Genomic DNA, 43,824 nt, shown 5'->3' with positions numbered 1-43,824 from the left:
GCTTGTAATCCGTTGTTCCGTGTCAGTGGAGGCGCATTATAGGGAGTTATTTCAGGCTGACAAGGGGAAATTTAAAATAACTTTCCGAGTGCGTGTTTTTTCACCAAAACAACCATTAACATGCCATAAAATAAGCAAATTGCCGTTTTTGCAGCCGCAATCACACTTCCAGGTGGCATACTAATGAATAAGAAAAAGAGTAAGGAAGAACATTCATGCCGTTAAATGCCCAACAGCTAGCCGCACAGAAAAACTTGTCCTACGTTCTGGCCGAAAAGCTGGCTCAGCGAATATTAAAAGGTGAATACGCGCCGGGTGCGATATTGCCTGGCGAAATAGAGCTGGGCGATCAGTTTGGCGTGAGTCGCACCGCGGTAAGAGAGGCGGTAAAAACATTAACGGCAAAAGGTATGGTATTACCGCGCCCACGTATTGGCACACGCGTCATGCCGCAAGCAAACTGGAACTTCCTTGACCAGGAGCTACTCACCTGGTGGATGACGGAAGATAATTTCCCGCAGGTCATTAAACATTTTCTGGTGATGCGTATCAGCCTGGAGCCTCAGGCGTGCTTACTGGCAGCGACTATAGGTACGGCTGAACAGAAAGCGCACCTCAACACGCTGATGGAAGAGATGGTCGAGCTGAAAAGAAACTTCAGACGCGAACGCTGGATTGAGGTTGATATCGCCTGGCATGAGCACATCTATGAAATGAGTGCGAATCCGTTCCTTATTTCCTTTGCATCTCTGTTCCATTCGGTTTACCAGACCTACTTTACCTCTATTACCTATAACGATGTGGTGAAACTGGATTTGCACCAGGCCATTGTCGACGCAATAGATGATAACGATGGCGATCGCGCCTTTGCTGCCTGTCAGGCATTGCTGATAGCACCGAACGTGCTACCGGATAAATAATATGTCAGAAAAGAAATCACGCAGTATGGCCGGGCTACCGTGGATAGCAGCCATGGCCTTTTTTATGCAGGCACTAGACGCCACGATCCTCAATACCGCCCTACCCGCAATAGCACATAGTCTTAACCGCTCTCCACTCGCCATGCAGTCGGCCATTATCAGCTATACCCTGACTGTCGCGATGCTGATCCCGGTAAGTGGTTGGCTGGCAGACCGATTTGGTACCCGACGCGTCTTTATGATTGCCGTTAGCCTGTTTACGTTGGGATCGCTGGCCTGCGCGCTGTCCAGTTCCTTAAGCGAGCTGGTGATTTTCCGTGTCATTCAGGGGATAGGTGGCGCCATGATGATGCCCGTTGCCCGTCTGGCGTTATTGCGTGCTTACCCCCGCAGCGAACTGCTTCCCGTGCTTAACTTCGTCACCATGCCAGGACTTGTGGGGCCGATTTTAGGTCCGGTATTGGGCGGTGTACTGGTTACATGGGCCAGTTGGCACTGGATCTTCCTGATTAATATTCCAATTGGCATTGCCGGTATCTTCTATGCCCGCAAATATATGCCGAACTTCACCACGCCACGCCGCGGTTTTGATATGACCGGTTTCTTTCTGTTTGGTTTGAGCCTGGTATTGTTTTCAAGCGGCGTTGAATTGTTCGGTGAGAAGCTTGTCGAGACCTGGGTCGCACTCGGTATTATTCTTGCCAGTGTGTTGTTACTACTCGCCTATATTCGCCATGCGCGTCGCCACCCAACGCCGCTGATATCGCTTCCGATATTTAAGACTCGGACCTTTTCTGTTGGGATCGCCGGAAACCTCGCCACTCGCCTGGGCACAGGCTGCGTGCCCTTCTTAATGCCGCTGATGTTGCAGGTAGGATTTGGATATCCGGCTCTGATAGCCGGCTGCATGATGGCGCCAACAGCGTTGGGTTCAATTCTGGCAAAATCCATGGTGACGCAGGTTCTGCGCAAACTCGGCTACAGGACCACATTGGTGGGTGTTACGGTATTTATCGGCCTGATGATTGCGCAGTTCGCTTTGCAATCTCCTGCCATGCCGATCTGGATGCTAATCCTGCCGTTGTTCATTTTAGGTATGGCGATGTCCACCCAGTTTACTTCAATGAATACCATCACTCTGGCGGATCTGACCGATGAAAATGCCAGCAGCGGCAACAGCGTATTGGCTGTTACTCAGCAGTTATCAATCAGTTTAGGGGTTGCCATCAGCGCCGCCGTTCTGCGTGTCTATGAAGGTATGGAAGGAACCAATACGGTCGAACAGTTCCACTACACCTTTATGACGATGGGCGCTATCACGGTAATATCCGCGCTGATGTTCATGCTGCTAAAAGCCAAAGATGGACGTAACCTGATCAAAGATCGGCACAAACCTAAACCGACCCCCGCTCCATCAGAACAGGAGTAAGCTGCAAACGCTGTTGCTGTAATGCGGGCTGCGCCATCCGGTGAATTAATACATCGATGGCCAGTTCGCCCAATTCATCTTTTGGTTGGTGGATGGTCGTCAGGGGCGGCGTCATATAGCGCGCCAGCTCGATATCATCGTAACCCACCACAGCCATATCCTGCGGAATGCGCAATCCTGACTGGTACAGAGCCTGATACGCGCCAACTGCCATTGCATCATTGCCGGTAAAAACAGCCTGCGGTCGCTGTTTATGCGACAGCAACGTTTGCATAGCTTCAAAGCCGCCGCCGAACTCAAAGTCACCGGTAATTTCGTAGCCTTCCGGGACAGGCAACCCCGCCCGCTTCATTGCTGCCCGATATCCTTCCAGACGCAAACGCGCCGGGGTTTTATCCAGCGGCCCGGTGATGCAGGCAATGCGCGTAAAACCTTTTTCGATAAGATGTTGCGTGGCTAAATCCCCGCCCAGCAAGGAGTTATCCTGAATCAGATCGCTTTCACCATCAAAAGGCGACCAGTCCATCATCACGGTCGGTATAGAAGGATAACGCTGCATTATCTCTCTGGAAGGCTGATGTGTTTCGGTGCAGAGCAGCAACAAGCCGTCCACACGTTTTTGCATCAGAGTTTCCAGGTTACGGTTCATGCGCTGTTCATCGCCTTCGGTATTGCACAGCACCAGGCTGTAGCCGCGCTCAAAACAGCTACGTTCAACGCCGCGCACTAGTTCAGAATAGAAGGGATTGGTACTGGCAGTGATTAACATGCCAATCGTGCGGGTCTGGTTTAACTTGAGGCTACGCGCCAGCGCGGAGGGCGCGTAGTTAAGCGCTTTAATTGCAGCTTCTACTTTGTCAGTGACGGACTCACTGACAAAGCGATCTTTATTAATGACGTGAGAAACCGTCGACGTGGAAACACCCGCCAGGCGGGCGACGTCCTTCATTGTAGCCAAGCGTTACCTCTGTTGACTTAAAAACGCTTCTATTTCTTCGCGCCACGGAACGGAAGGCTGTGCGCCTTTACGGGTAACCGCAATCGCCGCAGCGGCATGCGCAAAACGGATCGCTTCAGGCAGCGGAGTCTCTTCCAGCAACGCCGTAATTAACGCGCCATTAAAGGTGTCTCCAGCGGCAATAGTATCAACGGCTTCCACTTTAAAACCGGGCACACGCTGTCCTTCGCCATTAACACTGGCCCACACACCGCGACTACCTAAAGTAATCAGTACAGTATGGATACCTTTAGCGTGCAATGCCTGCGCCGCTTTGGCCGCGTCTTCATCATTTTCGACCCGGATCCCCGTCAGCTTTTCAGCCTCGGTTTCATTCGGGGTAATAATATCCACCAGCGCCAGCAGTTCATCAGAAAGTTCACGTGCCGGTGCCGGGTTCAGGGCGACCATGGTCTTATTTTGATGTGCAATCTTTGCTGCAGTCAGTACGCTTTCGATCGGCGATTCTAACTGCATAAGTAAGGCGGACGCCTGAGCAATACGCTCATGCTGTGCTTCCACCAACGCTGGCGAAAGAGCTGCGTTCGCTCCGGCATGAATGCCGATAACGTTCTCACCTTCACCATTCACAAAAATCAACGCCACACCGGTCGATTCCCCCGAAATTACGCTAATCGGCGCAATATCGATGTTATCTTTGGCTAACTGTTTACGCACACTTTCGCCAATATCATCATCGCCCGTACAGGCAATGAATGCGATATTCGCGCCACTACGACCCGCAGCAACAGCCTGATTCGCGCCTTTACCGCCAAATGCGACCTGATAATGGCTACCTGTTACGGTTTCACCAGGTGTCGGGAAAGAGTTAAGGTTAAGGATGTGATCGGCATTGATACTGCCAAGAACAACGAGGTTGCCTGCGGTTTTCATATTTGGTGTTCCAAGTCAAAGTGCGCCACCGGGTTAGGGTGGCGCGTGCCCTGCTTTTCTTTTTACGCTTTCATCCCCAAAATCAGATACGGGGATGGCGTATTTATGTCTCCATCAGGCCGCGAGCGACCTGAATCGGTATTACTGCTTGATGACCAGCTTCAGGTCAACCGGATATTTAGCCTGAACCTTCTCGCCTTTCAGGACTTTATCCGCAGTCTCAACGCCTTTCGCGCCGATCTGATCCGGCAACTGAGCAATGGTCGCAGCCAGTTTGCCATCATTTACTGCTTTTTCGCCATCTGGAGTGCCGTCAAATCCAACCACCATCACATCAGATTTACCCGCGGTTTGCAGTGCGCGCAGCGCACCCAGCGCCATTTCATCGTTCTGGGCAAATACGGCCTGCACATCAGGATGCGCGGTCAGCAGGTTCTGCATGACGTTCAGACCTTTGGTGCGGTCGAAGTCTGCCGGCTGGCTGGCCAGTACGTTAAATTTGTGTGCCGCAACGGCCTGCTGGAAACCTTCGCCACGCTCACGCGCCGCTGAAGTTCCGGCAATCCCTTGCAGTTCGATAACTTTCGCGCCTTCACCTGCTTTCTTCGCGATGTAATCACCCGCAATTTTGCCACCCAACACGTTATCAGACGCGATGTGGCTTACCACTTCGCCTTTGGAGGCAACACGGTCAAGGGTAATAACCGGAATTTTTGCCTGGTTAGCCATCTTCACAGCATTACCAACGGCATCAGAGTCAGTCGGGTTGATCAGCAGAATTTTAGTTCCACGAACCGTTAAGTCCTGAACGTTAGCCAGCTCTTTCGCCGGGTTGTTCTGCGAGTCCAGAATCACCAGGTTGTAACCCAGCTTATCCGCCTCTTTTTGCGCCCCATCCTTCAGAGAAACAAAGAACGGGTTGTTGAGGGTGGAGACCACCAGCGCAATGGTATCTTTCGCCATCGCATTCGCGCTCACGGTGGCGCTCAGCGCAACAGCAGAAACCAGGGTAGCCAGTTTTTTCATGTTCATATTTAAGATGTCCTGTAATCGTTGTTACTGCTTTTTGTTGTCTACCAGTACCGCCAGCAAAATCACCACCGCTTTGACGATCATCTGGTAATAGGAGGATACACCTAACAAATTCAAACCATTATTGAGGAAACCAAGAATCAATGCGCCGATCAGCGTCCCAACAATACGTCCTTTACCACCCGCCAGGCTGGTACCGCCTAACACCACCGCTGCGATAGCATCCAGCTCATAGCCAGTACCTGCTGTTGGTTGCGCAGAGGAGAGGCGCGCGACTTCAATGATGCCCGCCAGCGATGCCAGCAGACCGCACAGTGAGTAAACGATAATTTTGATTTTACTGACGCTGATACCGGACAAACGCGTTGCCGCTTCGTTACCGCCCAGCGCGTAGATATAACGGCCCAGACGAGTGTGGTGCAGCATGTACCACGCCGCGAGGAAGACAATCCCCATGATCCACACTGGCGTAGGGATGCCTAACGGACGACCAATACCAAACCAGCCAAACAGATCGGCATTGTCAGTAAATCCGGTATTAACCGGACTGCCGTTGGTGTACACCATGGTCACGCCGCGCAGCAGCAGCATCATCACCAGCGTTGCAATAAACGCCTGCACCCGGCCTTTCGCAACAATCACCCCGGTGACTGCGCCAATGGCAGCGCCGAGCGCCAGGGCTGCAGCAACAGCCACCAGCGCATTGACCTCAATCCCTACAATTGAAGCCGCAACCGCGCCGGTAAGCGCCAGCAAGGAACCGACGGACAGATCGATACCCGACGTCAGGATGACCAGCGTCATGCCAACGGCCATGATGGCGTTCACCGACGTTTGCTGGAGAATGTTGAACAGGTTATTAACGGTAAAAAAGTTAGGGCTCATGGTGGAAACAATCGCGATCAGCACTAACAGAGCGATGAGCGACTTTTGCTCCAGAAGCCATGCTTTAGTGAAATAACGGCGACCAGAAACAGCCTGGGTAGTCATCTTTTTTACTCCTGATTCACGCGATTAAGCTTGCCCACAGCGGCAGCCATTAATACTTCCTGAGTGGCCTGCTCGCGAGTGAACTCACCGCCGAGATGCCCTTCATGCATAACGATAATTCGATCGCTCATGCCCAATACTTCTGGCATCTCAGAGGAGACCAGAATGATACTCAGCCCGTCAGCCTTAAACTGGTTGATAAGCTGATAGATTTCTTTCTTGGCTCCAACGTCAACGCCGCGCGTTGGTTCATCAAGGATCAGCACTTTTGGCCGGGTCATCAGACCGCGCGCAATCGCCACTTTCTGCTGGTTACCACCGGAAAGCAGGCCGATAGCCTGTTCCATTGATGGTGTTTTAACATTGAACAGACGAATAAAATCACCCACCGCCTGCTGCTCATCTTTATGTTTCAGGCTTCCACCGGCGCGGCTGAAATAACGCAGCGCGGTCAGTGACATGTTCTCTTTCACCGACATACCCAGCACTAAGCCATCGCGTTTACGGTCTTCAGAAATATAGACGATGCCGTTAGCCAACCCATCCTGCGGCGAACGGGTAACCACTTCATGGCCATCAAGCGTGACGTAACCGCTGGTGCGCGGCAATGCGCCGTACAACACTTTCATCAGTTCGGTACGTCCGGCACCCATCAGCCCGGATACGCCAAGGATCTCGCCTTTACGCAGCGTGAACGAAACATCGTTTACGCCAGGACCGCACAGGTTATCGACCTTCAGGCGAATATCACCCGGCGCTTTTTCCAGGCGCGGGTACTGATCTTCCAGCTTACGTCCCACCATCATTTCAATCAGCGAGTCTTCTGTCAGCGAGGCAACTTCACGTTCGGCAATAAACTGCCCGTCACGGAAGACGGTTACGTCGTCGCAAATCTCGAAGATCTCTTTCATACGGTGAGAAATATAGACAATGCCGCGCCCCTGGGATTTCAGTTCGCGGATGACGCGGAACAGGGATTCGGTTTCGGTATCGGTGAGGGCATCCGTCGGTTCATCCATAATGATGACCTTCGATTCAAAGCTCAGCACTTTAGCAATTTCGACCATTTGCTGATCGCCAATCGACAGCTCACCGACCAGCCTGTCGCTTTTAAAGCGTAGATTGAGTTTGGCGAGCAGCAGATCGGCTTCGGCGTACATCTTCTTCCAGTCAATTTTGCCAAAGCGATTCACAAACTCGCGGCCAAGAAAAATGTTCTCGGCGATAGTGAGTTGCGGGATCAGGTTCAGCTCCTGGTGGATGATACCGATTCCGGCTTCCTGGGAGGATTTCGGGCCGTTAAAGGTGGTCTCTTTCCCCAGCCACAATAAAGAACCGGCATCACGGGTATAGATCCCGGTCAGCACTTTCATCATGGTGGATTTGCCCGCGCCGTTTTCGCCCACCAGCGCCATCACGCGGCCAGGGTAGACATTCAGCGCGGCGCCGGATAGCGCTTTTACGCCCGGGAACGCTTTATCGATCCCTTTGAGTTGCAGTAATGCGTTCATGATGGCCTCAGAACGTGACGCCAGCACAGAGAATGATATTCGCATACGGAGAACATTCTCCGCTGCGAATTACCGCCTGACTGTCTGCGGTTTGTTTTTTGAATTGTTCATGCGTGGTGTAACGAATTTCTATGGTGTTTCCCTGGTGTTGTTGCAGTTGCTCAATGTGGCTGAGCAACGTTTCGTGGAGTTGCGGATTATGTTGTTTAATTTCCGACGCGAGAATGGCCGCCTCGACCTGCATTTCACGTGTGACCACATCCAGTACCTGCATAAAAGAAGGTACGCCCTGGGTTAATGCCATATCAATACGCGTTGTGCTGTTCGGGATGGGTAAACCTGCATCACACACCACCAGCGTATCGGTATGCCCCAGACGGGAGATCACCGTTGAAATTTCAGAGTTGAGTACCGTGCCTTTCTTCATTTTCTTTCCCCACTAGCGAAACGTTTCGCTGGAGATAAGTGTAGTGCGAAGAGTGGACAGAAAACCACCGCGACGTTACGAAAATGTGATCGCCATCGAAACGTTTCGCAAGGATTATCATTTGATGAAATGAAAACTGAGAGGGGCAAAACAAAACGCCCCCTTTCGCGATGAAAGAGGGCGTCGATGAGATTAAATCTCTACCTGAGTACCAAGCTCAATAACCCGGTTCGGTGGGATTTCAAACTGGTCCGGCGCGCGCAGAGCGTTGCGCTGTAGCAGCAGATACAGCTTGCCGCGCAGACGCAGGTACCATGGCCGCTTGCCAACAATCAACGACTCATGCGACATGAAGAAGGACGTTTCCATCATCCGACAGCTTAAACCTTCCAGACCGCAGCGATGGAACACTTCCTCCACGTTCGGCGTTTCGCGCCAACCGTAGCTGGCCACCACACGCCAGAAGGTGGGCGATAACTGCTCAATCTGCACCCTACGCACGTTGTGCACGTATGGCGCATCTTCCGTGCGCAGCGTCAGCAGAATAACGCGCTCATGCAGCACCTTGTTATGCTTGAGGTTATGCAGAAGTGCAAACGGGATGACGTTCAGTGCGCGGGACATATACACCGCCGTTCCCGGCACGCGTACCGGTGGCGATTTCTCCAGAGAAGCAATCATCGCCTCCAGAGAGTTACCGTGCTCATGCATGCGACGCAGCAGACGGAAGCGTTCGCTTTTCCAGGTGGTCATGATGGTGAACATCACCAGACCCAGCGTCAGAGGCAGCCAACCGCCGGAAATAAGCTTATCGAGGTTCGCGGAGAACAGCGGAACATCGACGCACAAGAACGCCACCAGGATCAGGAAGACGAAGTATTTATTCCAGTGCCAGTTTTTGCGCGCCACGGTGGTCGACAGAATTGAAGTCAGTACCATCGTCCCCGTTACCGCAATCCCATACGCCGCGGCAAGGTTACTGGAGTGTTCAAAGCTCACTATCACGATAACTACCGCAAAATAGAGCATCCAGTTAACGAAAGGAATGTAAATCTGGCCCGATTCCATTTCCGAGGTATGGATGATACGCATCGGCGATAAATACCCCAGACGTACGGCCTGACGCGTCAGCGAGAAGACACCGGAGATAACCGCCTGAGAGGCGATGACCGTTGCCAGCGCGGCGAGGATCAACAATGGAATTAATGCCCAGTCCGGCGCCAGCAGGAAAAACGGGTTTTTGATCGCTTCAGGATGCTTTAACAGCAACGCGCCCTGCCCAAAATAGTTCAGCACCAGTGAAGGCAATACAACTGAGAACCATGCCAGACGAATCGGCAATTTACCGAAGTGGCCCATATCCGCATACAGCGCTTCAACACCGGTAATCGACAGCACCACCGCACCCAGCGCGATAAAGGACAGCGTTTTGAATTCGAGGAAGAAATGCACCGCCCAATACGGATTGAGCGCCTGCAGCACTTCCGGATTGCCAATAATACTGCGCACGCCTAATACCGCGAGCGTCAGGAACCATAGCAGCATAATCGGCGCAAACAGCTTACCGACCATACCGGTACCGTGTTTTTGAATCAAAAACAGCAGGGTCAGCACAATTATCGAGAGCGGAACAATCCAGGTATCCAGTTGCGGGGCAACTATCTCCAGACCTTCAATTGCAGACATCACCGAAATGGCTGGCGTAATCACCACTTCACCATAGAAGAAGCTGCCGCCTATCAATCCCATAATGACCAGCATGGAGGTTGTTCGCGCAGAGGTATTGCGCCCGGCCAATGACATCAGCGTAAGGATCCCGCCTTCTCCGGCGTTATCTGCGCGCATGACAAACGTCAGGTATTTAATGGAGACAACAAAGATCAGCAGCCAGAAAATCAGCGAGAGAAAACCAAATACGGCATCACGTTCAACGCCAAAACCAAACTGGCCGGACAAACATTCACGAAGCGTATAAAGTGGGCTGGTACCAATATCACCGTAGACAACCCCAATGGCTGCAAGGGTAATCGCAGACAATGATTGTTTATTATCAGTGCTCATAGACTCGTCTTTCGTTTATACACATCATCTTTCAAGCCACTCCGTATGGGCTGCATTCGTTATTCCCCCCATCCCAGAAGAAAACTCCATTACCGCCTTGGTGCAGCTTGATTGATTTGGTGTATATATAAGAAATGTGTGCGTCGTCCCTTGGCCCACAAAAAGGCGCACAGTATGCACGATTAATCACAAAATCGTACCCCTAAATGAGACCAGATTAATCTGGCTCAAAGAAAAATAAGCGCACCTTCAGTCTATTACTGCAATGGTGTGAAGCATCTATACTCGCAGTTTATGCAGTACATTTGGCGAAAGGACGCCACTTCATTATGGCTCACCCACATTTATTAGCGGAAAGAATTTCCCGTCTGAGCAATGCGCTGGAAAAGGGACTTTATGAACGTAGCCACGCCATTCGTCTGTGTCTGCTGGCAGCACTCAGCGGCGAGAGCGTTTTCTTATTAGGCCCCCCGGGGATCGCAAAAAGCTTAATTGCCCGCCGACTGAAGTTTGCCTTCCAAAACGCACGCGCCTTTGAATACCTGATGACGCGCTTCTCTACGCCCGAAGAGGTGTTTGGTCCGCTGTCCATTCAGGCATTAAAAGATGAAGGTCGCTATGAACGCTTAACGGCGGGCTATCTTCCTGAAGCTGAAATCGTTTTTCTCGATGAAATCTGGAAAGCAGGCCCGGCAATCCTTAACACCCTGCTGACCGCCATTAACGAACGTCACTTCCGTAACGGCGCGTATGAAGAAAAAATTCCGATGCGTCTGCTGGTGGCGGCTTCCAACGAACTGCCTGAAGCAGACAGCAGCCTGGAAGCTCTGTACGACCGTATGCTGATTCGTCTGTGGCTGGATAAAGTTCAGGACAAGGCCAATTTCCGCTCCATGCTGTTAAGTCAGCAGGATGAAAGCGACAATCCGGTCCCGGCATCATTACAGGTGACGGATGAAGAGTATCACCAGTGGCAAAAAGACATTGGTGCGATCAAGCTTCCCGATCGCGTGTTTGAGCTCATTTTCACGCTGCGCCAGCAGTTGGACGTGTTACCGAATGCACCTTATGTGTCCGATCGTCGCTGGAAAAAAGCGATCCGCTTACTCCAGGCCAGTGCTTTCTTTAGCGGACGCGATGCGGTAGTACCTATCGACCTGATCCTGCTGAAAGATTGCCTGTGGTACGACGCGCAAAGCCTGAATCTGATGCAACAACAGCTTGAAATATTGATGACCGGACACGCCTGGCAACAGCAAGCCATGCTGACGCGCCTGGGCAGCATTGTGCAGCGCCGCATTCAGCTCCAGCAGCAGCAAAGCGATAAAACGGCGTTCACGGTGATCCGCCAGGGCGGAATGTTCAGCCGTCGTCCTCATTATGATTTACCGCCAGAAGCCTCGTCTTCTGTCGTGACATTACTGCTGCAAAAGCCTTTAAAACTGCATGATATGGAGGTTATCCATATAGCTTTCGAACGTGGCGCGCTGGAACTGTGGCTAACAAAAGGCGGTGAGATCCGCGGAAAACTAAACGGGATCGGCTTTGCCCAAACGCTGAATATGGAAGTCGATAGCGCACAGCATCTGGTTGTACGCGATGTCAGTTTACAAGGTTCTCGCCTGGCGCTGCCGGGTGCTTCGCAAGAGAGTATGCCCGCAGAGATAAAACAGGAGCTTGAAGCGCTCGATAATGAGTGGCATCAGCAGCACAGCGCATTCAGCGAACAGCAAAAATGCCTGTTTATTCATAGCGACTGGTTAGGCCGCATTGAGGCCAGCCTGCAGGATGTCGGGGCGCAAATCCGCCAGGCGCAACAATGCTGACCCTTGATACGCTCAACATCATGCTGGCAGTCAGCGAAGAGGCGATGATCGAAGAGATGATCGTCGCCCTGCTGGCTTCCCCAAAGATGGTGGTATTTTTTAAAAAATTTCCTCGCCTTAAAAAAGCGATCACTGACGACATCCCCCGCTGGCGTGAATCATTGCGTAGCCGCCTCAAAGATACCCATGTACCGCCGGAGCTGATGGAGGAGGTTATGTGCTATCAACAAAGCCAGCTCCTCTCTCATGCGCAGTTTATCGTTCAGCTACCGCAAATATTATCCCTATTGCACCGCCTCCATTCGCCTTGGGCCGGACAAGCGCAGCAACTGGTCAATGACAACAGCACCTTTACGCCCGCCCTACATACGCTTTTTCTCCAGCGCTGGCGCCTGAGCCTGGTGGTGCAAACCACAACGCTGAATCAGCAACTGCTGGAAGAAGAGCGCGAGCATTTGCTCAGTGAAGTACAAGAACGGATGACCCTCAGCGGGCAACTGGAACCTGTACTGGCAGAAAATGACAACGCAGCAGGCCGGTTGTGGGATATGAGCGCGGGCCAAATCAAGCGCGGTGATTATCAGTTGATGGTGAAATACGGCGAATTTCTGACGCAACAACCCGAACTCCAGCGCCTGGCCGAGCAGTTAGGTCGTTCCAGAGAGGCGAAATCCGTGCCGCGTAAAGATGCGCCAATGGAAACCTTCCGTACCCTGGTGCGCGAACCTGCAACCGTCCCGGAGCAGGTGGATGGCATCCAGCAAAGTGACGATATCCTGCGCCTGCTACCGCCAGAGCTGGCCACGCTGGGCATTACCGAACTGGAATACGAGTTCTACCGACGGCTGGTGGAAAAGCAACTGCTCACCTACCGCCTGCACGGCGAAGCATGGCGTGAGAAAGTAACGGAACGTCCGGTGGTGCATCAGGATTTTGACGAGCAGCCGCGCGGGCCTTTTATCGTCTGCGTTGATACCTCGGGATCGATGGGTGGATTTAATGAGCAGTGTGCGAAAGCCTTTTGTCTGGCGCTAATGCGCGTTGCCCTTGCCGATAACCGGCGCTGTTTCATTATGCTGTTTTCAACAGAAGTGGTGCGCTATGAGCTTTCCGGTCCGGAGGGCATCGAACAGGCGATCCGCTTTTTAAGTCAGCGCTTTCGTGGTGGCACTGATATTGCCAGCTGTTTTCGCGCCATAATTGAGCGCATGCAGGGTCGGGAATGGTTTGATGCCGATGCGGTGGTGATCTCAGATTTTATCGCTCAGCGATTGCCCGATGAGGTCGTCAGCAAAGTAGGGGAATTACAGCGGGTACACCAGCACCGTTTTCACGCGGTGGCGATGTCAGCACATGGCAAACCCGGCATCATGCGCATTTTCGATCATATCTGGCGCTTTGATACCGGGATGCGAAGCCGCCTGCTCAGACGCTGGCGGCGTTAATTGTTACAGCAGAGAAGCGACGCTTTCACGTACCTGGGCCGGCCATACGCCACACTGAACCTGACCAATGTGCGGTAATTGCAGCAACAGCATGGTCAGACGCGACTGCCCAATGCCGCCACCAATTGTCTGCGGCATTTCACCGCGCAGCAGCGCCTGGTGCCACTCCAGACTCAGGCGATCTTCATCACCGGTCAGAGACAGCTGGTGTTTCAGGGCGTCAGCATCCACACGGATCCCCATAGAAGACAGCTCAAACGCATCTTCCAGAACCGGGTTCCAGACCAGAATATCACCGTTCAGACCGGCATGACCCAGCTCGGACGCTGAACTCCAGTCATCATAATCGGGCGCACGTACGTCATGACGGTGACCGTCACTGAGCTTACCGCCGATCCCCACCAGGAATACCGCACCCAGCTCTTTAGCGATCGCACGTTCACGACCTTTTGCATCAAGATCCGGATAACGAGATAACAGCTCCTGACTATGAACAAAGTGGATCTGCTCTGGCAGGAACGGTGCCAGACCAAACTCTTTGCTAACCGCAGCTTCGGTGGCCTTAATTCCCGCCCAGATAGCCTCTACCGTGCTTTTCAGAGTGGAGAATTGACGCTCACCGTCGCCCATCACGCGCTCCCAGTCCCACTGGTCAACGTACACTGAGTGCAATGGGGAGAGGCGATCTTCATCGGGACGCAGGGCTTTCATGTGCGTGTACAGCCCCTCGCCTGCGCTAAAGTCGTGTTGTCCTAACGTTTGACGCTTCCACTTCGCCAGTGAATGAACCACTTCGAATTGAGCGTCTGGCAATGCTTTAACCTTCACCTGCACCGCTTTTTCGCAGCCCGACAAGTTATCCTGCGTGCCATCTCCAACGCGGCTGAGGATCGGCGCCTGAACTTCGATCAGGCCTAAACGCTCTTCCAGCTGGCGAGAAAAATGAGATTTTACGAAGCTAATTTGACGTTGTTTGGCAATGTAAGCGGTTTTCATTATGTGTACTCCTGTGTCCTGTTGCCTATGATTAAGCAACAGAATGGAGGTAATATTCAATAATCAACAAATAAAAAGCCGACTTCGATTTTGATTCGTTAAAAATTACGTCTAAAATAGAGGGAATCATTAATCTACATAAGAAAAACCTATGGAAAATTATCAGATCGACAATCTGGACCGCGGCATTCTTGACGCCTTAATGGAAAATGCTCGTACCGCCTACGCAGAATTAGCCAAACAGTTCGGCGTCAGCCCAGGAACAATTCACGTTCGCGTAGAAAAGATGAAGCAGGCGGGGATTATTACCGGCGCGCGGATTGATGTTAGTCCCAAACAATTGGGTTATGACGTCGGCTGCTTTATCGGCATAATCCTGAAAAGTGCGAAAGACTATCCGTCAGCGCTGGCCAGACTGGAAAGCCTCGATGAAGTGACCGAAGCATATTACACCACCGGGCACTACAGCATCTTTATTAAGGTGATGTGCAAGTCGATCGACGCATTGCAGCAGGTACTTATCAACAAGATCCAAACAATTGACGAAATTCAGTCCACGGAAACGCTGATCGTCCTGCAAAACCCGATCATGCGTACCATCAAGCCATGATCGGTTTTTTTAATCCCCTATTTTTCCACAGGTAGATCCCAGCTCGCTCACAGCGTACAATACGCCCTCTTTATAAAGGTGGGCGATCATGGCAGACATCACTCTTATCAGCGGTAGTACGCTTGGCAGTGCGGAATATGTAGCAGAGCATCTGGCTGAAAAGCTGGACGACGCCGGTTTTTCCAGCGAAATACTGCATGGGCCAATGCTTGAAGAGGTTCCGACTGACGGGATCTGGCTGATTATCAGCTCCACGCACGGTGCGGGAGATATTCCTGACAACCTGCAGCCTTTATATGATGCGTTACGCGAGCAAAAGCCGGACCTGTCACAAGTGCGCTTTGGTGCAATCGGGATCGGCAGTCGTGAATATGACACCTTTTGCGGCGCAATCGACAAGCTGGAAGCCGAATTGAAGGCCTGTGGGGCAAAACAGATCGGCGAAACTCTCAGGATCAACGTGCTGGAACATGAAATTCCGGAAGATCCGGCTGAAATTTGGCTGGGATCGTGGCATCCGTTGCTCAGAGATTTGTAAAGATCGTACTTTTTTATGTGGATAACTCTGGTTAAAAGCTTGGATCAACCGGTAGTTATCCCAAGAACAACCGTTGTTCAGTTTTTGAGTTGTGTATAACCCTTCATTCTGATCCCAGCTTATACGGACCAGGATCACCGATCATTCACAGCTAATGATCCTCAGCAACCTGTTGATCTTACTTAAAGGATCGTCCTTATCCACAGAAAGGTGCGATCCTAATAAGAGATCACAATAAAACAGATCTCTAAATAAAAAGATCTTCTTTTTAATACCCAGGATCCCAGGTCTTTCTCCATCGACTAAAGTTGAGTAGAATCCACGGCCCGGGCTTCAATCCATTTTCACACCGCGTTATGCGAGGCAATTACCATGTTTTATCAGGATCCTTTTGACGTCATCATCATTGGCGGGGGTCATGCAGGCACCGAGGCCGCAATGGCCGCGGCGCGAATGGGTCAACAGACTCTGCTTTTGACACACAATATCGACACTCTGGGGCAGATGAGCTGCAACCCGGCGATCGGCGGTATTGGGAAGGGACACCTGGTAAAAGAAGTGGATGCGCTTGGTGGGTTGATGGCAAAAGCGATCGACCACGCGGGTATCCAGTTTAGGATACTAAACGCAAGCAAAGGGCCAGCCGTTCGCGCTACCCGAGCTCAGGCCGATCGTGTGCTCTATCGCCAGGCGGTACGCACTGCGCTGGAGAATCAACCCAACCTGATGATTTTCCAGCAGGCGGTTGAAGATCTGATTGTCGAAAACGATCGCGTTGTGGGTGCAGTAACCCAAATGGGACTGAAGTTCCGTGCCAAAGCGGTCGTATTAACTGTGGGGACTTTCCTCGACGGCAAAATTCATATTGGTCTGGATAACTACAGCGGTGGCCGCGCTGGCGATCCGCCGTCCATCCCGCTGTCACGCCGTCTGCGTGAACTGCCGCTGCGCGTCAGCCGCCTGAAAACCGGTACACCGCCGCGTATCGATGCGCGCACGATTGATTTCAGCGTGCTCGGCCAGCAAAACAGCGATAACCCGATGCCGGTCTTCTCATTCCTGGGCGATGCTTCTCAACATCCGCGCCAGATGCCGTGTTACATCACGCATACCAATGAGAAAACCCATGACGTGATCCGCAATAACCTCGATCGTAGCCCAATGTACGCTGGCGTGATCGAAGGTATCGGACCACGCTACTGCCCGTCGATCGAAGACAAAGTAATGCGCTTTGCCGATCGTAACCAGCATCAGATCTTCCTCGAACCGGAAGGACTGACCTCTAACGAAATTTACCCGAATGGCATCTCCACCAGCCTGCCGTTCGATGTGCAGATGCAAATTGTCCGCTCCATGCAGGGGATGGAAAATGCCAGAATCGTCCGCCCAGGCTACGCGATTGAGTATGATTTCTTCGATCCGCGTGACCTGAAACCTACTCTGGAAAGCAAATTCATCCAGGGTCTGTTCTTTGCGGGCCAGATTAACGGTACAACCGGTTATGAAGAAGCCGCCGCACAAGGCATGCTGGCAGGTCTGAACGCCGCACGCTTGTCTGCCGAAAAAGAGGGTTGGGCACCGCGTCGCGATCAGGCTTATCTTGGCGTGCTGGTGGACGACCTGTGTACGCTGGGTACCAAAGAACCGTACCGTATGTTCACATCTCGCGCTGAATACCGTTTGATGCTGCGTGAAGATAACGCCGACCTGCGTCTGACCGAAATTGGTCGTGAACTGGGTCTGGTGGACGATGAGCGCTGGGCTCGCTTCAACGAGAAACTGGAGCGTATCGAACAGGAACGCCAACGTCTTAAATCAACTTGGGTGAATCCGTTAGCGGAGTCCGCAGCAGAAGTGAATGCTCACCTGGCTACACCTCTGTCCCGTGAAGCGAGCGGTGAAGATCTGCTGCGTCGCCCGGATATGACCTATGCTCAGTTGACCTCTTTATCTGCGTTCGCACCCGCGCTTGATGATGCTCAGGCCGCAGAACAGGTTGAGATTCAGGTGAAATACGAAGGGTATATTGCCCGTCAGCTGGAAGAAATTGAAAGACAACAGCGCAATGAAAACACCCTGTTGCCTGCAACGCTGGATTATCGTCAGGTCTCTGGCTTGTCGAATGAAGTTATCGCTAAGCTGAACGATCACAAACCCGTCTCGATCGGTCAGGCATCGCGTATTTCCGGCATAACGCCTGCCGCCATCTCCATTCTGCTGGTATGGCTGAAAAAACAAGGTATGCTGCGCCGCAGCGCTTGATAACACTATTTTGGCGGGGGCGCTTCGCTTGCCCGCCGTACAAATTTGTAGGCCCGATAAGCGAAAGCGCATCGGGCATTTGATTATTAACAGGTAACGACCGTGCTCAACAAACTCTCTCGTCTGCTGGCTGATGCCGGTATTTCTCTTACCGATCACCAGAAAAATCAGCTGATTGCGTATGTCGATATGCTGCACAAATGGAACAAAGCGTACAACCTGACGTCGGTGCGGGATCCCAACGAAATGCTGGTACGCCATATTCTGGACAGCATTGTCGTTGCACCGTATCTGAAGGGTGAGCGTTTTATCGATGTAGGTACGGGACCGGGCCTGCCGGGAATTCCGCTCTCTATCGTGCGCCCTGAAGCGCATTTCACACTGCTCGATAGCCTGGGAAAACGTGTTCGTTTCTTGCGTCAGGTGCAGCATGAGCTTGCGCTTACTAACATCACTCCAGTGCAAAGCCGTGTTGAAGAATTTCCTTCAGAACCGCCGTTTGATGGGGTGATTAGCCGTGCTTTCGCTTCACTCAATGATATGGTGAGCTGGTGTCACCATTTGCCGGGCCAGAATGGGCGTTTTTATGCGCTAAAAGGGCAGTTGCCTGCAGATGAAATTGATTCGCTGCCAGCAGAATTCAGCGTTGAGTCCGTCGAAAAATTACGCGTTCCGCAGTTGGATGGTGAACGTCATTTGGTGGTTATTAAGCCAAACAAAATTTAATTTTTATCAAAAAAAATAGAGAAAAAACGGCTTTTCAGGTGTTAAAAGTCATAGGTAATAGTGTGGTTAAATGTCGTTACATTTCACTAGTGCCTTACGGTTTTGCATCATAACTATAACGTACCGTTTTTTGTTAAAAGCGAAACAAGTCAGCTGTGAAAATATCAGTCTGCTAAAAATAGAACGTAAGAATCACCGTTCGTGTTAATTTTTTATTATAAATGTCAATGAGCAGTTTTTTTGTTGTTAGGCGTTGTTTTTGAAATAGTGGCTATTTTTACGCTTAAATATCAAAAAGATGAAAAGGCATCAATTGCCACGTAAATAAATTATGCGAAGGTGAATATGTTCAATATGTGATCTGGTGCACGCTTTGGCGCCAGTGTTTTCGCGGCATTTGCAGTTTTGCATGATCGTTCACAGTTTGCCTAAAAGTAATAAATGTGGGGCAGCGAAAAATATTTAAACATTTATTCACTTTTTAGCTACTTATTGTTTGAAATCACGAAGGCGCACCGTATAATTTGTCCGCTTTTTGATGCTTGACTCTAAGCCATAAAGAACGTTTTATACGACACGCGGCATACCTCGAAGGGAGCAGGAGTAAAAACGTGATGTCTATGTCGCTCTTGAGTCGAAACGTTGCTCGTAAGCTTTTGCTCACACAGCTTCTGGTTGTAATAGCAAGTGGATTGCTGTTTAGCCTCAAAGACCCTTTCTGGGGCATCTCCGCGTTGTGTGGAGGATTGGCAGTGTTACTGCCTAATGTGTTGTTTATGATATTTGCCTGGCGTCACCAGGTACATACACCAGCGAAGGGCCGAGTAGCCTGGTCGTTCGCTTTCGGCGAAGCCTTCAAGGTATTAGCGATGCTGGTGTTGTTGGTGGTGGCGTTGGCTGTTTTGAAAGCGGTATTCATGCCGCTGATCGTTACGTGGGTTTTGGTGCTGGTGGTTCAGATACTGGCGCCGGCTGTAATTAACAACAAAGGGTAAAGGCATCATGGCTTCAGAAAATATGACGCCGCAGGATTACATAGGACACCATCTGAATAACCTTCAGTTGGACCTACGTACATTCTCGCTGGTGGATCCGCACAACCCCCCAGCCACCTTCTGGACGCTCAATATTGACTCCATTTTCTTCTCGGTGGTTCTGGGTCTGTTGTTCCTGCTTATGTTCCGTAGCGTAGCCAAAAAGGCGACCAGCGGCGTACCAGGTAAATTTCAGACCGCGATTGAGCTGGTAATCGGCTTTGTGCATGGTAGCGTGAAAGACATGTACCATGGCAAAAGCAAGCTGATTGCTCCGCTGGCCCTGACGATTTTCGTCTGGGTATTCCTGATGAACTTGATGGATTTGCTGCCTATCGACCTGCTGCCGTACATCGGTGAGCATATCTTTGGCCTACCGGCTCTGCGTGTGGTTCCGTCTGCTGACGTGAACATCACCCTGTCGATGGCGCTGGGCGTATTTATCCTCATTCTGTTCTACAGCATCAAAATGAAAGGCATCGGTGGCTTCGCGAAAGAGTTGACGCTGCAGCCGTTCAATCACTGGGCGTTCATCCCTGTCAACTTAATCCTTGAAGGGGTAAGCCTGCTGTCCAAACCAATCTCTCTTGGTCTGCGACTGTTCGGCAACATGTATGCCGGTGAGCTGATTTTCATTCTGATTGCTGGTCTGTTGCCGTGGTGGTCACAGTGGATCCTGAATGTGCCTTGGGCCATTTTCCACATACTGATTATCACGCTGCAAGCCTTCATATTTATGGTTCTGACGATTGTCTATCTGTCGATGGCATCTGAAGAGCATTAATTTACCAACACTACTACGTTTTAACTGAAACAAACTGGAGACTGTCATGGAAAACCTGAATATGGATCTGCTGTACATTGCTGCCGCTGTGATGATGGGTCTGGCGGCAATCGGTGCTGCGATCGGTATCGGCATCCTCGGGGGTAAATTCCTGGAAGGCGCAGCGCGTCAACCGGATCTGATTCCTCTGCTGCGTACTCAGTTCTTTATCGTTATGGGTCTGGTGGATGCAATCCCAATGATCGCTGTAGGTCTGGGTCTGTACGTGATGTTTGCTGTCGCGTAGTAAGCGTTGCTTGAATTAAGAGCAATATCAGAACGTTAACTAGATAGAGGCATTGTGCTGTGAATCTTAACGCAACAATCCTCGGCCAGGCCATCGCGTTTGTCCTGTTCGTTCTGTTCTGCATGAAGTACGTATGGCCGCCATTAATGGCTGCCATCGAAAAACGTCAAAAAGAAATTGCTGACGGCCTTGCTTCTGCAGAACGAGCACATAAGGATCTTGACCTTGCAAAGGCCAGCGCGACCGACCAGCTGAAAAAAGCGAAGGCGGAAGCTCAGGTAATCATTGAGCAGGCGAACAAACGCCGTGCTCAGATCCTGGACGAAGCTAAAACTGAAGCAGAGCAGGAACGTACTAAAATCGTGGCACAGGCGCAGGCGGAAATTGACGCCGAGCGTAAACGTGCTCGCGAAGAGCTGCGTAAGCAAGTTGCTATCCTGGCTGTTGCTGGCGCCGAGAAGATCATCGAACGTTCCGTGGATGAAGCTGCTAATAGCGACATCGTGGACAAACTTGTCGCTGAACTGTAAGGAGGGAGGGGCTGATGTCTGAATTTATTACGGTAGCTCGCCCCTACGCCAAAGCAGCTTTTGACTTTGCCGTTGAGCACCAAAGCATTGACCGTTGGCAGGATATGTTGACGTTCGCCGCTGAGGTGACAAAAAACGAACAAATGGCAGAGCTTCTCTCTGGCGCGCTGGCGCCGGAAACGCTCGCTGAGTCGTTTATCGCCGTGTGCGGTGAGCAGCTGGACGAAAGCGGCCAAAACCTGATTAGGGTTATGGCTGAAAATAACCGTCTGAATGCGCTCCCGGATGTTCTTGAGCAGTTTATTCACCTGCGTGCAGCCAGTGAGGCTATCTCTGAGGTAGAAGTCACTTCTGCCAATGCACTGAGTGATGAACAGCTTACGAAGATTAGTGCTGCGATGGAAAAACGTCTGTCACGCAAAGTTAAGCTGAATTGCAAAATCGATAAGTCTGTAATGGCAGGCGTAATCATCCGAGCGGGTGATATGGTCATTGATGGCAGCGTACGCGGCCGTCTTGAGCGCCTTGCAGACGTCTTGCAGTCTTAAGGGGACTGGAGCATGCAACTGAATTCCACCGAAATCAGCGAACTGATCAAGCAGCGCATTGCTCAGTTCAGTGTTGTGAGCGAAGCTCATAACGAAGGTACTATTGTTTCTGTAAGTGACGGTGTTATCCGCATTCACGGCCTGGCCGATTGTATGCAGGGTGAGATGATTTCCCTGCCGGGTAACCGTTACGCTATCGCACTGAACCTGGAGCGCGACTCCGTAGGTGCAGTTGTGATGGGTCCATACGCTGACCTCGCCGAAGGCATGAAGGTTAAGTGTACGGGTCGTATTCTGGAAGTTCCGGTTGGCCGTGGCCTGCTGGGTCGTGTGGTGAACACTCTGGGTTCCCCGATTGACGGTAAAGGTCCGGTTGATAACGATGGCTTCTCGCCAATCGAAGTTATCGCACCAGGCGTAATCGAACGTCAGTCCGTCGACCAGCCAGTACAGACCGGTTATAAATCTGTTGATGCCATGATCCCAATCGGTCGTGGCCAGCGTGAGCTGATCATCGGTGACCGTCAGACAGGTAAAACTGCGATGGCAATCGATGCCATCATCAACCAGCGTGATTCCGGCATCAAATGTGTGTACGTGGCTATCGGCCAGAAAGCGTCCACCATTTCCAACGTGGTTCGTAAACTGGAAGAACACGGCGCACTGTCCAACACCATCGTTGTTGTGGCGACCGCGTCTGAATCTGCTGCACTGCAATACCTGGCACCATATGCCGGTTGCGCAATGGGCGAATACTTCCGTGACCGCGGTGAAGATGCACTGATCGTTTACGATGACCTGTCTAAACAGGCTGTTGCTTACCGTCAGGTTTCCCTGCTGCTGCGTCGTCCGCCAGGACGTGAAGCATTCCCGGGCGACGTATTTTACCTCCACTCCCGTCTGCTGGAACGCGCATCCCGCGTAAACGCGGAATACGTTGAGAAGTTCACCAATGGTGAAGTTAAAGGTAAAACCGGCTCCCTGACCGCTCTGCCGATTATCGAAACCCAGGCGGGTGACGTTTCTGCGTTCGTTCCGACCAACGTAATTTCCATTACCGATGGTCAGATCTTCCTGGAAACCAACCTGTTTAACTCCGGTATTCGTCCGGCAGTTAACCCGGGTATCTCCGTATCTCGTGTTGGTGGTGCAGCGCAGACCAAGATCATCAAGAAACTGTCCGGTGGTATTCGTACCGCTCTGGCACAGTATCGTGAACTGGCAGCGTTTTCTCAGTTCGCTTCCGACCTGGATGAAGCTACTCGTAAGCAGCTGAGCCATGGTCAGAAAGTAACTGAACTGCTGAAGCAGAAACAGTATGCGCCAATGTCTGTTGCACAGCAGGGTGTGGTGCTGTTTGCGGCTGAACGCGGTTACCTCGAAGATGTGGAACTGGCGAAAATCGGTAGCTTCGAAGCCGCTCTGCTGGCTTACGTTGACCGTGACCACGCTCCGCTGATGCAAGAGATCAACCAGTCCGGTGGCTATAACGATGAAATCGAAGGCAAGCTGAAAGCTATCCTCGATTCCTTCAAGGCAACCCAGTCCTGGTAACGTCTGGCGGTCTGCTTTAGGGCGGACCGCAAGGCATTGAGGAGAAGCTCATGGCCGGCGCAAAAGAGATACGTAGTAAGATCGCAAGCGTCCAGAACACGCAGAAGATCACTAAAGCGATGGAGATGGTCGCCGCTTCCAAAATGCGTAAATCGCAGGATCGCATGGCGGCCAGCCGTCCTTATGCAGAGACCATGCGCAAAGTGATTGGTCACCTTGCGAATGGTAATCTGGAATATAAGCACCCTTACCTGGAAGAACGCGACGTTAAACGCGTGGGCTACCTGGTGGTGTCGACCGACCGTGGTCTGTGCGGTGGCTTGAACATTAACCTGTTCAAAAAGCTGCTGGCGGATATGAAAACATGGTCCGATAAAGGCGTTCAGTGCGATATCGCAATGATTGGCTCTAAGGGCGTGTCTTTCTTTAACTCCGTTGGCGGAAACGTGATCGCTCAGGTAACCGGCATGGGGGATAACCCTTCCCTGTCCGAACTGATCGGTCCGGTTAAAGTGATGCTGCAGGCCTACGATGAAGGTCGTCTGGACAAACTGTACGTTGTCAGCAACAAATTTATTAACACCATGTCTCAGACGCCAACCATCACTCAACTGCTGCCTCTGCCGGCATCAGATGATGATGAATTGAAGCGTAAATCCTGGGATTACCTGTATGAGCCAGACCCGAAAGCGCTGCTGGATACCTTGCTGCGTCGTTATGTCGAGTCTCAGGTTTATCAGGGCGTGGTAGAAAACCTGGCCAGCGAGCAGGCCGCACGTATGGTGGCGATGAAAGCCGCGACCGACAATGGCGGCAGCCTGATTAAAGAGCTGCAGTTGGTATACAACAAAGCTCGTCAGGCCAGCATTACTCAGGAACTCACCGAAATCGTCGGTGGTGCATCCGCGGTATAACCAGGTTAATTCGTAGAGGATTCAAGATGGCTACTGGAAAAATTGTCCAGGTAATCGGCGCCGTGGTTGACGTCGAATTCCCTCAGGATGCCGTACCGCGCGTGTACGATGCTCTTGAGGTTATGAATGGTAAAGAGAGCCTGGTGCTGGAAGTTCAGCAGCAGCTCGGCGGCGGTATCGTACGTACCATCGCCATGGGTTCTTCCGACGGTCTGCGTCGTGGTCTGGAAGTTAAAGACCTCGAACACCCGATCGAAGTCCCGGTAGGTAAAGCAACCCTGGGTCGTATCATGAACGTCCTGGGTCACCCGATCGACATGAAAGGCGATATCGGTGAAGAAGAGCGTTGGGCTATCCACCGCGCAGCACCTTCCTACGAAGAGCTGTCCAGCTCTCAGGAACTGCTGGAAACCGGCATCAAAGTTATCGACCTGATGTGTCCGTTCGCTAAGGGCGGTAAAGTCGGTCTGTTCGGTGGTGCGGGTGTAGGTAAAACCGTAAACATGATGGAGCTGATCCGTAACATCGCGATCGAACACTCCGGTTACTCCGTGTTTGCGGGCGTAGGTGAACGTACTCGTGAGGGTAACGACTTCTACCACGAAATGACCGACTCCAACGTACTGGACAAAGTGTCCCTGGTATATGGCCAGATGAACGAGCCGCCGGGAAACCGTCTGCGCGTTGCACTGACCGGTCTGACCATGGCTGAGAAGTTCCGTGACGAAGGTCGTGACGTTCTGCTGTTCGTTGATAACATCTACCGTTACACCCTGGCCGGTACAGAAGTATCTGCACTGCTGGGTCGTATGCCATCAGCGGTAGGCTACCAGCCGACCCTGGCGGAAGAGATGGGTGTTCTTCAGGAACGTATCACCTCTACCAAAACCGGTTCTATCACCTCCGTTCAGGCGGTATACGTACCTGCGGATGACTTGACTGACCCGTCCCCAGCAACCACCTTTGCTCACTTGGATGCAACCGTGGTACTGAGCCGTCAGATCGCTTCTCTGGGTATCTACCCGGCAGTTGACCCGCTGGACTCCACCAGCCGTCAGTTGGATCCGCTGGTTGTTGGTCAGGAACACTACGATACCGCGCGTGGCGTACAGTCCCTGCTGCAGCGTTATCAGGAACTGAAAGACATCATCGCCATCCTGGGTATGGATGAACTGTCTGAAGAAGATAAACTGGTGGTAGCACGTGCGCGTAAGATCCAGCGCTTCCTGTCCCAGCCGTTCTTCGTTGCGGAAGTATTCACCGGTTCTCCGGGTAAATACGTTTCCCTGAAAGACACCATCCGTGGCTTTAAAGGCATCATGGAAGGCGAATACGACCACCTGCCAGAGCAGGCGTTCTACATGGTTGGTTCTATCGACGAAGCCGTGGAAAAAGCCAAAAAACTTTAACGCCTTAATCGGAGGGTGATATGGCAATGACTTACCACCTGGACGTCGTCAGCGCAGAGCAACAAATGTTCTCTGGTCTGGTCGAGAAAATCCAGGTAACGGGTAGTGAAGGTGAACTGGGTATTTTCCCGGGTCACGCACCGCTGCTCACCGCCATTAAGCCTGGTATGATCCGCATCGTTAAACAGTTCGGTCATGAAGAGTTTATCTATCTGTCCGGCGGCATTCTCGAAGTGCAGCCTGGCAGCGTGACCGTACTGGCTGATACCGCGATTCGCGGACAGGATCTCGATGAAGCGAGAGCCCTGGAAGCGAAGCGTAAGGCTGAAGAGCATATCAAGAGCTCTCATGGTGACGTGGATTACGCTCAGGCATCTGCGGAACTGGCCAAAGCGATCGCGAAACTGCGCGTTATCGAGTTGACCAAAAAAGCGATGTAACACCGGCTTGAAAAGCACAAAGGCCAGTCTGGTTTCCAGGCTGGCTTTTTTTATGGCTTGGTTACAGGAAATATGTAAATAAAAAGCAGTTTTATTATTTCGTGATTTAGATCATAAAAATATTGATTGGTTAAAAAATGAGGCGTAGACTCTTTTTTATGTGATGTATGTCACATAATGAACTCAGATAAAAAAAGAGATACCAACATGAAATTGATCAACAAAATCATCGCCCTGTTCAGCAATATGAGTTTTTAGTCTTTCCCCGCCAGCTCTGTGGCGCGAAGCTTAATGCGGTTTATCAGCTAGCGTCATCGTCATTAAATCCCCCTCCTTCGCTGTATCATTTGTTCTCTATCATTCCTCCCCTCAATTTTCCCAACCCGTTTTTCTGCTTCTCACTGAATCACATAAATAAAATCGTACTATGCTGATGTAATGCTTTATTCATGCGGTAAAAAAATAGCAAAAACATTAACCTAAGGCTTTAATAAGAGCAGACTCCTGGTTTTTGGGAGACAAAAGACGCAGATATAGACGAAAATAGTGAGTTATCAGATGGGGAATCCCCCCTGTTGAACGTTTTATCTTCGGTCCATTTCACGCTGAAAAAAATGTAGTATTTTCAATGTGAAACGGTATAAATTCGTTCTCAAATTACAGTCAGGACGTGTATGTTGAATAATGCTATGAGCGTTGTGATCCTTGCCGCAGGCAAAGGCACGCGTATGTATTCCGATCTTCCTAAAGTGCTGCACACCCTCGCAGGAAAGCCGATGGTTCAGCATGTCATTGATGCAGCTAATGAATTAGGTGCGACTCATGTACACCTTGTCTACGGACACGGTGGTGATCTGCTTAAGCAAACGCTGAAAGATGGCAATCTGAATTGGGTTCTGCAGGCTGAGCAGTTGGGTACCGGCCATGCAATGCAGCAGGCGGCGCCATTCTTTAGTGATGACGAAGACATTTTAATGCTCTATGGAGATGTGCCGCTGATCTCTACCGATACCTTACGTCGCCTGCGTGAAGCCAAACCGCAGGGTGGTATCGGTTTGTTAACGGTAAAACTGGACGACCCATCCGGCTATGGGCGTATTACCCGTGATAACGGCAAAGTTACTGGCATTGTTGAGCATAAAGATGCAACCGACGAGCAGCGTCAAATCCAGGAAATCAACACTGGCATTCTGATTGCCAACGGCGCTGACATGAAGCGTTGGCTGTCTAAACTGACCAACAACAACGTGCAGGGTGAATACTACATCACCGATATCATCGCGATGGCGTATCAGGAAGGACGTGAAATTGCGGCAGTACATCCGGCACGAATCAGTGAAACGGAAGGGGTAAATAACCGCCTTCAGTTATCCCGTCTGGAACGTGTGTATCAGTCCGAGCAGGCAGAAAAACTGCTGCTGGCGGGCGTGATGCTGCGCGATCCTGCACGTTTTGATCTTCGCGGTACGCTGATTCACGGGCGCGATGTTGAAATTGATACTAACGTTATCATTGAAGGTAACGTAACCGTTGGAGATCGCGTCAAGATTGGCGCTGGCTGTATCATCAAAAACAGCGTGATTGGTGAGGGGTGTGAGCTTAGCCCGTACAGTGTGGTGGAAGATGCCCATCTGGAAGCCGCTTGCACCATCGGTCCATTCGCGCGTCTGCGCCCGGGTGCAGAGCTGCAGGAAGGCGCACACGTGGGTAACTTCGTCGAAATGAAAAAAGCGCGTCTGGGTAAAGGCTCTAAAGCTGGTCATTTGACCTATCTGGGCGATGCGGAAATTGGCGATAACGTGAATATCGGCGCGGGTACGATCACCTGCAATTACGATGGCGCGAATAAATTTAAAACCATTATTGGCGATGATGTGTTTGTCGGTTCTGATACTCAGCTGGTGGCACCTGTCACCGTGGGTAAAGGTGCGACGATTGCAGCAGGAACCACCGTAACGCGTAATGTCGCTGATAACGAATTGGTATTAAGCCGTGTACCTCAGGTCCATAAACAGGGCTGGCAGCGTCCGGTGAAGAAGAAGTAATTTATTTTTGCCGGATGGCGGCTTTGCCTTATCCGGCCTACGTGCGGTGACGTTCTGTAGGCCTGATAAGCGTGAGCGCCATCAGGCAGACAAGAGATGAGGGGATAATATAATCCTCCGCTCAACAAGCAGTACCTATAAAAATAACCCCACTCTCTACAAGGCTCGGGGCGCCCGGAATACGGGTATCAGGTTGACCGACAACGACAGGCACAATGCCTAAATTCGGAATCAAAAAATATGTGTGGAATTGTTGGCGCTATCGCGCAGCGTGATGTAGCTGAAATCCTTCTCGAAGGTTTACGTCGTCTGGAATATCGTGGTTATGACTCTGCTGGTCTGGCCGTTGTCGATGCTGAAGGCAACATGACCCGTCTGCGTCGTTTGGGTAAAGTGCAGATGCTGACTGCTGCTGCGGAAGAACATCCGCTGCATGGTGGTACTGGTATTGCTCACACCCGCTGGGCGACACACGGTGAACCTTCAGAAGCGAACGCGCATCCCCATGTTTCTGAACACATTGTTGTGGTGCATAACGGCATCATTGAAAACCATGAACCACTGCGTGAGCTGTTGAAAACGCGTGGCTACACCTTTGTTTCTGAAACCGACACCGAAGTGATTGCTCACCTGGTGCACTGGGAGCTGGAACAGGGTGGTACGCTGCGTGAAGCCGTGCTGCGCACTATTCCGCAGCTGCGCGGTGCCTACGGCACGGTGATCATGGATACCCGTAACCCGGAAACCCTGCTGGCGGCCCGTTCTGGCAGCCCGCTGGTGATTGGTCTGGGTATGGGTGAGAACTTTATCGCTTCCGATCAGCTGGCACTGCTGCCGGTAACCCGTCGCTTCATCTTCCTGGAAGAGGGCGACATCGCGGAAGTAACCCGTCGTTCGGTCTCTATTTTCGACAAGTCTGGCGCGGAAGTGAAACGTCAGGATATCGAATCTAATCTGCAATACGATGCGGGCGAAAAAGGTATTTATCGCCACTACATGCAGAAAGAGATCTACGAACAGCCGAACGCAATTAAAAACACGCTGACCGGCCGTATCAGCCACGGTGAAGTGGATTTAAGCGAGCTGGGTTCGCATGCCAACGAGCTGCTGTCTCAGGTTGAGCATATCCAGATTATCGCCTGCGGTACGTCGTACAACTCCGGTATGGTGTCCCGCTACTGGTTTGAATCGTTGGCTGGCATTCCTTGTGATGTCGAAATTGCTTCCGAATTCCGCTATCGCAAATCCGCCGTGCGTCGTAACAGCCTGATGATCACTCTTTCCCAGTCTGGTGAAACGGCAGATACCCTGGCGGGTCTGCGCTTATCCAAAGAGTTGGGCTATCTGGGCTCGCTGGCTATTTGTAACGTACCGGGCTCTTCTCTGGTGCGCGAATCCGACCTGGCGATGATGACTAATGCCGGTACCGAAATCGGCGTGGCCTCCACGAAAGCATTTACCACTCAGCTGACCGTTCTGCTGATGCTGGTGGCGAAACTGTCTCGTCTGAAAGGCCTGGATGTGGCTATTGAGCAGGAAATCGTTCACGGTCTGCAGGCGCTGCCGAGCCGTATTGAGCAGATGCTGTCTCAGGACAAACGCATTGCCGCTCTGGCTGAAGGATTCTCTGATAAACACCATGCGCTGTTCCTGGGCCGCGGCGATCAGTACCCGATTGCGCTGGAAGGCGCGCTGAAGCTGAAAGAGATCTCGTATATTCACGCTGAAGCATATGCCGCAGGCGAACTGAAACACGGTCCGCTGGCGCTGATTGATGCCGATATGCCGGTTATCGTGGTTGCGCCGAACAACGAACTGCTGGAAAAACTGAAGTCCAACATTGAAGAAGTTCGCGCCCGTGGTGGTCAACTGTACGTCTTTGCTGACCAGGATGCTGGCTTTACCAGCAGCGAAAATATGCACATCATTGAGATGCCGCATGTGGAAGAGGTGATTGCACCGATCTTCTATACCGTTCCGCTGCAGTTGCTGGCGTATCATGTGGCGCTGATTAAAGGCACCGACGTGGATCAGCCGCGTAACCTGGCGAAGTCGGTTACCGTAGAGTAATCCGTACCTAACTGAACTGAAAATGCCCTGCTATAAGCGGGGCATTTTTTTAAACTTGTTCTGTTTTTAATCAATTATCCCGCCTGTTTTATGTGACAAACCGTCATCTTCAGCTACTGTTTGCAGTGTCATAAAAAGAAAATTTTAGCGAAATGTTATTGTCATGGTAATGGTTAACGTTTTGTTTTAAATGTATTTTTAGGTAAATAACTTCTCGTATTTTTCATTGTCATAAAACTGTCATATTTCGTACATTTAACTGTCACCTGTTTGTCCTATTTTGCTCACAGTAGCAACTCAAACAACGATTTACGAAAACCGTGCAGGAGACATTATGAAAGTTATGCGTACCACTGTCGCAACTGTTGTCGCCGCGACCTTATCCATGAGCGCGTTCTCTGCGTTTGCAGCAGCGAGCCTGACAGGTGCAGGTGCAACCTTCCCTGCGCCAGTGTATGCCAAATGGGCAGATACCTATCAGAAAGAGACCGGTAGCAAAGTAAACTACCAGGGTATCGGCTCCTCCGGTGGTGTAAAACAAATTACGGCCAATACCGTTGATTTCGGCGCTTCTGATGCCCCGCTGTCTGACGAGAAACTGGCACAAGAAGGCCTGTTCCAGTTCCCGACCGTTATCGGCGGTGTGGTGCTGGCGGTGAATATCCCTGGACTGAAATCCGGCGAGCTGGTGCTTGATGGTAAAACGCTGGGCGACATCTACCTCGGTAAAATTAAGAAGTGGGATGACGAAGCCATCACCAAACTGAACCCAGGTCTGAAGCTGCCTTCGCAAAATATCGCTGTTGTGCGCCGCGCTGATGGTTCCGGTACTTCCTTCGTCTTCACTAGCTACCTGGCGAAAGTGAACGAAGAGTGGAAATCTAAAATTGGTTCTGGCTCTACCGTAAACTGGCCGACCGGTCTGGGCGGTAAAGGTAACGACGGTATCGCCGCGTTCGTACAGCGTCTGCCGGGTTCTATCGGTTACGTTGAGTACGCTTACGCTAAGCAGAACAACCTGGCGTACACCAAGCTGGTCTCTGCTGATGGTAAACCGGTAAGCCCGACCGAAGAAAACTTTGCCAACGCCGCTAAAGGCGCTGACTGGAGCAAAACTTTCGCTCAGGATCTGACTAACCAGAAAGGTGACGATGCGTGGCCAATCACTTCCACCACCTTCATCCTCGTCCATAAAGAGCAGAAGAAGCCTGAGCAGGGCGTTGAAGTGCTGAAATTCTTCGACTGGGCATACAAAAATGGTGGCAAACAGGCTAATGACCTGGATTACGCCAGCCTGCCGGACAGCGTGGTTGAGCAGATTCGTGCTGCATGGAAGACCAACGTGAAAGACAGCAGCGGTAAAGCGCTGTACTAATAGAATATCTTTAACGAGTTGGCGGATGGCGCTACGCTTATCCGCCCTACAGTTCCGACTGTAGGCCCAATTTGTAGGCCGGATAAGCGTAGCGCCATCCGGCAGGGCAATTTCGTAAACGCGTTTAACTTAAAGAGTGATTTATGGCTGCAACCAAGCCTGCTTTTAACCCACCGGGTAAAAAGGGTGACATGATATTCAGCGCGCTGGTAAAACTGGCTGCGCTGATTGTGCTATTGATGTTGGGTGGCATTATTGTCTCTCTGGTTATCTCCTCCTGGCCAAGCATACAGAAATTTGGTTTCTCCTTTTTGTGGACCAAAGACTGGGATGCGCCGAACGATATCTACGGCGCGCTGGTACCGATTTACGGTACGCTGGTCACCTCGTTTATTGCATTGCTGATTGCCGTTCCGGTGAGTTTCGGCATTGCGCTGTTCCTGACTGAACTTGCACCCGGTTGGCTGCGTCGTCCGCTGGGTATCGCTATTGAACTGCTGGCAGCAATTCCGAGTATCGTATACGGCATGTGGGGCCTGTTTATCTTTGCCCCGCTGTTTGCGACGTACTTCCAGGAGCCGGTCGGAAACATCCTTTCCAACATTCCGTTTGTTGGTGCACTGTTCGCTGGCCCGGCGTTTGGTATCGGTATTCTGGCGGCTGGTGTGATCCTCGCTATCATGATCATTCCGTACATTGCTGCGGTTATGCGTGATGTGTTCGAACAAACGCCGGTGCTTATGAAAGAGTCAGCCTACGGCATCGGCTGTACCACCTGGGAAGTTATCTGGCGTATCGTCCTGCCGTTCACCAAAAATGGTGTGATCGGTGGTGTGATGCTGGGTCTGGGCCGCGCGCTGGGTGAAACCATGGCGGTGACCTTTATCATTGGTAACACCTACCAGCTCGATAGCGCCTCGCTGTACATGCCGGGCAACAGTATTACCTCTGCGCTGGCGAATGAATTTGCCGAAGCGGAATCGGGGCTGCACGTTGCTGCGTTGATGGAACTGGGTCTGATTCTGTTTGTGATCACCTTCATCGTACTGGCGGCGTCTAAGTTCATGATCATGCGCCTTGCGAAGAACGAGGGGGCACGCTAATGGCTACGCTTGAAATGCAAAACACCACTGCGCTGGCGGAGTCCCGCCGTAAAATGCAGGCACGTCGCCGTCTGAAGAACCGCATCGCGCTGACGCTCTCTATGGCGACCATGGCGTTCGGTCTGTTCTGGCTCATTTGGATCCTGATGTCCACGATCACCCGTGGTATTGACGGTATGTCGCTGGCGCTGTTCACCGAAATGACGCCTCCGCCGAATACAGCGGGTGGTGGTCTGGCGAACGCCCTGGCCGGTAGCGGACTGTTAATTCTGTGGGCGACCGTGTTTGGTACTCCGCTTGGCATTATGGCGGGTATCTACCTGGCAGAGTACGGACGTAAGTCCTGGCTGGCTGAGGTTATCCGCTTTATCAATGACATTCTGCTGTCTGCGCCATCAATCGTGGTCGGTCTGTTCGTTTACACCATCGTGGTAGCAAAAATGGAGCACTTCTCTGGCTGGGCGGGCGTTATCGCGCTGGCGCTGCTGCAGGTGCCCATTGTTATCCGTACCACGGAGAACATGCTCAAGCTGGTGCCGGATAGCCTGCGTGAAGCTGCCTATGCACTGGGTACGCCGAAATGGAAGATGATTTCTGCGATCACCCTGAAGGCGTCTGTCTCGGGGATCATTACAGGTGTTCTGTTAGCGATTGCTCGTATCGCAGGTGAAACGGCTCCGCTGCTGTTTACGTCGCTCTCCAACCAGTTCTGGAGCACCGACATGATGCAGCCTATCGCCAACCTGCCGGTCACTATCTTTAAGTTTGCTATGAGCCCGTTTGCTGAGTGGCAGCAACTGGCCTGGGCCGGGGTACTGATTATTACCCTGTGCGTACTGCTGCTGAACATTCTGGCGCGCGTCATTTTCGCGAAGAAGAAACACGGTTAATTTTTACGGCGTGGCTGATGCGGCGCCGGATGAGGAAGAGATTGAAATGAGTATGGTTGATACTGCTCCGGGTAAGATTCAGGTTCGTGATTTGAACTTCTACTATGGCAAATTCCATGCCCTGAAGAACATCAACCTGGATATAGCTAAAAACCAGGTAACGGCGTTTATCGGGCCGTCAGGCTGTGGTAAATCGACGCTGCTGCGTACGTTCAACAAAATGTTTGAACTGTACCCGGAGCAGCGTGCGGAAGGTGAAATCCTGCTGGATGGCGACAATATTCTCACCAATACCCAGGATATCGCTCTGCTGCGTGCCAAAGTGGGCATGGTATTTCAGAAGCCGACGCCGTTCCCGATGTCCATTTACGACAACATTGCTTTTGGCGTACGTCTGTTTGAGAAACTCTCGCGTGCAGATATGGACGAGCGTGTGCAGTGGGCATTGACCAAGGCCGCATTGTGGAACGAAACCAAAGATAAATTACACCAGAGCGGGTACTCTCTCTCGGGTGGTCAGCAGCAGCGCCTGTGTATTGCGCGTGGTATCGCCATTCGCCCGGAAGTGCTTCTGCTTGATGAGCCATGTTCAGCGCTCGACCCTATTTCTACCGGGCGTATCGAAGAGCTGATCACTGAGCTAAAAGAGGATTACACCGTCGTTATCGTTACCCACAACATGCAGCAGGCTGCGCGTTGTTCCGATCACACGGCATTTATGTACCTGGGCGAGTTGATTGAGTTCAGCAACACGGACGATCTGTTCACCAAGCCCGCGAAGAAACAAACTGAAGATTACATCACCGGTCGTTACGGCTGATTCAGGAGCTTGTTGTGGATAACCTTAACCTTAATAAACATATTTCCGGCCAGTTCAATGCAGAGCTGGAAAGCATCCGTACCCAGGTGATGACCATGGGCGGCATGGTCGAGCAGCAGCTTTCTGATGCAATCACGGCGATGCACAACCAGGACAGCGAGCTGGCGAAGCGCGTCATTGAAGGCGATAAGAACGTTAACATGATGGAAGTGGCGATCGACGAAGCCTGCGTGCGTATCATCGCCAAGCGTCAACCGACAGCGAGCGACCTGCGTCTGGTGATGGCGATTATCAAAACCATCGCTGAGCTGGAACGTATTGGCGACGTGGCGGACAAAATTTGCCGTACCGCGCTGGAGAAGTTCTCGCAACAGCACCAGCCTCTGCTGGTAAGCCTGGAATCACTGGGCCGCCACACCGTACAAATGCTGCATGACGTGCTGGATGCGTTTGCGCGTATGGATCTGGACGAAGCAGTGCGTATTTATCGCGAAGATAAGAAAGTTGACCAGGAATATGAAGGCATCGTGCGTCAGCTGATGACTTATATGATGGAAGACCCACGTACCATTCCAAGCGTGCTGACCGCGCTGTTCTGCGCACGTTCCATCGAACGTATCGGTGACCGCTGCCAGAATATCTGCGAATACATCTTCTACTTCGTGAAGGGACAAGACTTCCGTCACGTGGGCGGGGATGAGCTGGATAAGCTGCTGGCGGGCAAAGATCCGAAGGAATAAGCAGTTTGTTGCGTTCGCCGGGATCCCCCGGCGTCGCTATTGTAGGCCGGATAAGGCGTTACGCCGCATCCGGCATTCTGCGCCATTCACCTGATGGCGCTTTGCTTATCGGGCCTACTGTTTATTCGACGATATTCCAACCCCGCGCCTTCCACAATTCCGGCAATTGTGCCAGATCGGTAAACGTCGTCACTTTTGGATGATCGATCGGTTTGTTATGCGGATCGGCGCAGAAGTAGAACACCTCCATCCCGGCGGCAATCCCCGCCTGCGCGCCTGCGCTGGAATCATCAACCAGAATGCAGTTCTCAACATTAACGTCCATCGCTTTCGCCGCATGGAACATCAGGGCCGGATCGGGCTTCCAACGCTGAATATCGTAGCCGCTGAACAGTAAATCAGGGAAATGGTGCAACATGCCCAGCTTACCCAGCGAATGCTGCATTTTGCTGACCGGACCGTTAGAGACCACACACATTGGTACGGCCATGCTGTCCAGTAGCGCATTGGCACCGGCAATCACCTCCAGTTCCGTATCGAACAGACGTGCGACCTCAGCGCGGTAAACCGGTTCTAAATCGGCTTTTGCCAGTTCGACACCGTGCTCTTCGTTGATAATGTCGATGATCTCGTACAGCTTTACCCCCTTGAAGCGTTTGAAAATTTCTTCAAGATCGAGCGTAATGCCAAACGCCTGGAACATGCTGACATACGCGCGAGAACAAATCACTTCACTGTCGACAAGGGTACCGTCACAGTCAAAAAATACGGCTTCTATCTGGGACATGTCATTTCCGTTTTAACAAGTTTAACGTTTTCGTAATGCATTATTGGGCGACGCAATCGTTGCCGTATAAGCAAAATCAATGAAAAAAGTTGCTCATAACCCAACCCTATTGTCGCATTTTGGTATAGGATAGCGACGAATTTTCCCTCCTTGTTCGGAAATTGATAATGAGTCAACAACACACAACCCAGGCTTCTGGCCAGGGGATGCTGGAACGCGTGTTCAAACTGCGCGAACATGGCACGACGGCACGGACCGAAGTGATCGCCGGTTTAACGACCTTCCTGACGATGGTGTATATCGTTTTTGTTAACCCGCAAATTCTTGGCGTGGCTGGCATGGATACCAGCGCTGTCTTTGTTACCACCTGCCTTATTGCTGCATTTGGTAGCATCCTGATGGGCCTGTTTGCCAACCTGCCGGTCGCACTTGCGCCTGCTATGGGCCTGAACGCATTCTTCGCTTTCGTGGTCGTTGGCGCGATGGGGCTGTCATGGCAGATTGGTATGGGCGCTATCTTCTGGGGCGCTGTTGGTCTGCTGCTGCTGACGATTTTCCGCGTTCGTTACTGGATGATTGCCAATATCCCGGTTAGCCTGCGTGTGGGGATCACCAGTGGTATTGGTCTGTTCATCGGCATGATGGGACTGAAAAACGCCGGTGTTATCGTCGCCAACAAAGACACGCTGGTGTCTATCGGTAACCTGACGTCCCACAGCGTACTGCTCGGTATCCTGGGCTTCTTTATCATCGCGATTCTGGCGTCACGTAACATTCACGCGGCGGTGCTGATTTCTATCATCGTAACCACGCTGCTGGGTTGGATGCTGGGCGATGTTCATTACAACGGTATCGTTTCTGCGCCACCGAGCGTGATGTCTGTTATCGGACATGTCGACCTGGCCGGTTCGTTTAACATTGGCCTGGCGGGTGTGATTTTCTCGTTCATGCTGGTTAATCTGTTCGACTCCTCCGGTACGCTGATTGGCGTTACGGATAAAGCCGGTCTGGCTGATGCGAAGGGCAAGTTCCCGCGCATGAAGCAAGCGCTGTATGTGGATAGCGTGTCGTCGGTTACCGGGGCGTTTATCGGGACTTCTTCCGTCACTGCGTATATCGAATCTTCTTCCGGGGTTTCGGTCGGTGGACGTACCGGTCTGACCGCCGTGGTCGTTGGTCTGCTGTTCCTGCTGGTTATCTTCCTGTCGCCGCTGGCGGGGATGGTACCGGGTTATGCAGCCGCTGGTGCGCTGATTTACGTTGGCGTCCTGATGACATCAAGCCTGTCGCGCGTGAAGTGGGATGACCTTACAGAAGCGGTTCCGGCGTTTATTACTGCCGTGATGATGCCATTTAGCTTCTCAATTACCGAAGGTATTGCGCTGGGCTTTATTTCTTACTGCGTGATGAAGATTGGTACCGGACGTTTCCGCGATCTCAGCCCGTGCGTCATCATTGTCGCGCTGCTGTTTGTGCTGAAGATTGTGTTTATCGACGCGCACTAATCGTTGTTTATTTGCCCATATATCAACAAGCCCGGCATATCGCCGGGCTTTTTCTTTTACGCTTTCACGCGCTGAATGTAGTCGCCAAATGCGGTCAATTGACCGGTCAGATGGTCCAGCGTGCTTTGGTCGATCACTTCACCTGTCTGCGGGTCTACTTTGTTCTGAATGACGCCGCCCATAAATTCCGGCTTGTTCATTACCATGGCGTCGAGGAATACCAGGATCTGACGCAGATGATACTGGCAGCGCGCGCCGCCAATAGCGCCCATAGAACTGGTCTGGATCAGCACCGGCTTACCCGATAATGGCTGATCGGGCAGGCGGGACAGCCAGTCAATGGCGTTCTTCAGTCCGCCCGGAACAGAATAGTTATATTCAGGAGTGACGATGACGACACCGTCAGCCTTTCTGATTTGCTCAGCCAGTGCTTCTACGCTGGCCGGAAAACCCTCTTCCTGTTGGAGGTCGGCATCGTACAGAGGGATATCACCAATCGACGGCAGCGCGTTCACTTCCATTCCCGCTGGAGCAATCTTGGGCAGCGTACGGGCAACCATTCCATTAAACGAACCTTTGCGCAGACTTCCCAGTAACGTAACAACATTCAATGTTTCAGACATGGTGGCTCCTGTTTCATCATGAAGGTTAAATCAAAGCGTATGGCTCTTCGCTGCACATAATTGAGAGAACCGGATCAGACGACCCGTTGGCTCATTGGCGCGAGTCTGGATATCAGGCAAAATTTTCCAGTCCTGTTTACCATCAAACTCCCAAACTTTGAGTTTTTCAATGGTTGGCGTAACCGCAACTGACCACACCAGTACATCTTCCGCATCGCAAATGGCTTCAACCTGCGCCACATGGGCACATTTCAGGCGCCCTGCGCCGGGTAAAAGCTGGAGCTCGCGCGGATCGTCATTGCACACATCGCCAGTGAGTTTGAGTACGCTCTGGCGCAATGTAATGAGCTGCGCTCGTGCTTCGTTGGGGTCGTTTTGGTTATTGATCCACAGGTTTTCGTTACTGGAGAAGCGCCACGTTTCCGCTGAATTTGGATTGTGAAACCCGCGGGTGGCCCGCTGAAGTTCCATATCCAGGCCGCACGTTCCTTCAGTTGTTAGCACAACGCCGACGATATTTCCGGCATAGGAAATCGAAAAACCCGGCAGGTTCTTATCGCGAAAAACGGGCTTACCTTTGGCCTGAGTAACAATTTCGGGCAGCGTGCTGGTGCCGTAAAGCATAAACATCAGTTCAGCGAGAAGACTTCGGGATGCCAGGAAACGTGTCCGGCGATGAGCGGGTAGACCTCTTGCTTCGATATGACATGGAGAAGGGAGGCGAGCTGAAATCAGGTGTCCCTCCGTAAGAATCCCTCTGGCAAAATGTGTCGCCATTTGTCGCTCCGTGATTAATGGTCCGTGATTATTACCAGAGTAACATTTACACGGCTTCCGGGCAGGCTTTGCTGCCCAAAAACTAAGCGAAAATGGGAGACATTACGCGATATTTACATTTCTGTTGCCAGAATGGTCGATTTAGCAACACCAAAATGAAGGATCGTCAGGAGATATCGCGATAAAGCGCCTTGATCGTGTCTTTTAGCCAGACGATCTTAGGATTGTGGCTGTTGCGTTTATGCCAAAGAAGAGTGAACGGTACGCGCATTTTTTCCAGTTGCGCCGTATCAAATGGCATTGGCCGTGCAACGAGTGGAAGCTGGTGGAGTTGGTTATAACGCTGGCAATAGACCGGTGCGGTGGCTATCAGCGCGTGATCCGGCTGCGCGGCCATAAACAGCGATTGCTCAAAACCGGGCAGACATAACGCGATATTGCGTGCGCGTCCCATTTCTTGCAGGACTTCATCCAGCGCCCATGTATCGCTTTGCTCCCAGCTAATGCTGATATGCGGATAGCGCAGAAAGGTGTCCAGATTCCACTCTTCCTGCAGTGCGGGATGATCTTCACGTAGCCAGACGCAGGGCAGATCGGAAAACAGCACTTCATGGTCGATCGACAATGGCAACAAACTCAGCAGTTCGCGCGAACGCGGATGACTTTCGCGCCCGGTAAAGCCAATATCCACTTCACCGCGAATAATGGCATCCAGCGAGTCATAGTCCCAGTTGCGTATTTTGATTGTTGCCTGGGGATAGCGCTGATAAATCTGCTGGGAGAGCGCATTGAACATGATCATCACTAACGGCGTTTCGGCCGCCAGATCAAACTTCAGCCCGCGTGGAGACTCATGGTGCGGCTTATCGAGCAACTGATTGCCCATCTGCATCCATTCAGCCAGGCTCTGCTCCATGCTGACCATCAGCGGCGTCGGCGATAGCCCCAGCGGGGTGTTCACAAACAAGGGATCATCAAACCAGGTCCGCAGCTTCGACAGCGACTTACTGACCGCCGACGGTGTGACGTTCATCCGTTTGGCGGTTTTAGTGACGCTGCGTTCCTGCATCAACAGCTGCAGGCAGAGCAATAAATTAAGATCGAGACTGCTGAGGGATTTCTTCATGAGTTGGCGCGGACCGGTTAGGTGCAACAGTGATAATCAGCATGATACTCACTATGCTACAGCCAATCAGAATCCCGATCAGCATATTCAGCGCATCAAGGCCAAGAACCGCCGCCAGCCAAATCCACAGCGAGGAACCGCAAACCTGCGCAATACCTAATGCCGAGCTGGCGACGCCCGCGCGCAGCGAGAACGGCCCAAGCGCCTGGCTCATCGCAACACCGAAGCCGACCGAGAATCCGGCGCAGATTAACGTCAGCCCGAAAAGCGTTACTGCGTGTGAAGTGGCAAGGGTTAACACCACGCCGGCACACAGAAACAGCACCTGTGAGGTCAGCATCAGAACGCGAGGCTTAAATACGCTCAGAGCAAATGGCGTAGAGAAAGAGACCGCCATACTGATGCCTGCGGTCATGGCCATCGTGGTGGCGTACTCACCACGGTCGAAGCCCATCACTTCCATCAGCAGCACCGGAGACGTATTCACGAAGGTCAGGATCACCGACACGCTGAGGGTGGTAATGGCCAGACGGCTTAAGAAAAAGCGGTTTACCAGTGATTCGGTTGTGTGGCTCTTTTCCGTCGTCGCCATAAGCGTTGCTGGGCGCGATTCTTGCAGGACAAACACCGACAGCAGGCAAACAGCCACACCCATTCCCATCATCGTGTAGAACAGGCTCTGCCACGGGTATTTGAGCATGATCAGATGCCCCATCACCGGAGCCAGAACCGGCACGATACAGGTAATACCGTTCAACAACGACAGTACCTTCGCCCGGCGGCGATCGTCGAGTGTGTCGCGCAGGATGGCGAAAGCCACCACGTAGCAACAGCCCGCACCTACGCCCTGAATAAAACGACCTATGAGGAATGGCGTACCGCTTTCGGCGAAAGAACATAGCGCAGAGGCGAAAATAAAGATGAGTGCGCCGACTATGGCGACCGGTTTGCGACCTGACTGGTCGGCAATTTTACCGGCGAACAGCATCGCCGTCGCCATTCCTGCCAGATATACCGAAAACGCGATATGCAGTTGCGCCTCGCTGGCCTGTAAATCGGCAGCAATACGGGGCAGCCCCACCAGATACATATCAATACCGGCAGGATAAAGAAGAACCAGGGCGAAGCTGCAGATTAGAAAGCGTGTCATAGCGACCTCATAAGAAATGTGGCGCTAAGCATACGGTCAGAGAGTCAACTGCACGAGTTGCCATTTGGACAACAGTGATTTCCTGTTAGGAAATTATTATTGATTCGGAATGTATTTATATTGGTTAAGAAATGTGCGAGATAAGATGAATTAAATATAACCATGCAAAGTTAAAGGGATTAGTGTGGAAATAGTTGGTGATAATACTTGTGTTACGAGTATAAACCCGAAAGGAAAAATCGTTTACTGTCGTGGAGAGCAGCATAAATACTGGCTTGAACTGCAGTTCGTCGATGAGAACAACATTCCTGTATGCGGACTTAATGTCAGGCTGGAATATCGTCCTCTGACATCATCAGTGTGGCATCAGCATGAAAACAGCTACAACCCAACGCCTCCCCCCAACCCTCCGGCGGGCGTTACCGACAATCAAGGATTGGTCCGGTTTGATGATCTTTACTGGATAACTGTAGACGTTAAGACGGATGGGCAGCAACTGGCTGACGAGATGACACTGCGGCCACTGGGCGTCAGGCGTAATCCTAACAGCCAGCCAGAGAGTAAAAATATGTTCTGGTCGGGCCTCCGTGACAATAGCTGGCGATCGAATGTACAGGAAATAACAGAAGCGGCTAATCATGTGTATCACTATGTCACTATCGGGGAGTTATGCGACCGCCTGCCGTTGATTGAAGGCTGGGATGAACCGGAGGCTCCGGAATTCCATTTCCCACCGAATCGCTCCTTGAAGGGGACGGAGATCCCCTGCGAGTTACTGGAAAAAAGACACGTTATTGAAATCTGTCCATTTCGGGCATGGGTATTGGCATTGCACGACACAAAAGACTATGACCTCGCCAACGCACTGAATCTCGGTATTATGGCTGACCTGGTTTATGCGGCAGAAAAAGATAATAAAACTATCAACTATTTCTTCCGGAATAAGTGTCAGGATCTATCATGCATTCCTCAGTTTGCTGAATTTCCTTCCTGGTACCACACGTTGGCGGTCGATGTTCCTTTTCATGACCGCTATCTCCCACCAGTGTATCTGAGCACGAAAGATAGTGATCAACCGGAGGGAGACTCCCGACTCTTTACGGTGGAATGTGGCACGCATGTGCTGGTTGCATGGTGCGGGACTGATAGTCTGTTGAATGTGCTAACTGATTTATCATTTGCACCAAAACGTTGCCTGCCGGAACTGGCTGGGGCGGGAAATGTTCATGGAGGATTTCTGGAGGCTTATGAGCTAGCTAAACGGAAATTCAAGGAACAGCTAGATTCTGTTAAAGCAATGTTAGATAAAGAGAAAAAACTTTTTATCTGCGGGCATAGCTTAGGCGGTGCGTTAGCATTGCTATATGCAGGAGAGATGAAAACCAACCAGCCTATACTGTATACCTACGGAATGCCGCGTACATTTACCCGTGCGGCCATATCTTTTCTGGACAGCATTACCCATTACCGGCACGTCAACGACAATGACTCAATTACACAAATCCCTCCGGATGCTGATTTGGATAACGCTTTTTATAAGAAATGGGGACTGCTGGGAGACAAGCTGGGGTTTGACTGGTCACTGACGACTGCTGCCGGTCTTGGGGGCGCAGTTCGGGATCTGACTTATCAGTCTGTGGGACTTGTAGATAAAAAAGATCCTTACTGGCATCACGGTAAAACGGTGGTTTTTTTCTTGGCTGAGCAGTGTTCAATGCGGGTTGCCAGCCCGAACCACAAAACTCTACTTGATGGACAGATCTACACGCGCCATTTTGTGGGGGTGAAACTATATCTGGTTCCTTCTCTGAATGATGAATGTCTGAAATCTAGCGGTAAGCATCAGGAAACGTTCATCCAGTGCCTCGCACCGCATGCTCTGACAAAGACCTTTCCGAAAAATACCAATCCAACGCTGAACGGTTTAGGTACGGACCCGCAAAACCATTCGATGGCGCACCGCTATTTGCCCTACATCCATAATCAACTGCTTGAACTGGCAAATCCGGAGCTAAAGATGAGAAGAAAAGAAATGCGGATGCGCTTTCGCGATGAGGTTGAGAAAAGTGCATCCAGTAACGGGCAGCCGGATGAGTTCCAGCGTAACCGTGAATTTCTGATGCTTCAGGATTTACTGCCGATAGCCCTGCAACTCACGGAGTCTGATGTAATTGGCCGCAATGCCCTGACCCGTTTCGCGGCGGTGACGGAGGAAAGCGTTGAATTATTTTAATAGAATTAACGTCATTGTGTTAACTATCGCACTACTTTGTGGGTGCAGAGATAAGACAGATCAGACGCTTTCCCCTCCTGATAATGCCCGACGTGTCAGCGTTTCATTCCGGATGCCAGAGGGCATCACTCTAATGCCGATGCAGGTTTTTTACCGCTCTGAAAAGTGTATGGATAAAAGCTATAACTCCAGCTTTGAATCTTACCCTGTCCGGGGATACAACGGTTTTACGCAGCCTTTCGTCCGGCAGGGTATGGGGGGGCTGTGGCAGATCAGTATTGCCATTGATGGTGGCGGGCCGTGCCAGTGGCAGCTAAATTCACTGAGAGTAAGTTTCAGGATTGCGGATAATATTCCACTGGTGAAAGGAAAAGAAGTCATTGAGACCAGTTATATCTTTGATTTTGGAGATTATGG

At 51.5% G+C, this 43,824-nt stretch carries 39 protein-coding genes and 1 pseudogene; 27 read left to right on the top strand and 13 right to left on the bottom strand.

Going from position 1 to position 43,824, the window contains the following annotated elements; all coding sequences use genetic code 11:
• Positions 1 to 215: 215 nt before the first annotated feature.
• Together OGY33_RS11190 and mdtD are read left to right on the top strand one after the other, a co-directional pair.
• A complete protein-coding gene (locus OGY33_RS11190; protein ID WP_003023753.1) occupies positions 216 to 920 on the top strand; it encodes a FadR/GntR family transcriptional regulator in 705 nt (234 codons plus the stop codon).
• Between the two features lies 1 nt (position 921).
• A complete protein-coding gene (mdtD, locus tag OGY33_RS11185) occupies positions 922 to 2,349 on the top strand; it encodes a multidrug transporter subunit MdtD (RefSeq protein WP_191238988.1) in 1,428 nt (475 codons plus the stop codon).
• Here mdtD and rbsR read toward each other — a convergent pair.
• The 7 genes from rbsR to kup all read right to left on the bottom strand — a co-directional run bounded on the left by rbsR (position 2,315) and on the right by kup (position 10,261).
• The gene (rbsR, locus tag OGY33_RS11180; RefSeq protein WP_003023757.1) at positions 2,315 to 3,307 is read right to left on the bottom strand and encodes a ribose operon transcriptional repressor RbsR; all 993 of its coding nucleotides are present in this window, start codon (positions 3,305 to 3,307) and stop codon (positions 2,315 to 2,317) included. The genes mdtD and rbsR overlap by 35 nt on opposite strands.
• Before the next feature lie 3 nt (positions 3,308 to 3,310).
• The gene (gene rbsK, locus OGY33_RS11175; RefSeq protein WP_003826997.1) at positions 3,311 to 4,240 is read right to left on the bottom strand and encodes a ribokinase; all 930 of its coding nucleotides are present in this window, start codon (positions 4,238 to 4,240) and stop codon (positions 3,311 to 3,313) included.
• Positions 4,241 to 4,381: 141 nt separating this feature from the next.
• Entirely contained in the window at positions 4,382 to 5,272 is an 891-nt protein-coding gene (gene rbsB, locus OGY33_RS11170; protein ID WP_003023760.1) for a ribose ABC transporter substrate-binding protein RbsB, read from the bottom strand.
• Positions 5,273 to 5,296: 24 nt separating this feature from the next.
• Positions 5,297 to 6,262 (bottom strand): ribose ABC transporter permease, encoded by a 966-nt coding sequence (gene rbsC, locus OGY33_RS11165; protein ID WP_003826999.1) that lies wholly within the window; start codon positions 6,260 to 6,262, stop codon positions 5,297 to 5,299.
• Between the two features lie 5 nt (positions 6,263 to 6,267).
• Positions 6,268 to 7,773: a ribose ABC transporter ATP-binding protein RbsA gene (gene rbsA, locus OGY33_RS11160; RefSeq protein ID WP_003023764.1), complete on the bottom strand. Its 1,506-nt coding sequence runs from the start codon at positions 7,771 to 7,773 to the stop codon at positions 6,268 to 6,270.
• 7 nt (positions 7,774 to 7,780) lie between these two features.
• Positions 7,781 to 8,200: a D-ribose pyranase gene (gene rbsD, locus OGY33_RS11155; RefSeq protein WP_003827001.1), complete on the bottom strand. Its 420-nt coding sequence runs from the start codon at positions 8,198 to 8,200 to the stop codon at positions 7,781 to 7,783.
• 192 nt (positions 8,201 to 8,392) lie between these two features.
• Positions 8,393 to 10,261, bottom strand: a complete 1,869-nt coding sequence (gene kup / locus OGY33_RS11150) for a low affinity potassium transporter Kup (RefSeq protein ID WP_003827003.1) — start codon at positions 10,259 to 10,261, stop codon at positions 8,393 to 8,395.
• A gap of 329 nt (positions 10,262 to 10,590) precedes the next feature.
• Between kup and ravA the strand changes: the two genes are divergently transcribed.
• The gene (gene ravA, locus OGY33_RS11145; RefSeq protein WP_020996042.1) at positions 10,591 to 12,087 is read left to right on the top strand and encodes an ATPase RavA; all 1,497 of its coding nucleotides are present in this window, start codon (positions 10,591 to 10,593) and stop codon (positions 12,085 to 12,087) included.
• A complete protein-coding gene (viaA, locus tag OGY33_RS11140) occupies positions 12,081 to 13,532 on the top strand; it encodes an ATPase RavA stimulator ViaA (RefSeq protein WP_003827006.1) in 1,452 nt (483 codons plus the stop codon). Before ravA ends, viaA begins: the two co-directional genes overlap by 7 nt.
• A gap of 3 nt (positions 13,533 to 13,535) precedes the next feature.
• Here viaA and asnA read toward each other — a convergent pair whose 3' ends face one another.
• Positions 13,536 to 14,528 carry an aspartate--ammonia ligase gene (asnA, locus tag OGY33_RS11135; protein ID WP_003827009.1) on the bottom strand — a complete coding sequence of 331 codons (993 nt, stop codon included), beginning with the start codon at positions 14,526 to 14,528 and terminating at the stop codon, positions 13,536 to 13,538.
• A 151-nt stretch (positions 14,529 to 14,679) separates the two neighbouring features.
• On the opposite strand from asnA, the gene asnC reads away from it, so the two are divergent.
• The 20 genes from asnC (at position 14,680) to phoU (ending at position 35,206) form a co-directional block, all read left to right on the top strand.
• Positions 14,680 to 15,138, top strand: coding sequence for a transcriptional regulator AsnC (asnC, locus tag OGY33_RS11130; protein WP_003023780.1), 459 nt, complete (start codon positions 14,680 to 14,682; stop codon positions 15,136 to 15,138).
• A gap of 88 nt (positions 15,139 to 15,226) precedes the next feature.
• Positions 15,227 to 15,676 carry an FMN-binding protein MioC gene (mioC, locus tag OGY33_RS11125; protein WP_003827013.1) on the top strand — a complete coding sequence of 150 codons (450 nt, stop codon included), beginning with the start codon at positions 15,227 to 15,229 and terminating at the stop codon, positions 15,674 to 15,676.
• A gap of 372 nt (positions 15,677 to 16,048) precedes the next feature.
• Positions 16,049 to 17,938: a tRNA uridine-5-carboxymethylaminomethyl(34) synthesis enzyme MnmG gene (mnmG, locus tag OGY33_RS11120; protein WP_003827014.1), complete on the top strand. Its 1,890-nt coding sequence runs from the start codon at positions 16,049 to 16,051 to the stop codon at positions 17,936 to 17,938.
• Between the two features lie 102 nt (positions 17,939 to 18,040).
• Positions 18,041 to 18,664 (top strand): 16S rRNA (guanine(527)-N(7))-methyltransferase RsmG, encoded by a 624-nt coding sequence (rsmG, locus tag OGY33_RS11115; protein WP_003827017.1) that lies wholly within the window; start codon positions 18,041 to 18,043, stop codon positions 18,662 to 18,664.
• Between the two features lie 614 nt (positions 18,665 to 19,278).
• Positions 19,279 to 19,659, top strand: coding sequence for a F0F1 ATP synthase subunit I (gene atpI / locus OGY33_RS11110; RefSeq protein ID WP_003827019.1), 381 nt, complete (start codon positions 19,279 to 19,281; stop codon positions 19,657 to 19,659).
• 7 nt (positions 19,660 to 19,666) lie between these two features.
• The gene (gene atpB / locus OGY33_RS11105) at positions 19,667 to 20,482 is read left to right on the top strand and encodes a F0F1 ATP synthase subunit A (protein ID WP_003023792.1); all 816 of its coding nucleotides are present in this window, start codon (positions 19,667 to 19,669) and stop codon (positions 20,480 to 20,482) included.
• A gap of 46 nt (positions 20,483 to 20,528) precedes the next feature.
• Positions 20,529 to 20,768: a F0F1 ATP synthase subunit C gene (gene atpE / locus OGY33_RS11100; RefSeq protein WP_003023794.1), complete on the top strand. Its 240-nt coding sequence runs from the start codon at positions 20,529 to 20,531 to the stop codon at positions 20,766 to 20,768.
• Between the two features lie 59 nt (positions 20,769 to 20,827).
• Complete coding sequence (gene atpF / locus OGY33_RS11095; protein ID WP_003827022.1) at positions 20,828 to 21,298, top strand: F0F1 ATP synthase subunit B; 471 nt, start codon at positions 20,828 to 20,830, stop codon at positions 21,296 to 21,298.
• 14 nt (positions 21,299 to 21,312) lie between these two features.
• On the top strand, positions 21,313 to 21,846 hold the full coding sequence (atpH, locus tag OGY33_RS11090) for a F0F1 ATP synthase subunit delta (protein ID WP_003827024.1): 534 nt from the start codon (positions 21,313 to 21,315) through the stop codon (positions 21,844 to 21,846).
• Positions 21,847 to 21,858: 12 nt separating this feature from the next.
• The gene (gene atpA / locus OGY33_RS11085; RefSeq protein ID WP_003827026.1) at positions 21,859 to 23,400 is read left to right on the top strand and encodes a F0F1 ATP synthase subunit alpha; all 1,542 of its coding nucleotides are present in this window, start codon (positions 21,859 to 21,861) and stop codon (positions 23,398 to 23,400) included.
• Positions 23,401 to 23,450: 50 nt separating this feature from the next.
• On the top strand, positions 23,451 to 24,314 hold the full coding sequence (gene atpG, locus OGY33_RS11080; protein ID WP_006687765.1) for a F0F1 ATP synthase subunit gamma: 864 nt from the start codon (positions 23,451 to 23,453) through the stop codon (positions 24,312 to 24,314).
• 26 nt (positions 24,315 to 24,340) lie between these two features.
• Entirely contained in the window at positions 24,341 to 25,723 is a 1,383-nt protein-coding gene (gene atpD / locus OGY33_RS11075; protein ID WP_003023806.1) for a F0F1 ATP synthase subunit beta, read from the top strand.
• Positions 25,724 to 25,743: 20 nt separating this feature from the next.
• Positions 25,744 to 26,163: a F0F1 ATP synthase subunit epsilon gene (locus OGY33_RS11070; RefSeq protein WP_003023809.1), complete on the top strand. Its 420-nt coding sequence runs from the start codon at positions 25,744 to 25,746 to the stop codon at positions 26,161 to 26,163.
• A 674-nt stretch (positions 26,164 to 26,837) separates the two neighbouring features.
• On the top strand, positions 26,838 to 28,208 hold the full coding sequence (glmU, locus tag OGY33_RS11065; RefSeq protein WP_008786550.1) for a bifunctional UDP-N-acetylglucosamine diphosphorylase/glucosamine-1-phosphate N-acetyltransferase GlmU: 1,371 nt from the start codon (positions 26,838 to 26,840) through the stop codon (positions 28,206 to 28,208).
• A 240-nt stretch (positions 28,209 to 28,448) separates the two neighbouring features.
• The gene (gene glmS / locus OGY33_RS11060; RefSeq protein WP_003827031.1) at positions 28,449 to 30,278 is read left to right on the top strand and encodes a glutamine--fructose-6-phosphate transaminase (isomerizing); all 1,830 of its coding nucleotides are present in this window, start codon (positions 28,449 to 28,451) and stop codon (positions 30,276 to 30,278) included.
• Between the two features lie 334 nt (positions 30,279 to 30,612).
• Positions 30,613 to 31,653 (top strand): phosphate ABC transporter substrate-binding protein PstS, encoded by a 1,041-nt coding sequence (pstS, locus tag OGY33_RS11055; protein ID WP_003827033.1) that lies wholly within the window; start codon positions 30,613 to 30,615, stop codon positions 31,651 to 31,653.
• A 143-nt stretch (positions 31,654 to 31,796) separates the two neighbouring features.
• Positions 31,797 to 32,756 (top strand): phosphate ABC transporter permease PstC, encoded by a 960-nt coding sequence (gene pstC, locus OGY33_RS11050; RefSeq protein ID WP_008786549.1) that lies wholly within the window; start codon positions 31,797 to 31,799, stop codon positions 32,754 to 32,756.
• Complete coding sequence (pstA, locus tag OGY33_RS11045; protein ID WP_003827037.1) at positions 32,756 to 33,646, top strand: phosphate ABC transporter permease PstA; 891 nt, start codon at positions 32,756 to 32,758, stop codon at positions 33,644 to 33,646. Before pstC ends, pstA begins: the two co-directional genes overlap by 1 nt.
• Before the next feature lie 46 nt (positions 33,647 to 33,692).
• Entirely contained in the window at positions 33,693 to 34,466 is a 774-nt protein-coding gene (pstB, locus tag OGY33_RS11040; RefSeq protein ID WP_003023821.1) for a phosphate ABC transporter ATP-binding protein PstB, read from the top strand.
• A 14-nt stretch (positions 34,467 to 34,480) separates the two neighbouring features.
• Positions 34,481 to 35,206: a phosphate signaling complex protein PhoU gene (gene phoU / locus OGY33_RS11035; protein WP_003023824.1), complete on the top strand. Its 726-nt coding sequence runs from the start codon at positions 34,481 to 34,483 to the stop codon at positions 35,204 to 35,206.
• A 121-nt stretch (positions 35,207 to 35,327) separates the two neighbouring features.
• On the opposite strand, the gene yieH is transcribed toward phoU, so the two are convergent.
• Entirely contained in the window at positions 35,328 to 35,993 is a 666-nt protein-coding gene (gene yieH / locus OGY33_RS11030) for a 6-phosphogluconate phosphatase (protein WP_003827040.1), read from the bottom strand.
• Positions 35,994 to 36,160: 167 nt separating this feature from the next.
• On the opposite strand from yieH, the gene adeP reads away from it, so the two are divergent.
• Positions 36,161 to 37,498 (top strand): adenine permease AdeP, encoded by a 1,338-nt coding sequence (gene adeP, locus OGY33_RS11025; RefSeq protein WP_003827042.1) that lies wholly within the window; start codon positions 36,161 to 36,163, stop codon positions 37,496 to 37,498.
• Between the two features lie 56 nt (positions 37,499 to 37,554).
• Here adeP and OGY33_RS11020 read toward each other — a convergent pair whose 3' ends face one another.
• From OGY33_RS11020 to OGY33_RS11005, 4 genes are all read right to left on the bottom strand, one after another.
• Positions 37,555 to 38,121 (bottom strand): NADPH-dependent FMN reductase, encoded by a 567-nt coding sequence (locus tag OGY33_RS11020; protein WP_003827046.1) that lies wholly within the window; start codon positions 38,119 to 38,121, stop codon positions 37,555 to 37,557.
• Between the two features lie 30 nt (positions 38,122 to 38,151).
• The gene (locus OGY33_RS11015; protein WP_191238989.1) at positions 38,152 to 38,898 is read right to left on the bottom strand and encodes a 4'-phosphopantetheinyl transferase family protein; all 747 of its coding nucleotides are present in this window, start codon (positions 38,896 to 38,898) and stop codon (positions 38,152 to 38,154) included.
• Between the two features lie 166 nt (positions 38,899 to 39,064).
• Positions 39,065 to 40,024, bottom strand: coding sequence for an HTH-type transcriptional regulator YidZ (gene yidZ, locus OGY33_RS11010; RefSeq protein WP_003827051.1), 960 nt, complete (start codon positions 40,022 to 40,024; stop codon positions 39,065 to 39,067).
• Positions 39,993 to 41,174 carry an MFS transporter gene (locus tag OGY33_RS11005; RefSeq protein ID WP_191238990.1) on the bottom strand — a complete coding sequence of 394 codons (1,182 nt, stop codon included), beginning with the start codon at positions 41,172 to 41,174 and terminating at the stop codon, positions 39,993 to 39,995. The genes yidZ and OGY33_RS11005 overlap by 32 nt, the downstream gene beginning before the upstream one ends.
• Before the next feature lie 184 nt (positions 41,175 to 41,358).
• Here OGY33_RS11005 and OGY33_RS11000 point away from each other — a divergent pair, with 184 nt between their 5' ends.
• Positions 41,359 to 43,407 (top strand): lipase family protein, encoded by a 2,049-nt coding sequence (locus OGY33_RS11000; protein ID WP_191238991.1) that lies wholly within the window; start codon positions 41,359 to 41,361, stop codon positions 43,405 to 43,407.
• 169 nt (positions 43,408 to 43,576) lie between these two features.
• Positions 43,577 to 43,824: pseudogene (locus OGY33_RS10995) on the top strand (hypothetical protein); the annotation flags it as partial.

Source organism: Citrobacter sp. Cpo032, from assembly GCF_030332975.1.
Lineage (GTDB): Bacteria > Pseudomonadota > Gammaproteobacteria > Enterobacterales > Enterobacteriaceae > Citrobacter > Citrobacter portucalensis.
Note: the sequence above shows the minus strand (reverse complement) of the source record. Positions and strands in the feature narration are given on the sequence as shown.

Coding starts and splice junctions, on each gene's coding strand:
- glmS (WP_003827031.1), top strand. CDS start 28,449: ATGTGTGGAATTGTTGGCGCTATCGCGCAGCGTGATGTAGCTGAAATC.
- pstB (WP_003023821.1), top strand. CDS start 33,693: ATGAGTATGGTTGATACTGCTCCGGGTAAGATTCAGGTTCGTGATTTG.
- glmU (WP_008786550.1), top strand. CDS start 26,838: ATGTTGAATAATGCTATGAGCGTTGTGATCCTTGCCGCAGGCAAAGGC.
- kup (WP_003827003.1), bottom strand. CDS start 10,261: ATGAGCACTGATAATAAACAATCATTGTCTGCGATTACCCTTGCAGCC.
- pstA (WP_003827037.1), top strand. CDS start 32,756: ATGGCTACGCTTGAAATGCAAAACACCACTGCGCTGGCGGAGTCCCGC.
- OGY33_RS11070 (WP_003023809.1), top strand. CDS start 25,744: ATGGCAATGACTTACCACCTGGACGTCGTCAGCGCAGAGCAACAAATG.
- rbsD (WP_003827001.1), bottom strand. CDS start 8,200: ATGAAGAAAGGCACGGTACTCAACTCTGAAATTTCAACGGTGATCTCC.
- atpA (WP_003827026.1), top strand. CDS start 21,859: ATGCAACTGAATTCCACCGAAATCAGCGAACTGATCAAGCAGCGCATT.
- atpB (WP_003023792.1), top strand. CDS start 19,667: ATGGCTTCAGAAAATATGACGCCGCAGGATTACATAGGACACCATCTG.
- OGY33_RS11020 (WP_003827046.1), bottom strand. CDS start 38,121: ATGTCTGAAACATTGAATGTTGTTACGTTACTGGGAAGTCTGCGCAAA.
- viaA (WP_003827006.1), top strand. CDS start 12,081: ATGCTGACCCTTGATACGCTCAACATCATGCTGGCAGTCAGCGAAGAG.
- adeP (WP_003827042.1), top strand. CDS start 36,161: ATGAGTCAACAACACACAACCCAGGCTTCTGGCCAGGGGATGCTGGAA.
- OGY33_RS11015 (WP_191238989.1), bottom strand. CDS start 38,898: ATGGCGACACATTTTGCCAGAGGGATTCTTACGGAGGGACACCTGATT.
- atpD (WP_003023806.1), top strand. CDS start 24,341: ATGGCTACTGGAAAAATTGTCCAGGTAATCGGCGCCGTGGTTGACGTC.
- OGY33_RS11190 (WP_003023753.1), top strand. CDS start 216: ATGCCGTTAAATGCCCAACAGCTAGCCGCACAGAAAAACTTGTCCTAC.
- pstS (WP_003827033.1), top strand. CDS start 30,613: ATGAAAGTTATGCGTACCACTGTCGCAACTGTTGTCGCCGCGACCTTA.
- asnC (WP_003023780.1), top strand. CDS start 14,680: ATGGAAAATTATCAGATCGACAATCTGGACCGCGGCATTCTTGACGCC.
- OGY33_RS11005 (WP_191238990.1), bottom strand. CDS start 41,174: ATGACACGCTTTCTAATCTGCAGCTTCGCCCTGGTTCTTCTTTATCCT.
- rbsC (WP_003826999.1), bottom strand. CDS start 6,262: ATGACTACCCAGGCTGTTTCTGGTCGCCGTTATTTCACTAAAGCATGG.
- asnA (WP_003827009.1), bottom strand. CDS start 14,528: ATGAAAACCGCTTACATTGCCAAACAACGTCAAATTAGCTTCGTAAAA.
- rbsK (WP_003826997.1), bottom strand. CDS start 4,240: ATGAAAACCGCAGGCAACCTCGTTGTTCTTGGCAGTATCAATGCCGAT.
- mdtD (WP_191238988.1), top strand. CDS start 922: ATGTCAGAAAAGAAATCACGCAGTATGGCCGGGCTACCGTGGATAGCA.
- yidZ (WP_003827051.1), bottom strand. CDS start 40,024: ATGAAGAAATCCCTCAGCAGTCTCGATCTTAATTTATTGCTCTGCCTG.
- atpE (WP_003023794.1), top strand. CDS start 20,529: ATGGAAAACCTGAATATGGATCTGCTGTACATTGCTGCCGCTGTGATG.
- mnmG (WP_003827014.1), top strand. CDS start 16,049: ATGTTTTATCAGGATCCTTTTGACGTCATCATCATTGGCGGGGGTCAT.
- rbsB (WP_003023760.1), bottom strand. CDS start 5,272: ATGAACATGAAAAAACTGGCTACCCTGGTTTCTGCTGTTGCGCTGAGC.
- rbsA (WP_003023764.1), bottom strand. CDS start 7,773: ATGAACGCATTACTGCAACTCAAAGGGATCGATAAAGCGTTCCCGGGC.
- mioC (WP_003827013.1), top strand. CDS start 15,227: ATGGCAGACATCACTCTTATCAGCGGTAGTACGCTTGGCAGTGCGGAA.
- ravA (WP_020996042.1), top strand. CDS start 10,591: ATGGCTCACCCACATTTATTAGCGGAAAGAATTTCCCGTCTGAGCAAT.
- atpG (WP_006687765.1), top strand. CDS start 23,451: ATGGCCGGCGCAAAAGAGATACGTAGTAAGATCGCAAGCGTCCAGAAC.
- pstC (WP_008786549.1), top strand. CDS start 31,797: ATGGCTGCAACCAAGCCTGCTTTTAACCCACCGGGTAAAAAGGGTGAC.
- yieH (WP_003827040.1), bottom strand. CDS start 35,993: ATGTCCCAGATAGAAGCCGTATTTTTTGACTGTGACGGTACCCTTGTC.
- atpH (WP_003827024.1), top strand. CDS start 21,313: ATGTCTGAATTTATTACGGTAGCTCGCCCCTACGCCAAAGCAGCTTTT.
- atpI (WP_003827019.1), top strand. CDS start 19,279: ATGTCTATGTCGCTCTTGAGTCGAAACGTTGCTCGTAAGCTTTTGCTC.